The organism is Kitasatospora sp. A2-31, from assembly GCF_022288725.1.
Classification (GTDB): domain Bacteria; phylum Actinomycetota; class Actinomycetes; order Streptomycetales; family Streptomycetaceae; genus Kitasatospora.
Window position 1 is genome coordinate 520,413 of sequence record NZ_JAKNTA010000002.1, and the last position, 55,442, is coordinate 575,854.

Annotated in this window: 53 protein-coding genes, 1 tRNA gene and 3 pseudogenes (2 of these 57 cut by a window edge); 25 read left to right on the top strand and 32 right to left on the bottom strand. The window is 73.2% G+C overall.

Going from position 1 to position 55,442, the window contains the following annotated elements; translation table 11 throughout:
- Window positions 1-707, bottom strand: partial view of a hypothetical protein gene (locus tag MCM47_RS07125; RefSeq protein WP_238859577.1) — the 5' portion only. The gene continues 325 nt to the left of window position 1, outside the view; 707 of the gene's 1,032 nt are visible here — the first part of the coding sequence; it begins with the start codon at window positions 705-707; its stop codon lies off the left edge, out of view.
- Between the two features lie 487 nt (window positions 708-1,194).
- Here MCM47_RS07125 and MCM47_RS07130 point away from each other — a divergent pair, with 487 nt between their 5' ends.
- The gene (locus tag MCM47_RS07130; RefSeq protein WP_238859578.1) at window positions 1,195-1,911 is read left to right on the top strand and encodes a hypothetical protein; all 717 of its coding nucleotides are present in this window, start codon (window positions 1,195-1,197) and stop codon (window positions 1,909-1,911) included.
- Window positions 1,912-2,163: 252 nt separating this feature from the next.
- Here the strand turns inward: MCM47_RS07130 and MCM47_RS07135 are convergent, their stop codons facing one another.
- On the bottom strand, window positions 2,164-2,691 hold the full coding sequence (locus MCM47_RS07135; protein WP_238859581.1) for a DUF3291 domain-containing protein: 528 nt from the start codon (window positions 2,689-2,691) through the stop codon (window positions 2,164-2,166).
- Window positions 2,692-2,738: 47 nt separating this feature from the next.
- Window positions 2,739-3,455: a metalloregulator ArsR/SmtB family transcription factor gene (locus tag MCM47_RS07140; RefSeq protein ID WP_238859583.1), complete on the bottom strand. Its 717-nt coding sequence runs from the start codon at window positions 3,453-3,455 to the stop codon at window positions 2,739-2,741.
- A 157-nt stretch (window positions 3,456-3,612) separates the two neighbouring features.
- On the opposite strand from MCM47_RS07140, the gene MCM47_RS07145 reads away from it, so the two are divergent.
- From MCM47_RS07145 to MCM47_RS07155, 3 genes are read left to right on the top strand one after another with little or no spacing between them, the layout of a single operon-like run.
- A complete protein-coding gene (locus MCM47_RS07145) occupies window positions 3,613-4,431 on the top strand; it encodes an ABC transporter ATP-binding protein (RefSeq protein ID WP_238859585.1) in 819 nt (272 codons plus the stop codon).
- Between the two features lie 14 nt (window positions 4,432-4,445).
- On the top strand, window positions 4,446-5,855 hold the full coding sequence (locus MCM47_RS07150; RefSeq protein ID WP_238860045.1) for an FtsX-like permease family protein: 1,410 nt from the start codon (window positions 4,446-4,448) through the stop codon (window positions 5,853-5,855).
- The gene (locus MCM47_RS07155; protein ID WP_238859587.1) at window positions 5,848-7,182 is read left to right on the top strand and encodes a sensor histidine kinase; all 1,335 of its coding nucleotides are present in this window, start codon (window positions 5,848-5,850) and stop codon (window positions 7,180-7,182) included. Before MCM47_RS07150 ends, MCM47_RS07155 begins: the two co-directional genes overlap by 8 nt.
- 7 nt (window positions 7,183-7,189) lie before the next feature.
- Here MCM47_RS07155 and MCM47_RS07160 read toward each other — a convergent pair whose 3' ends face one another.
- From MCM47_RS07160 to MCM47_RS07175, 4 genes are all read right to left on the bottom strand, one after another.
- Window positions 7,190-7,855 carry a response regulator transcription factor gene (locus MCM47_RS07160; protein ID WP_238859590.1) on the bottom strand — a complete coding sequence of 222 codons (666 nt, stop codon included), beginning with the start codon at window positions 7,853-7,855 and terminating at the stop codon, window positions 7,190-7,192.
- 156 nt (window positions 7,856-8,011) lie between these two features.
- Window positions 8,012-9,637 (bottom strand): CocE/NonD family hydrolase, encoded by a 1,626-nt coding sequence (locus tag MCM47_RS07165; RefSeq protein WP_238859593.1) that lies wholly within the window; start codon window positions 9,635-9,637, stop codon window positions 8,012-8,014.
- Between the two features lie 181 nt (window positions 9,638-9,818).
- Entirely contained in the window at window positions 9,819-10,145 is a 327-nt protein-coding gene (locus tag MCM47_RS07170) for a DUF6422 family protein (RefSeq protein ID WP_238859594.1), read from the bottom strand.
- Between the two features lie 87 nt (window positions 10,146-10,232).
- Entirely contained in the window at window positions 10,233-11,975 is a 1,743-nt protein-coding gene (locus tag MCM47_RS07175; RefSeq protein ID WP_238859595.1) for a TlrC/CarA/OleB/SrmB family ABC-F type ribosomal protection protein, read from the bottom strand.
- A 533-nt stretch (window positions 11,976-12,508) separates the two neighbouring features.
- Between MCM47_RS07175 and MCM47_RS07180 the strand changes: the two genes are divergently transcribed.
- Window positions 12,509-13,063: a hypothetical protein gene (locus MCM47_RS07180; RefSeq protein ID WP_238859596.1), complete on the top strand. Its 555-nt coding sequence runs from the start codon at window positions 12,509-12,511 to the stop codon at window positions 13,061-13,063.
- A 79-nt stretch (window positions 13,064-13,142) separates the two neighbouring features.
- Window positions 13,143-13,895 carry a hypothetical protein gene (locus MCM47_RS07185; RefSeq protein ID WP_238859597.1) on the top strand — a complete coding sequence of 251 codons (753 nt, stop codon included), beginning with the start codon at window positions 13,143-13,145 and terminating at the stop codon, window positions 13,893-13,895.
- Window positions 13,896-14,065: 170 nt separating this feature from the next.
- Here MCM47_RS07185 and MCM47_RS07190 read toward each other — a convergent pair whose 3' ends face one another.
- The gene (locus MCM47_RS07190) at window positions 14,066-14,416 is read right to left on the bottom strand and encodes a helix-turn-helix domain-containing protein (protein ID WP_238859599.1); all 351 of its coding nucleotides are present in this window, start codon (window positions 14,414-14,416) and stop codon (window positions 14,066-14,068) included.
- 167 nt (window positions 14,417-14,583) lie between these two features.
- On the opposite strand from MCM47_RS07190, the gene MCM47_RS07195 reads away from it, so the two are divergent.
- The 4 genes from MCM47_RS07195 (at window position 14,584) to MCM47_RS07210 (ending at window position 18,311) form a co-directional block, all read left to right on the top strand.
- Window positions 14,584-14,937, top strand: a complete 354-nt coding sequence (locus MCM47_RS07195; protein ID WP_238859601.1) for a hypothetical protein — start codon at window positions 14,584-14,586, stop codon at window positions 14,935-14,937.
- Window positions 14,938-15,211: 274 nt separating this feature from the next.
- Window positions 15,212-15,565: a hypothetical protein gene (locus MCM47_RS07200; RefSeq protein WP_238859604.1), complete on the top strand. Its 354-nt coding sequence runs from the start codon at window positions 15,212-15,214 to the stop codon at window positions 15,563-15,565.
- A 281-nt stretch (window positions 15,566-15,846) separates the two neighbouring features.
- Window positions 15,847-16,809: an SDR family oxidoreductase gene (locus MCM47_RS07205; RefSeq protein WP_238859606.1), complete on the top strand. Its 963-nt coding sequence runs from the start codon at window positions 15,847-15,849 to the stop codon at window positions 16,807-16,809.
- A gap of 395 nt (window positions 16,810-17,204) precedes the next feature.
- A complete protein-coding gene (locus tag MCM47_RS07210) occupies window positions 17,205-18,311 on the top strand; it encodes a mechanosensitive ion channel family protein (protein ID WP_238859608.1) in 1,107 nt (368 codons plus the stop codon).
- Window positions 18,312-18,393: 82 nt separating this feature from the next.
- Here MCM47_RS07210 and MCM47_RS07215 read toward each other — a convergent pair whose 3' ends face one another.
- Window positions 18,394-19,674: an amidohydrolase family protein gene (locus tag MCM47_RS07215; protein WP_238859611.1), complete on the bottom strand. Its 1,281-nt coding sequence runs from the start codon at window positions 19,672-19,674 to the stop codon at window positions 18,394-18,396.
- A 354-nt stretch (window positions 19,675-20,028) separates the two neighbouring features.
- On the opposite strand from MCM47_RS07215, the gene MCM47_RS07220 reads away from it, so the two are divergent.
- Genes MCM47_RS07220 through MCM47_RS07230 form a run of 3 tightly spaced genes read left to right on the top strand, consistent with a single transcriptional unit; the run spans window position 20,029 to window position 22,405 of the window.
- Complete coding sequence (locus MCM47_RS07220) at window positions 20,029-20,361, top strand: type VII secretion target (RefSeq protein ID WP_238859613.1); 333 nt, start codon at window positions 20,029-20,031, stop codon at window positions 20,359-20,361.
- Window positions 20,358-21,860: an alpha/beta hydrolase gene (locus MCM47_RS43185; RefSeq protein WP_238859615.1), complete on the top strand. Its 1,503-nt coding sequence runs from the start codon at window positions 20,358-20,360 to the stop codon at window positions 21,858-21,860. Before MCM47_RS07220 ends, MCM47_RS43185 begins: the two co-directional genes overlap by 4 nt.
- On the top strand, window positions 21,857-22,405 hold the full coding sequence (locus MCM47_RS07230) for a hypothetical protein (RefSeq protein WP_238859616.1): 549 nt from the start codon (window positions 21,857-21,859) through the stop codon (window positions 22,403-22,405). The genes MCM47_RS43185 and MCM47_RS07230 overlap by 4 nt, the downstream gene beginning before the upstream one ends.
- Window positions 22,406-22,509: 104 nt before the next feature.
- On the opposite strand, the gene MCM47_RS07235 is transcribed toward MCM47_RS07230, so the two are convergent.
- Both MCM47_RS07235 and MCM47_RS07240 read right to left on the bottom strand, forming a co-directional pair.
- Entirely contained in the window at window positions 22,510-23,034 is a 525-nt protein-coding gene (locus MCM47_RS07235; protein WP_238860046.1) for a histidine phosphatase family protein, read from the bottom strand.
- Between the two features lie 275 nt (window positions 23,035-23,309).
- Window positions 23,310-23,729: a hypothetical protein gene (locus tag MCM47_RS07240; RefSeq protein ID WP_238860047.1), complete on the bottom strand. Its 420-nt coding sequence runs from the start codon at window positions 23,727-23,729 to the stop codon at window positions 23,310-23,312.
- 498 nt (window positions 23,730-24,227) lie between these two features.
- Between MCM47_RS07240 and MCM47_RS07245 the strand changes: the two genes are divergently transcribed.
- Window positions 24,228-24,554 carry a carboxymuconolactone decarboxylase gene (locus tag MCM47_RS07245; protein ID WP_238859617.1) on the top strand — a complete coding sequence of 109 codons (327 nt, stop codon included), beginning with the start codon at window positions 24,228-24,230 and terminating at the stop codon, window positions 24,552-24,554.
- Between the two features lie 160 nt (window positions 24,555-24,714).
- Here the strand turns inward: MCM47_RS07245 and MCM47_RS07250 are convergent, their stop codons facing one another.
- A complete protein-coding gene (locus MCM47_RS07250; RefSeq protein WP_238859618.1) occupies window positions 24,715-25,158 on the bottom strand; it encodes a hypothetical protein in 444 nt (147 codons plus the stop codon).
- 410 nt (window positions 25,159-25,568) lie between these two features.
- Here MCM47_RS07250 and MCM47_RS07255 point away from each other — a divergent pair, with 410 nt between their 5' ends.
- Window positions 25,569-27,659 carry an AAA family ATPase gene (locus tag MCM47_RS07255; protein ID WP_238859619.1) on the top strand — a complete coding sequence of 697 codons (2,091 nt, stop codon included), beginning with the start codon at window positions 25,569-25,571 and terminating at the stop codon, window positions 27,657-27,659.
- A gap of 80 nt (window positions 27,660-27,739) precedes the next feature.
- On the opposite strand, the pseudogene MCM47_RS07260 reads toward MCM47_RS07255, so the two are convergent.
- From MCM47_RS07260 to MCM47_RS07275, 4 genes and pseudogenes are all read right to left on the bottom strand, one after another.
- Window positions 27,740-27,987, bottom strand: a pseudogene (locus MCM47_RS07260) (transposase); the annotation flags it as partial.
- An 89-nt stretch (window positions 27,988-28,076) separates the two neighbouring features.
- Window positions 28,077-28,673, bottom strand: a complete 597-nt coding sequence (locus tag MCM47_RS07265) for a hypothetical protein (protein ID WP_238859620.1) — start codon at window positions 28,671-28,673, stop codon at window positions 28,077-28,079.
- Window positions 28,674-29,403: 730 nt separating this feature from the next.
- Window positions 29,404-29,597: pseudogene (locus MCM47_RS07270) on the bottom strand (LexA family protein); the annotation flags it as partial.
- A 168-nt stretch (window positions 29,598-29,765) separates the two neighbouring features.
- Window positions 29,766-30,440, bottom strand: a complete 675-nt coding sequence (locus MCM47_RS07275) for a DUF1963 domain-containing protein (protein WP_374209083.1) — start codon at window positions 30,438-30,440, stop codon at window positions 29,766-29,768.
- Between the two features lie 526 nt (window positions 30,441-30,966).
- Between MCM47_RS07275 and MCM47_RS07280 the strand changes: the two genes are divergently transcribed.
- The gene (locus MCM47_RS07280) at window positions 30,967-31,329 is read left to right on the top strand and encodes a hypothetical protein (RefSeq protein ID WP_238859621.1); all 363 of its coding nucleotides are present in this window, start codon (window positions 30,967-30,969) and stop codon (window positions 31,327-31,329) included.
- Between the two features lie 85 nt (window positions 31,330-31,414).
- Window positions 31,415-31,747 (top strand): CPCC family cysteine-rich protein, encoded by a 333-nt coding sequence (locus MCM47_RS07285; protein ID WP_238859623.1) that lies wholly within the window; start codon window positions 31,415-31,417, stop codon window positions 31,745-31,747.
- Window positions 31,748-31,798: 51 nt separating this feature from the next.
- Here the strand turns inward: MCM47_RS07285 and lexA are convergent.
- The 5 genes and pseudogenes from lexA to MCM47_RS07310 all read right to left on the bottom strand — a co-directional run.
- Window positions 31,799-32,253: pseudogene (lexA, locus tag MCM47_RS07290) on the bottom strand (transcriptional repressor LexA); the annotation flags it as partial.
- Window position 32,254: 1 nt separating this feature from the next.
- Complete coding sequence (locus tag MCM47_RS07295) at window positions 32,255-33,205, bottom strand: alpha/beta hydrolase (RefSeq protein WP_238859625.1); 951 nt, start codon at window positions 33,203-33,205, stop codon at window positions 32,255-32,257.
- A 279-nt stretch (window positions 33,206-33,484) separates the two neighbouring features.
- Entirely contained in the window at window positions 33,485-33,892 is a 408-nt protein-coding gene (locus tag MCM47_RS07300; protein ID WP_238859628.1) for a TipAS antibiotic-recognition domain-containing protein, read from the bottom strand.
- A 331-nt stretch (window positions 33,893-34,223) separates the two neighbouring features.
- Window positions 34,224-35,309: an IS630 family transposase gene (locus MCM47_RS07305; protein WP_238859630.1), complete on the bottom strand. Its 1,086-nt coding sequence runs from the start codon at window positions 35,307-35,309 to the stop codon at window positions 34,224-34,226.
- A gap of 289 nt (window positions 35,310-35,598) precedes the next feature.
- A complete protein-coding gene (locus MCM47_RS07310) occupies window positions 35,599-36,663 on the bottom strand; it encodes a hypothetical protein (protein WP_238859632.1) in 1,065 nt (354 codons plus the stop codon).
- Between the two features lie 348 nt (window positions 36,664-37,011).
- On the opposite strand from MCM47_RS07310, the gene MCM47_RS07315 reads away from it, so the two are divergent.
- A tRNA-Met gene (locus tag MCM47_RS07315) sits at window positions 37,012-37,085 on the top strand.
- A gap of 139 nt (window positions 37,086-37,224) precedes the next feature.
- Here MCM47_RS07315 and MCM47_RS07320 read toward each other — a convergent pair.
- Window positions 37,225-37,752 carry an SgcJ/EcaC family oxidoreductase gene (locus tag MCM47_RS07320; protein WP_238859636.1) on the bottom strand — a complete coding sequence of 176 codons (528 nt, stop codon included), beginning with the start codon at window positions 37,750-37,752 and terminating at the stop codon, window positions 37,225-37,227.
- A gap of 75 nt (window positions 37,753-37,827) precedes the next feature.
- On the opposite strand from MCM47_RS07320, the gene MCM47_RS07325 reads away from it, so the two are divergent.
- Window positions 37,828-38,289 carry a MarR family winged helix-turn-helix transcriptional regulator gene (locus tag MCM47_RS07325; RefSeq protein ID WP_374209084.1) on the top strand — a complete coding sequence of 154 codons (462 nt, stop codon included), beginning with the start codon at window positions 37,828-37,830 and terminating at the stop codon, window positions 38,287-38,289.
- An 82-nt stretch (window positions 38,290-38,371) separates the two neighbouring features.
- Here MCM47_RS07325 and MCM47_RS07330 read toward each other — a convergent pair whose 3' ends face one another.
- Window positions 38,372-39,283 (bottom strand): S41 family peptidase, encoded by a 912-nt coding sequence (locus tag MCM47_RS07330; RefSeq protein ID WP_238859638.1) that lies wholly within the window; start codon window positions 39,281-39,283, stop codon window positions 38,372-38,374.
- A gap of 57 nt (window positions 39,284-39,340) precedes the next feature.
- Between MCM47_RS07330 and MCM47_RS07335 the strand changes: the two genes are divergently transcribed.
- Window positions 39,341-39,847 carry an ArsR family transcriptional regulator gene (locus tag MCM47_RS07335; RefSeq protein ID WP_238859640.1) on the top strand — a complete coding sequence of 169 codons (507 nt, stop codon included), beginning with the start codon at window positions 39,341-39,343 and terminating at the stop codon, window positions 39,845-39,847.
- Between the two features lie 141 nt (window positions 39,848-39,988).
- Here MCM47_RS07335 and MCM47_RS07340 read toward each other — a convergent pair whose 3' ends face one another.
- From MCM47_RS07340 to MCM47_RS07360, 5 genes are all read right to left on the bottom strand, one after another.
- On the bottom strand, window positions 39,989-41,176 hold the full coding sequence (locus MCM47_RS07340; protein ID WP_238859642.1) for an ABC transporter ATP-binding protein: 1,188 nt from the start codon (window positions 41,174-41,176) through the stop codon (window positions 39,989-39,991).
- 37 nt (window positions 41,177-41,213) lie between these two features.
- Window positions 41,214-42,044: a carbohydrate ABC transporter permease gene (locus tag MCM47_RS07345; RefSeq protein WP_238859643.1), complete on the bottom strand. Its 831-nt coding sequence runs from the start codon at window positions 42,042-42,044 to the stop codon at window positions 41,214-41,216.
- Window positions 42,041-42,973 carry a sugar ABC transporter permease gene (locus tag MCM47_RS07350; protein ID WP_308222296.1) on the bottom strand — a complete coding sequence of 311 codons (933 nt, stop codon included), beginning with the start codon at window positions 42,971-42,973 and terminating at the stop codon, window positions 42,041-42,043. The genes MCM47_RS07345 and MCM47_RS07350 overlap by 4 nt, the downstream gene beginning before the upstream one ends.
- Window positions 42,970-44,247, bottom strand: coding sequence for an ABC transporter substrate-binding protein (locus MCM47_RS07355; RefSeq protein ID WP_238859644.1), 1,278 nt, complete (start codon window positions 44,245-44,247; stop codon window positions 42,970-42,972). The genes MCM47_RS07350 and MCM47_RS07355 overlap by 4 nt, the downstream gene beginning before the upstream one ends.
- Before the next feature lie 133 nt (window positions 44,248-44,380).
- On the bottom strand, window positions 44,381-44,845 hold the full coding sequence (locus tag MCM47_RS07360) for a hypothetical protein (protein ID WP_238859645.1): 465 nt from the start codon (window positions 44,843-44,845) through the stop codon (window positions 44,381-44,383).
- 504 nt (window positions 44,846-45,349) lie between these two features.
- Between MCM47_RS07360 and MCM47_RS07365 the strand changes: the two genes are divergently transcribed.
- Window positions 45,350-46,528 (top strand): hypothetical protein, encoded by a 1,179-nt coding sequence (locus MCM47_RS07365; protein ID WP_238859646.1) that lies wholly within the window; start codon window positions 45,350-45,352, stop codon window positions 46,526-46,528.
- Window positions 46,529-46,675: 147 nt separating this feature from the next.
- On the opposite strand, the gene MCM47_RS07370 is transcribed toward MCM47_RS07365, so the two are convergent.
- The 3 genes from MCM47_RS07370 to MCM47_RS07380 form a co-directional block, all read right to left on the bottom strand.
- A complete protein-coding gene (locus MCM47_RS07370; RefSeq protein WP_238859647.1) occupies window positions 46,676-48,055 on the bottom strand; it encodes an RNA polymerase sigma factor in 1,380 nt (459 codons plus the stop codon).
- Window positions 48,028-48,447 carry a YciI family protein gene (locus MCM47_RS07375; protein ID WP_238859649.1) on the bottom strand — a complete coding sequence of 140 codons (420 nt, stop codon included), beginning with the start codon at window positions 48,445-48,447 and terminating at the stop codon, window positions 48,028-48,030. The genes MCM47_RS07370 and MCM47_RS07375 overlap by 28 nt, the downstream gene beginning before the upstream one ends.
- A 252-nt stretch (window positions 48,448-48,699) precedes the next feature.
- Entirely contained in the window at window positions 48,700-49,296 is a 597-nt protein-coding gene (locus tag MCM47_RS07380; RefSeq protein ID WP_238859651.1) for a TIGR03086 family metal-binding protein, read from the bottom strand.
- Window positions 49,297-49,590: 294 nt separating this feature from the next.
- On the opposite strand from MCM47_RS07380, the gene MCM47_RS43190 reads away from it, so the two are divergent.
- Together MCM47_RS43190 and MCM47_RS43195 are read left to right on the top strand one after the other, a co-directional pair.
- Window positions 49,591-50,652, top strand: a complete 1,062-nt coding sequence (locus MCM47_RS43190) for a polysaccharide deacetylase family protein (RefSeq protein WP_238859652.1) — start codon at window positions 49,591-49,593, stop codon at window positions 50,650-50,652.
- 421 nt (window positions 50,653-51,073) lie between these two features.
- Window positions 51,074-52,120: a serine protein kinase RIO gene (locus MCM47_RS43195; protein ID WP_238859653.1), complete on the top strand. Its 1,047-nt coding sequence runs from the start codon at window positions 51,074-51,076 to the stop codon at window positions 52,118-52,120.
- Window positions 52,121-52,335: 215 nt separating this feature from the next.
- Here the strand turns inward: MCM47_RS43195 and MCM47_RS07395 are convergent, their stop codons facing one another.
- Window positions 52,336-53,940: an ABC-F family ATP-binding cassette domain-containing protein gene (locus MCM47_RS07395; protein ID WP_238859655.1), complete on the bottom strand. Its 1,605-nt coding sequence runs from the start codon at window positions 53,938-53,940 to the stop codon at window positions 52,336-52,338.
- A 335-nt stretch (window positions 53,941-54,275) separates the two neighbouring features.
- Between MCM47_RS07395 and MCM47_RS07400 the strand changes: the two genes are divergently transcribed.
- Entirely contained in the window at window positions 54,276-55,124 is an 849-nt protein-coding gene (locus MCM47_RS07400) for a response regulator transcription factor (protein ID WP_238859657.1), read from the top strand.
- A protein-coding gene (locus MCM47_RS07405) for a HAMP domain-containing sensor histidine kinase (RefSeq protein WP_238859659.1) crosses the window boundary here: on the top strand, window positions 55,121-55,442 show its beginning. Its footprint extends 1,232 nt past the window's final position; only the first 322 of its 1,554 coding nucleotides appear in the window; it begins with the start codon at window positions 55,121-55,123; its stop codon lies beyond the right edge, outside the window. Before MCM47_RS07400 ends, MCM47_RS07405 begins: the two co-directional genes overlap by 4 nt.

Genomic DNA, 55,442 nt, shown 5'->3' on the forward strand with positions numbered 1-55,442 from the left:
GCCGCCTCGCGTGTCGCCAGCTCCGTGTCCGCCACGTCCTGGCGGGCCCGTTCCAGCGCGCGCTCGCGCGCCCGTTCCAGCCCCGCGCGCTCGCGCGCCCGGGAGTGCTCGCGCCGCCGCGCCCCCGACTGCTTCGCCGTACCGGCCGGTGCGGCCGTCCTCCTCCTGCCCGTGGTCCGCCCGGCGGGGGCCTCCACGCCCGCGCCCTCCGGCGCGCCGGGCACAGCCCCGGGCCAGAGCACCGGCTCCAGGGGAGCGGTCAGCCGACCCCGGGCCAGCGCCTGCGCGGCGTCCGGGTCCGCGAGCGCGGCGCCCAGCGTCCGCTCCAGGTCGGTGACGGCGTCGGCCCCCAGCGGGTGCCCGGCTTCTGCCGCGTCCTCCCGGGCCTGTGCGGCCAGTGCCCGTACGACCTGCCGGCGCTGGTCGGTGAGGGCACGGAGCCGATCGCCGGCGAGGTGTTCCTGAGCGTCCCGCAACGCCTGCCCCAGCGCCAGTAGCTGCTCGACCAGGCCGCGGTGGTGGTGGGCGAGGAGGTTGGCGGCCCACGCCGCCAGGGTCGGCCGGCGCAGCGCCCGGATCTCTCCGGCGAGCTGGGGGTCGGTCTTCCTGAGCCGGTCCGCGTGGTCGTTGCGGGCGGCCGTGAAGTCGCCGGGGGCGAGGGTGTAGAGCTCGTCGGCGATCCGGTCGAGGTCGGGAGTGCTGGCCATCGTCTCGCTTCCGCGTCGGGCACGGCGCCGGACGGCCGCGGCGGGGCGGTGGCCCGGCGGCCCGCACCGCCAGCCTCCCCGCCCACGGGCCGCCCCGCACGCGCTGCTGGGCCGACCGACGCCGCGGTCGATGCCGTCGAGGACGGCCGACCGACGCCCGGCCCGCGGGACGCCGACCGGGCGTCGGTCGGCCCGAGCGAGCCCCGCAGGGCCCGAAGGCGGCCCGCCACTGCCTCCTGTCCCTCCCGGTGGCCCGCTCGGCGCGCCGCTCGGTGATCTCCCGGCGTACCGCGCCGATCAGGTACGCGTGGTTCCGCTCGGATCGCCGGAACGGCCGAGACGGCCCGGGGTGCTGGAGGAGGGCTTCGCGCGCCCCGCTCCGCCGCTCGGACTACCACAAGTTCGTCACAAGAGCGTCGTGCACCTCCCTTTGGCGAACACGTCCCTGGAAGCATCGTTGCCGGGCGTCGGGGAGGTGCCCGGGGACGTGATCGAGGGGGTTGCGATGAACGCGCCGATCAAGGACGCGAGGCCGCCCGGCGGATTCCGCCGGATCGCCGGACCGGTCGCCCGCGTGCTGATCCAAGCCGTGTTCCTGCTGGCCGGACTGGCCACCACCGTGCTCGGTTTCACCTGGTTCGTCGAGGGCTACGACGTGGTCGGTGCCTACCGCCACGCCCCGGTGTGCGGCACGGCGGCGGCCACGCCCGGCACGGACTGCCTCCTGCACGAGACCGGCAAGGTGACGGCGCGGTTCGTCCACCGCGGCGAGGAGGACAGCTACGAGCTGACCGTGGCACGTGAGACGGCCCCGGAGCGCGACCACTCGGTCGGCAAGGCCTTCTACGACGCCGCGCAGGTCGGTGTGGACGTGGATCTGTCGGTCTTCCGGGGGCGGGTGGTCGAACTCTCCTACCGGGGCCACCGCGCCGAGGACATGATCACTCCGTGGCTGACCGCCTTCAAGGTGGCCCTGCTGGCGGGCCTGGGCTCGGCCCTCACCGCCCAGGGCGCGGCCTGGTGGCGTTCCGGGCTGCAGGCGCTTCCCTTCGGCATCGCCGTCTTCGTCGTCTTCTCCGCGTTCTTCGTCGCCCTCCTCCTCATGTCGGCGCAGTGGCCGCTCGCCGTCACCCTGGGCGTCCCGGCCCTCGGCTGGCTCGTCCTGACCGCCGGGAGCGCGGCGGGCGCGATGGGCGAGGACTGACGCACGGGGCCCGGACCGCGCCGGGGGCGCCGCCGACCGGACCGCCCGCGTGGTTTCCGCGGGCGGTCCCGGTGTTCCGGCGGCCGGGTCGGGGGGCCTGTTCGACCCGCAGCGGACCCGCCCGGTCCCGGAGCCTGCCGGCCCGCCGCTGACCGCCGCGCGTACTCCCGCACCTGGCAGGACGCGGTCGCGGTGCCGCGCGAACCCCGAACCGGCCGGCCCCGGGCTCGTCCCGCCCGCAGCGGTCCTGCCCTACGCCGTGGCCGCCTCCGCGGCCGGCGCCGAGCGGGCGCCCGGGACCGCCCGGAGGTGGTCGGCGGCCTCGGCCGCGGTGCAGGAGGACGCGAAGGTGAACGCGCGGGGGGAGGGGCCGTGCGCCCGCAGGTCCGCCAGACGGTCCATGGCCTCGTCCAGGCTCGGACGGTGGCCGGCGGGGATCCACCAGAGGACCATGTGGGCCTCGACGTGCCGGGCGAACCATTCGCGGCGCCGCCGCAGCGCCTCCAGGTGGCCGCTGCGGTAGGCGAAGTCCCACAGGGCCTCCTGGGTCTCCCAGACCGACATGTTGACGATGACGTCCTCGCCCGCCGGACGCAGGCCGGTGGCGTCGCCGGCCCCGTCCTCCACGAGGCGCCAGACGAAGCCCGGGGCGGCGTCCGCTGCGGCGTTGACCGGGGCGAGCAGCTCGACGAACGACGCGATGCGGGGGTCGTCCATGGGGTGGAGGAGCGTGGCGACGTTGAGTTGGGCGAGGTGGAAGGCGTGCGGGGACGAGGTCATGGCGTCATCCCAGCACGGCCCGTGTTCTATGTCAATCAATATGGTTTTTAGAAGCTCCCCGGAGAAGCCTCGACGATCACGCAGCACTCTCCCGGCCGGGCGTCCATACGGGCGCGGACCGGGCCGTCCGTGCCGAGCAACCCCTCCAGCAGGGCGAGGTTCATGCCGCACACGAGCGGCGGGAAGCGCTCGGCGACGACGTGGAACGGGCAGTTGCGCATCCGGACGACGTGCGCGGCCGCCCGGCGCGCCCCCTCTGCCGTCGCCCCGGGGTCTTCGGCGTCCTCGGCGCCTTCGACGGCCTCCAGGTACGGTTCGTAGCCGCGGGCGGCCAGCAGCTCCATCGCCCCGTCGAGGTCGGCGCAGGGTGCTGCGGACCCGCGCAGCGCCTCGCCCCGGCGCCGCGCGGCCGTGCACAGCCCGACGTCCAGTCCGGCCTGCTCGGCGGCCTCGGCGAGCAGCTCGGCGGCGGTGCGGTAGTCGCGGGCGGGCAGGGACACCGACCGCTCGGCCCGTGACCGCGCGTACACCTTGGCGGGGCGGCCCGCCCCCGGGCCCGAACGACCCGTCAGCCGGCGGCTGGCGACGTCCAGCAGCCCGGCCTCGGCCAGCCTGTCCAGATGGTGCGCGGCAAGCGTGCGGGCCACACCCGTCGCCTCGGCGGCCTCGTTGCGGCTGACCTCGCGGGCCTGCGCCGCCACGTACTCGTACAGGCGGCGCCGCACCGGATCCTGCAGCACCGCGATCGCGTCGATGTCCTCCATCGGGCCATTCTAGGAACAACGCAGGTTGGAGATAGAAGCCGGCTCCGGTCGCCGTGCGCGCTCCGGCCCCGGTCGGCGCGAGGTTCGGATTTCCGAACCCCCGGGCCGGGGGCCTGCACGATCGAATCCCGCTCCGCCCGTGTCCAGGATGAAGGACATGGCTGAAACGACGACGACCACGACAACCGGATGGACCACGACCACCCCGGCCGCGGGGGCCGTGCCGGCGCGGGCCGCCGGCCTGCACCGCGACCACGGCCGCGGCGCCAACGCCGTCCACGCGCTGCGCGGGGTGTCGGTGGCGTTCGCGGCCGGCACCTTCACCGCGGTGATGGGGCCCTCCGGCTCCGGCAAGACGACCCTGCTGCACTGCCTCGCCGGCCTGGACCGCCCCACCCGCGGCAGCGTCCACTGGGGCGACACCGAGATCTCGCGACTGCCCGAACGCCGACTGGCGCCGCTGCGCCGCCGGCGCATCGGCTTCGTCTTCCAGAGCTTCAACCTGATGCCGGGGATGACCGTCGCGCAGAACGTCGAGCTGCCGCTCCGGCTGGCCGGCTCCCGCCCGGAGCGTGGTGCGGTCCGTACGGCGCTCGCCGCGGTCGGACTCGCCGGGCGTGAACGGCGCCGCCCGGCGGAGCTCTCCGGCGGCCAGCAGCAGCGGGTCGCGATCGCCCGTGCGCTGGTCGCCCGGCCGGACGTCCTGTTCGCGGACGAGCCCACCGGCGCCCTGGACCGAGCCACGGGGCACGAGGTGCTCGCCCTCCTGCGCACCGGGGTCGACCGCGACGGGCAGACCTGCGTCATGGTCACCCACGACCCCGTCGCGGCGGGGTACGCGGACCGCGTCCTGCTGCTGGCGGACGGGCTGCTGGTGGAGGAGCTGGAGCGGCCGACGGCGGCGCTGGTCGCGGAGCGGCTCGGCCGGCTGGGCCCGACCGGCGGACCGTGCCCGGCGAGCCGGCCGGAGGTGTGAGCACCGTGCTGACGATCCCCGCCGTCGCCCTCGGCCAGCTGCGCCGCCGCCCCGCGGCGTTCGCCGGGCTCGCGGCCGCGCAGCTGCTCGCCCTCGCCACCGTCACCCTGTTCGGATCGCTCCTCGCCGCCGATCTCACCGCCCCGGCGGGGACGCCCCGGGCCGCCACCGGTCCGGGTGTGACGATCATCGCGGTCGGATTCGGCGAGATCGCCGTCCTGGTCGCCTTCTTCGTGGTGGTCAACGCGCTGGGCTTCGCCCTGCGCCAGCAGCACCGCGAGTTGGCACTGCTGCGCGCCGCCGCCGCCACGCCCCGGCAGATCCGGCGGCTGGTGCGCGGCGAGGTACTGGCGACCACCCTGCTGGTCGCCCCGCCCGGCTGGGCGCTCGGGCACCTGGCCGCCGAGCGCTTCCTCACCGCACTGCAGCGGCGCGACATGGCCGCGCCCGCCCTCACGGTGCCCGGCTCGCCGCTGCCCGCGCTCGCCGCCCTCGCGGCGGCCCTGCTGGTCGGCCTGGCCGCGTCCGCCGTCGGAGCCCGGCGGATCACCCGGCCCGCCCCGGCCGCCGCCCTCACCGTGAGCTCCGCCGAGCCGGGCCGGACGGGCGTGGCACGCCTGTTCGCCGGCGTGGCCGTCCTGGCCGGGGGCGGCCTGCTGCTACGACTCGCCGCGACCCGACCCGCCGCCCAGCTGGACAAGGCCGGGCAGGCGGCGCTGCTCGGCACACTGGTGCTGCTGGTCGCCCTCGCGCTGCTCGGCCCGCTCGCGGCCCGGCTCCTCGTCGCCGGACTCGGCGCGCCGCTCCGGACGGCCGCGCCGCGCACCGGCTGGTTGGCCGACGCCAACCTGCGCGGCCACGCCCACCGGCTGGCCGCTGCGGTGGTGCCGGTGGCGCTGCTGACCGGGCTGTCCGGCACCATGACGATCATGACGACGACCGCCGAACGCGCCGCCGAGCGCGCCACCGCACACGCCGCGGAGCTCGCCAACGGTCCCGCGGCCTCCAGCGTGACGTCCGCCAGCGACGTCTGGCTGCGCCAGGCCGAACTGGCCATGCTGGTGTGCTTCGCCGCCGTCGCCACGGTCAACACCCTGGTGGCCCTGACCGTCGACCGGCGCCGCGAGTTCGCGCTGCTGCGGCTGGCCGGGGCGACCCGGCGCCGGCTGCTGGCCGTGCTCGGCGTCGAGGCGGTGCTGACCGCGGTGGTCGGGGTGCTGCTGGGTGCGGGCGTCGCCGCCGCGGCCTCGGCCGCCTTCAGCGCGGCGGTCATCGGCACCGCCGTGCCGGCGATTCCGGCGGCAGCCTGCGGCTGGATCGCCGCCGGGGCGCTCGTGCTCACCCTGCCCGGGATCCTCCTCCCCGCCCTCTGGGCGACCACCGGCCCCGCGGCGTCCCTGGTGGCAGGGGGCGGGCGTGACTGACCGGCACCTGCCGGCGGGCGTCGACCCCGCGGCGCCGACGCCCGCGCGGCCGTACTTCTCCGTCCGCGGCGGCGAGCTGCTGTTCGCCGTCGCGGGCCTCCCGCTGGCCCTGGCCGGCGGCCTCTACGCCCTCGCGGTCCTGTACGCCGGCACGCTGCTCTCCCTCACCGTCCTCGGACTGCCGTTCCTCGCCGCGGGCCTCACGGCCGCGCGCGGTCTCGGCGGGCTGCACCGACGGCTGACGACCCGACTGCTCGGAGTCGTCGTCGAGCCGCCCCGCCCGCGGCACCGGCCGCCCGGCGTACCCGCCCGCCTGCGTGCGGCCCTGGGCGACACGGTGGCCTGGCGCTCCCTGCTCTACCTGCTGCTGCGCCTGCCGCTCGCCATGCTGGGCTTCGCCGCCGCCCTCCTGCTGCCGCTCGGCTGCTGCTGGCTGCTCGGCTTCCCGCTCTGGGCCCGGTTGCTGGAGCCGGGCCGGTCCGCCGACCGGCTGGACGTCGTCGCCGTCCTGCTGGGTGCCGCGCTGGCCGCCGCCGTCCCCGGCGCGATCCGCGCGGCGAGCGCGGCCGAGCGCAGCCTGGCCCGCGGGCTGCTCGGCCCGGCCCGCACCGAGCAACGGGTCACCCAGCTGGAACGCGCCCGCGCCACACTCTCCGCCGCCAACACCGACCGGCTCCGCCGCCTGGAACGGGACCTCCACGACGGCACGCAGGCCCGGCTGGTGGCCCTCGCCATCACGCTCTCCCTGGCCGACGACGCCCTCGACCCCCCGGCCGCGGCCACCCTCGACGCCGACCGGCTGCGCACCCTGCTCGACCGCGCCCGCGCCCAGACCGACGAGACCATCGGCGAACTGCGCCGCCTCACCAGGGGCATCCACCCGGTCGCGCTCGACGGCGGCCTCGCCCAGGCGCTGCCCGGCCTCGCCGAGACCGCCCCGGTACCGGTCGCCGTCCGCCTCGACCTGCGCGAACGGCCGGACCCGGTGGTCGAGGAGGCCGTCTACTTCTGCGCCGCCGAGCTGCTCACCAACGTCGCCAAGCACAGCGGGGCCCGCGCCGCCGAGCTGACGGTGACCGCCGCGTCGGGGCGGCTGCGGCTCACGGTCCGCGACGACGGACGCGGCGGCGCCGCCACGGGCGCCGCACCGGGCGCCGCCGACGCCGCCCGCGGCCCGCACGGCGGAGCCGCCCGCGCCGGAGGGGACGGCGGAACCGGCCTCGCCGGCCTGCGCGAACGGCTGACCGCCGTCGACGGCTCCCTGCACATCGCAAGCCCGCCGGGCGGGCCCACCGTGATCACCGCCGAACTGCCGCTCTCGCTCTGAGACCGCCTCAGCTCCGGGTCTCGGCCAGGTAGGCGAGCACCGCCTTCACCCGGCGGTTGTCCCCGCCGTCCGCCGCCAGGTCGAACTTGGTGAAGACGGCGGCGACGTGCTTCTCCACCGCCCGTTCCGACACCACCAGGCGGCCGGCGATGGCCCGGTTGGAGTGCCCCTGCGCCATCAGCTCCAGCACCTCGCGCTCCCGCGGGGTGAGCGCGTCCACCCGGCTGCGCCGGCCACCGCCCATCAACCCGGTGACCACCTCCGGATCCAGCGCGGTCCCGCCCGCCGCCACCCGGCGCAGCGCCTCCACGAACTCCGAGGTGCGGGCCACCCGTTCCTTCAGCAGGTACCCGACGCCCGCCGCGCCGCCGGCCAGCAGCCGAGTCGCCCAGACGGTCTCGACGTACTGGGAGAACACCAGGATGCCGACCTGCGGCGCGGTGGAGCGCAGCTCGACGGCGGCGCGGATGCCCTCGTCCGTGTGGGTGGGCGGCATCCGGATGTCGACCACGGCCACGTCGGGTCGTGTCTCGCCGACCGCGGCCAGCAGCTCGGGGGCCGTGCCGCAGGTCGCCACGACGGTGCAGCCGCGGGCGGTGAGCAGCTCGACCAGGCCGTCCCGGAGGATCACGGAGTCCTCGGCCAGGACGACGCGCAGAGGAGAATCGATCATGCACTCATTATTCGGGGGAGGGATCCCGTGTACCGCGGAGGCCGCCGCGCCGTCCACCGCGGAGGCTCGGAGCCCTGCCGCCTCGCCTCCGATGCGCCGGTGAGTCCGCTCCGTCCGGTCTGGTGAGCGGCCGGGGGCCGCCGGTGCTGCGGGGCGTCACCGGAGCGGCAGGGTCAGCTCGGACGGGTCCGCCGGGGTGGAGGTGAAGGTCACGGTGCTGCCGAGGGGGGTGGTGGTGCCGTAGAGGGCGTCGCGGGTGCCGAGGACCAGGGCGAGGTGGTGCCCGGCCGGGACGTCGTAGGCGGTGGCGAAGAGGGTGACGTCGAGTGGGAACGGCACACCCGGGGTGCGGCCGGTCCAGCTCTGCGGGCCGTGGGAGATCAGCCGGCCGACGCCGAGGGCGTCCACGTCGTACAGGTAGGCGACCGCGGTGCCGTTGGGGCCGGAGGCGGTGACCGAGGTGTGCAGCCGGGCGGCGCCCCGAACCGAGAGGCCCTGGAGGTACGGCTGGGACTGCCAGACGCCGGCGGCCGGGCGGGCGAGCAGTGGGACGAGAACGGTCGGCGGCTGGTGCAGGGCCTGGTCGACCGCGCCGGACAGCAGGGTGACCCCGCCGTTCGCCCCGGACGGCAGGCCACCGAGCACGGTCCTGCGCCATTCGCCGGCGGCCGGGCCACCGAGGGCGTCGGCGCCGACGGTCACGTGGTCGGTGCGGGTGGCGACGGACTGCCAGTCCGGGTGGCTCTCGTGGCGGCCGGTGGGCCGGACCTCCAGGTCGACCGGCCGGCGCCGGTCCGCCGGGGCTGCCCTGAGGTGCTGGTCGAGCCAGGAACGGGCGCTGTCCCAGGCCGCGTTCGGGAGGCCGAGCAGACCGGTGAACTCCTGGCTCGCGTGGTCGCCCGGGCGCAGCTCCAGACGCTTGGGCACGGTCAGCCGCTCGTAGAAGTCGGTGATCTGGCCGGGGTTGAAGAAGCCGTCGCCCCAGGCGTTGGCCAGCAGGACGGCGGTGCCGTTGGCGTTGATCCGGTCCAGGTAGCGCGCCGGGGAACGGGTGTCGGCCCAGCGGATGATCCGGGGCAGGTCGCGGTTGGCGAAGAGGTCGTCCAGCACCTGGGCGAACTCGGGACTCCTGCGGCCGGTCGGGGCCTGGATCCCGGCGAGGACGGCGGCCGCCTGCAGGTGCCGGGTCTGCCCGCTGTACAGCGAGTCGGTCAGGTCGGCCCAGCCGCTCAGCGAGGCGACGGCCTTGATCCGGGGATCGAAGGCGGCACCGAGCAGGGTGAGTCCGCCGCCGAGGGAGAGGCCGACCATGCCGACGCGCTGCGGGTCGGCGGGCGTCCGGGCGAGGGCCCAGTCGATCACGGCGGAGATGTCGGCCACGTCCTCGGGCCCGGCCACGTCGACCTCGCCGCCGGAGGCCCAGAAGCCGCGCACGGTGTAGGTGACGACGACGTACCCGTCCTCGGCGAGTGCGCGGCCCTGGGCGATGTACTCCAGGTCGTTCTGCCCCCAGCTGGCGGGCTGCACCACCAGCGGGTAGCGCCCCTGCGGGTCGGCGCCCGGGGTGCCGGGGGACGGGGTGAAGACGTCGGCCTTCAGGACGACGCCGTCCTTCGCCGGGATGTCCGCCAACCGGAACCCCGCGACGCCGTGCGCGGACAGCGCCGGTCCCGCCGGCGCGGCGGCCGCCGGCTGCGCAGCGGCCCCCGCGCCGAGGGCGACCACCGCGGCGAGCACCATGCTCGCCGCCCGCTGTGCGCTGCTCCGCCTGGATCGTTCCATCGTTGCTCCCCTGCGTTCGGACGGCACGGCGTCCGGACGACGTGACTCCCTGATCGCTTGCTGCGGGATCGTAGCGATCTGACGAGTCTTCAGGGGAGGTGTCGACCAGCCGAATTACTGGCCGGTAATGGGTGTGGAGGGTGCGCGTCCCCGGTGGTCGGCCTGGCCGGAGAGCGGCCGCTCACGTCTCGATGTGCTGGGAGCGTGCGTGGCTGCAGGGCACCAGGGGGTGCAGTGATCCTTCACCGGTGTCGGGGACGCGGATGGGCGTCGTGCAGGGGCCGCCGTCGCCCCTGTAGTCGTGGCACCCGCAGGGCGGATACGGCGGGAAGGGCAGCTTCGCGGTGCACGGGTTCCCGAACCAGCCCTCCTCGGGGACCGGTTCCACCTTGGACCGCGCCAGGATGGCCGCCGCTTCCTTCCGCGCGGTGATGATGAGGTACGCGGCCTCCTCCCAAGCCTGCGCCTGTTCGGCGTTGAGGACGTTCTGGTGGGGGATATCCGGCATTTCATCACTCCTCGGTCTCGGGTGGCAGGTCAGTCCTATCGGAGACCCGACTGCCGTGGCCGGTGCGACGCGCACGTCACGTCGACGTCACGCACTTGCCGCGAGAGTCAGCGCGCGTGCGCCCTGCCCTCGAACGTCGGGCTGCGGGACCGCGAGTCGCCCGGCACCGGACCGTCGAGCGCCGTGCCCGGCGTCGAGTTCCAGGTGGGAGCCGGTGAAGTCGGCCCGCAGGCGGCGGTCGTGGGTGACGATGACGACCGCGCCCGGGTAGTCGGTCAGTGCCGCCTGGAGGTGTTCGACCAGGGCGGGTGAGAGGTGGTTGGTGGGCTCGTCCAGCAGCAGCAGGTCGACCGGTCCGCTGACCAGGCGGGCCAGTTCGATTCGCCGCTGCTGGCCGTAGGACAGGGCGCCGACCGTGAGCCGCAGGTCCGACGGGTGGAAGAGACCCAGTGCGAGGAGGGCGTCGGCGTGGTCGTCCGGGGCTCCGCCGCGACCGTGGGCGAAGGCCTGGAGCACCGTCAGGTCCGGGGCCCACGCGGTGGTGTCCTGCCGCAGGTGGCCGATCCGGCCACGGGTGCGGACCGTGCCCTCGTCGGGCTGCAGTTCGCCGGCGACGACCCGCAGGAGGGTGGTCTTGCCCGCGCCGTTGGGCCCGGTGACGAGCAGCCGCTCGCCGGCTGCGATGTGCAGGGAGGGGAGGTGGAGGCGGTCCGCGACGCGGATGTCCGTGAGTTCCGCCGCGGGCTGTGCCGCGTGCGCGGGCCGGGCGGGCGGTGCGGCGTCGGCGGAGGCCTTGCCGCCGAGGCCCGGGGTGAAGACCAGGGGTTCGGGCGGCGGCGCCACCGGGCGGGCGGTGAGCCGTTCGACGCGTTCCTTGGCGTTGCGGACGCGGCTCATCGCGCCGTGGCCGCGTCCCCGGCTGCGGAAGCCGCCGTGGCCGAACACGGACAGCGGCAGCTTGCGCGGGATCCCGTCGAGACGGGCGACGTTGGTGGCGGCCAGCCTGGTGTTGCGGGCCAGTTCGGCGCGCCACTCCTCGTACGCCCGCACGCGGTACCGGTGTTCGGCGGCCTTGGTGGCGAGGTAACCGCCGTAGCCGTCCCCGTGGCGGGTGACCTTGCCCTCGGCGACCTCCAGGATGGTCGTGGTGACGCGCTCGAGGAACACCCGGTCGTGGGTGACCGCGAGCACGGTGCCCCGGTGCGCGCGGAGGTGGTCCTCCAGCCAGGCCAGTGCCTGGTCGTCGAGGTCGTTGGTCGGCTCGTCCAGGAGCAGCAGTTCGGGTTGGGAGGCGAGGGTGGCGGCCAGCGCCAGCCGCGACCGCTCGCCACCGGAGAGCGTGCCCAGGGCCCGGGCCCGGTCCAGGGCGGGAAGGCCGAGACCGTGCAGAGCGATGTCCACCCGGGCGTCCGCCTCGTAGCCGGCACGGGACTCGTAACGGGCGACCAGTTCGGCGTACGCGTTCAGGGCGGGGCCGAGCGCCTCCGGTGCGAGGCCGCCCAGTGCGGCCTCGGCCCGGCGCATGCGCGCCTCCAGGTCGCGCAGGTCGGCGAGCGCGAGGTCGATCGCGTTCCGGACGGTGGCGTGCGGCGGCAGGGCCAGGGACTGGGCGAGGTGGCCGACGCCGCCGGGCGCGACCACGGTGACCTCGCCGTGGTCGGGCCGGTCGGCGCCGGCGACGATCCGCAGGAGGGTGGACTTGCCCGCGCCGTTGTCACCGATGATCCCGGCCTTCTCGCCGGGTTTGACGGTGAAGGACACGGCGTCCAGGACGGTGCGGTCCTCGTAGCGGCGGGTGACGTTCTGCAGGGACAGTTGCGAGCGGAGCATGGACGGGTCCCCCTGTTCTCGGCGCGGCTGCCGGTGGGATCGGGTGGTGAGGGCCTGTGGATTCGGCGCGTCGACTGCTGATCGGGAGCGCGCCGGTCGCCCGGGCTGCACGACTGTCTGGCTGGCGGGAACGGCCGGGGTGCGTATGAGCGGGACTCCTTGAGCGGACCGGTGAGAGCGGCGAGACGAACCGTCTCGTCTTGTGTTGCTCAACTCTGCATCATGCGCCGGCTCGCGTCAAGACGAACCGTTCCGTCTCGTCGCGCCGATGCGCAGCGAGGACCGGCGTCCGACCGGACCGGGCGGGACGCCCGCCACGGGCCCGCCTGCTGATGCCCCGAGCGGCCCCCGGCCGGTAGGTCTCGGGCCCGGGTTCGCGGACCGTGGTGGCCGGTGGTGCGCCGGCGTGCGGGAGCACGGCGAGCCCCGGCCCTGCGCGGTGGCCGACGGTGTCGGTGGTCGGCGTTATAAAGGACGCGGATCGGCGGGGTCGGGGCTGCGACGGGGCGTCGCGCCGGGTTTGGGAGGTTGCCGTGCTGTTCGGGTCGCGGACCGGATTCGGTCTGGAGTTCCACGTCGAACGCGACCCGGGGCTGCTCTGCGTCGATGTCTTCGTCGGCGGGCTCCACGTGAACCCGTGGGACGACGCCTTCTACCCGCCGCTGTTGGTCAAGAAGCTCAAGGACGAGCTCGGCCGCTTCCGCATCCCGACCGGTCCACCGGTGGGGTACACCTCGCCGTCCGAGTCCTTCCACGTCGCCGAGCGCTGGATGGACGGCGACGCCTCCGCCACCGGGCCCGAATCCGGGGCCGGGGCGGAGCTCGCGCGGTGCGAGTTCCTGGAGTGGGGGGAGTGCACCGACGGGGTGACGGCGTTCGCGTTCCCCGACGGGGACCGGGTGCACCTCGCCTGCCGGTCACGTGACGGCGGCGAGGCAGCCCGGGGCGCCGATGCCCGGCACGAGCCGACGGTGGTGTCGGTGGGCCGGACGGTGCTCGTCGACACCCTGGAGCGCTCCCTCATCGTCGCCGAACACGAGTGGTCCGTCCGACTCGCCGCCATCACCGGCCGCAACGGGAATCGATGACGGCGGGGGCCTTTCCGCCGTGCCTGCTCCCCCGGAGGGCCCGCGCCTCGTGGGGCGGCCGAGCCGCTACCCTGCGGGGATGCCGTACGAGCTCAACGCCGTCATCGGGGGCTTCGCCCTGCTCAGGAGCCTGACTGCCGGGATTCGGGAGGCGACCGTCGCCCCGCTCCGGCAACGCATGGGCCTGGTGCCCGTCACCGGCGTGCTCCTCGAGGAACGGTTCGGTTCGGCTCGGGCCGTCGAGCAGACCCTGGGCCACTGGTCCCGGGGCGGGACGATCGCCCACGTGGAGGCGGACTTCCACGGAGGGGACGGGCTCCAGGCCGCCGCCGTGTGGCGAACCGGCACGAAGGTGTGGGGTGCGGCCCGTACCCGGGACTTCACCGGGCCGCGGAAGGACTGGCCGATCAACGCCGCGCTCGCCCTGCTCGATGTCGTTCCGAGGAGTGCCGACGAGGCGGACCACCCCGACCTGTTCCTGGAGGTGGGGCTCGGCTGGGAGCAGGACACGGCAGGCTGGCAGTCGGCCGGTCGGACCGCCGGCTGGGCGGCGACCTACGACGAGTGGCACGAGGAGCACCTGGCGGAGCAGGAGAGGATGGCGCGTGCCGCCGCGGAGTCGGAGAGGAACAGGAGGCTCCCCGACGTCCCCGTGGCCCTGGACGGCAAGGCGATCATGGGCCTGCTCGGCCTTCCTCCGGGGCCCCTGATCGGTGCGGCCACTCGCCACCTGCAGGATCTTCATCTCGAAGGCGGCCCGCTGTCGCCGGAAGAGGCCGTGTCCCGGCTGCGGGCCTGGGCCGCGGAGCAGGACGCGGGGCGCCGCGGCTGAACGGTCCGGGCTCGCCCTCGGCCGAGGGCCTCGCACGATGGCCGGGGTTGTCACCGCCTGACCGTGACCGGGTCACCGCGACAGGTCGCCGTCCCGGTGTTCACCCGTCACGCGACTTTCGCCTCGCCCGCGGCCGTCCCACGAACCGTCGTCACGGCTGGTGGCTGCGGTCACTGTCCGGAGGAATCCCGGGCGACGGGTGTCGGGTCCCGACGGCCGTCGGCGGGCAGGCGCAGGAGGGCGGCGAGCAGCTCGGCGACGGTGGGGCCGGCATCGGCGGGGTGACGCAGCTGTTTGGCGACGGTGACGCTGTAGTGGTTGGTGCGGCCGCGGCGTTCGTGGCTGAGGTATCCGGCGTGTTCGAGGTCGGTGATGATGCGCTGGACGGCGCGTTCGGTGAGCAGGCAGCGGGTGGCGATGTCGCGTACGCGGACGCCGGGGTCGCGGGCGATCTGGACCAGGACGCGGGCGTGGTTGGTCAGGAAGGTCCACTGCCGCTCGGTGGTCGTACCGCTGTCCATGCCCCCACGATAGGGCCCGGGTGTCACGGTTGCCGAAACACGACAGCGAATTCGTGCATTGGTTGACATGCTGGGTGAACGGGCGAACAGTGGAGCAACAGCTCCCGACCCGCCTCCCCGGCGGGTCGGAAGGCGGACCCCCTCTGGAGATGGTGTGCGTGGACCCGATGAGCAGGGAAGGACTGCAACGGCTCACGTCCCTGCTGTCCGAGCGCATCGGCGCCCCCCGGGGGCACGGTGAGAACTCCGGCCGGGTGGAGCCGCTGCGCCGACAGGTGCGCCACGCGGTGACCGGCATCGACGCCTACCTCAGCGCGGTCGAGGCCGGCAGTTGCACCGCGGCAGGTCTGCGCGAGCGGGCCCTGGACTTGTGGGAGGGCCTGGAGCGGATCGCGTCCGCGTGGGCCGAGCACGACACCCCTGTACCGGAGGGCGGGGCCCGGGTGCCTGCGCAGCGCGCTCCTCTCGTCGAGATCGGCGGCATTTCCCTGGGTGAGGTCGAAGACCGTGCGGACGGGTGACGCGCCGGGCCGTTCCTGCACCGGGACGTGCTCCTCGCCGGCGAACCGGTCGCGCTCTAGGCCCTGAGCGCCGCCTCCACCAGCGCTTCTCGCCTGCTCGCACGCCGCCCGTGCGAGTGCGGGAGGCGTCATCGGGTAGAGCCCGGCCCCGGCGCCCCGCCGCCCGCCGGGCCGGCGCCGTTCGCGGCGGGTGCCGTGCCGCCCTCACCCTTCCCGGCCGGCGCTCTGGCGCAGTACTCTGACCAGTTCATTCGTGCACGGAGGGAGCTTGGCGGTGACACGACCGAACTGGGACCCCGGGACGACCGGCGAGGTCGTCGCGCCGACGAGTGCGGGTGTGCCGGAGGCGACGCGGCGCCGGGCGGCCAGGGTGACGGCCACCCACGCGCTGAACAGGGAGGACTGTCGGCTGCTTCTGGCGGCGCTGGGCCTGGCGCCCGAACACCCGCCGACGACCGGGCCGACGACGACGGAGCCGCCGGCGACGGAGCCGCCGGCGCGGCAGTGCGTGCGTTGCGGTCGCCGCTTCACGCGTGCCGGTGTCCGGCGCCGCGACGAGTTCTGTTCGACCCGGTGCTACCGCGAGGCCGACGGCACCAGCAGCGGGCCGCCCGCCAGGCCGGACTGACCGACGGCGTGGTCAGAACGGTGGCACGGCTGCTGCCGGTGGCTGCGGCCCCGGCTGCCCCCGCGCACCTCCGACCCCCGGCCACGCCTACCGGACCCCCGGGCCGGCGGACCGGCCTGCTTCTCCGCACCCCCGGTGTGTCACGAGACACCGGTACACCGGTACACCCGTGCGACCGCGCCGTACCGGACCGTGCATGGAGCGGGGCGGAGGGGGCACACGCCGGGTTCGGCATCGAACCCCATCCCGGGTCGGGTCCCCGGTCGAGGAGGTCTCATCCGATGAACGAGAGTGTTCTGGCCGGACGTACCGCCCTGGTGACCGGGTCGTCCCGGGGGCTTGGCCTGTTGATCGCCGGCGAACTCGCGAACCGCGGTTGCCGGGTGATGCTCTGCGGCCGGGACGAGCTGGCGCTGGAGCGGGCCCTCCGCAACCTGCGCGGCCGGCCCGGCGACGTCGCCGCGACGGCCTGCGACCTGGCCGACCCGCAGGCGCCGAGCCGCCTGCTCGCCGCCGTCCGGGACCGCTTCGGCGCCGAGGTGGACCTCCTGGTCAACAACGCCGGCCTGATCCAGGTCGGACCGGTCTCGGCCATGCAGGAGCAGGACTTCCGGCGGGCGCACGAGCTGATGACCATGGCGCCGCTGCGCCTGGTCCAGGCGGTGCTGCCCTCGATGCGGGCCCGCGGCGCGGGCTCGATCGTCATGATCGCCTCCATCGGCGGCCGGATCCCGGCGCCGCACCTGCTGCCGTACGTGGCGGCCAAGTTCGCGTTGACCGGGCTCTCCGAGGGGCTCGGCGCGGAGCTGGCGCAGTACGGGATCCGGGTCACGACCGTGCTGCCGGGGCTGATGCGCACCGGCTCGCACACGGCCGCGGAGTTCGCCGGGCGGGCCGGCAGCGAGTACGCGTGGTTCGCCACCGCCGCGTCGCTGCCGCTGGTGTCGATGGACGCCGGGCGGGCGGCCCGCCGGATCGTCCGGGCGATCGAGGCCGGCCGCCGCGAACTGGTGCTCACCCCGCTCGCCAAGGCCGCCGTGCTCGCCCACGGGATCGCGCCGGCCACCACCGACCGGCTGCTCGGCCTGACGGCGCGGCTCCTGCCGTCGGCCGGCAGCGCTCCCGAGCACGGCGTGCCCGGTGTCCGGGCGGCGGCCCGGCACCGGCGGGGCGGCCCGGTCCACCGGCTCACCGTCCTCGGGCGCCGCGCCGGCCGGGCGCACAACGAGCCCACGGCGTCCTGAGGGACATGCCGAGTCCTGTGGAGACCCGCGCCGCCCGGCCGGTCGCCGGCTCGTAGCCGTCGGCCGGCGCCCCGGCCCGTCGGTCCTCGCCGTAGCCGTCGGCCGGTGCCCCGGCCCGCCGGTCCATGCGAAGGCCATCTTCCGCCCCCGAGGGAGCCCGCGGGTCCCGCGGTCCGTCTGAGCGCCCGAAGGCACCCGAAGGCACCGGAAGGCAGGGGTCCGCCTGTGGCTGATGCCAGGTCATGGGGCAGGATGGCAGTCCGTTCGGAGTGCGTACGTTCGCTCCGACGGGTTGCGCACGAACACGACCTGACAGGCGACAAGGTGACCACACAGCACATACGGCGGCCGGCGCCGGCCCGTTCCTCCTCCCTCCACGTCGCGGGGGCGGGACGGTGACCCGGGATCTGGTCCTGCACGACTGGGTGGTGGCCGGCATCGCGCTGGCCTCCGGCTGCGTGGCCGGTCTGGTGCTGCGGGCTCTGATGAAGTGGCTGGGCAAGCACGCGAGCAGGACGAAGTGGAGCGGCGACGACATCATCGTCGACGCGCTGCGCACCATCGTCCCCTGGGCGGCCGTGATCGCCGGGGCCGCGGTGGCCGCTTCGGCCCTGCCGCTCACCGCACGGACGGGGGGACTGGTCGACCAGTCGCTCACGGCGGTGCTCATCGTCATCGCGACGCTCAGCGCGGCCCGGGTGGTGTCCGGGCTGGTGCAGTCGGTGGCCGCCTCCCGGACGGGCGTCGCGGCGTCGGCGACCATCTTCGTCAACATCACCCGGGTCGTGGTGCTGGCGATGGGCGTCCTGGTGGCGCTGGAGACCCTCGGGGTGTCCATCGCCCCGCTGGTCACCGCCCTCGGCGTGGGCGGTCTCGCGGTCGCGCTGGCGTTGCAGGACACCCTCGCCAACCTCTTCGCAGGTGTGCACATCCTCGCCTCGAAGACGGTGCAGCCGGGCGACTACATCCGGCTCACCAGCGGGGAGGAGGGGTACGTCGTCGACATCAACTGGCGCAACAGCGTGGTGCGCAACCTGTCGAACAACCTGGTGATCATTCCCAATGGCCGCCTGGCGCGGACGAACATGACGAACTACTCCCAGCCGGAGCAGAAGCTGTCGATCCTGGTCCAGGTCGGGGTCGGTTACGACAGCGACCTGGAGCACGTGGAGAAGGTCACCCTCGACGTCGTCGACAGCGTGATGGCCGACATCAGCGGCGGGGTGCCCGACCACGAGGCCGCCGTCCGCTTCCACACCTTCGCGGACTCCAGGATCAACTTCACGGTGGTCCTGGGGGTCGGCGAGTTCAGCGACCAGTACCGGATCAAGCACGAGTTCATCAAGCGCCTGCACCAGCGGTACCGGACGGAGGGGATCTCGATCCCCGCGCCCACGCGCACGGTCACGTTCCAGCAGGACGGCGCCGACGCACCGTCCTCCCGACCCCCGCTGCCGCACCGGTGGGACGCGTCCTCCGAAGCGGCGGCGGACCGGCGGTAGCCGCCGCGGGGCCCTGGGCGGTCCGGTCCGGACCGCTCTGCGAGGCGGGTTGCAGGGCCTGCGCCCGGATCCGGCCGGCCGGTCAGTCGAGATCGTTCTTGTGGACGACGCCGCCCTTGACGATGAGGCGCAGGCTGCGTTCGGGGTCGGCGAGGACGGACAGGTCGGTGGTCGGGTCGCCGTCGACGACCAGGAGATCGGCCCATGCTCCCGGCGTGACGACGCCGAGCGGCGCCGCGCGGTAGGGATCGCGGCGCCCGGACATGCGGAAGAGCTCCGCATTGCCCGAGGTGGCCAACTTCAGCGTCTCCACCGGGCTCAGGTACTTGCCGAGCCGGACGAGCATCCGGATCTGCCGGTCGGCCTGCGCAGGGTCGAACACCAGGTCGGTGCCGAAGGCGAGCCGGACACCGTGCCGCAGTGCCCAGCCGAAGGTGCGGGCGACGCCCTCGCACACCTCCCGGTTCTTGTGGGCGCTGTCCGGGGAGGCGTAGTGGTGGTCGTCGACCTCGAACGGCTGGGTGCTCAGCCACACGCCCCTCTCGGCGAGGTGGCGGACGGTGTCCTCGTCCATGAGGTGCCCGTGCTCGATGCAGCGCACCCCGGCGTCCACGGCGCGGCGTACACCCTCGGAGGTGTAGACGTGCGCGGTCACGTACGTGCCCCAGTCGGCGGCTGCGGCCACGGCGGCCTCCAACTCCGCGGCGGTGAACTGCAGAACGTCCAGCGGGTCGAACTCCGAGACGACGCCGCCGCCGGCCATCACCTTGACCTGCGCCGCACCCTTCCTCAACTGCTCGCGCACTGCGGCGAGCACCCGTTCCGGCCCGTCGGCCACCCGGGTGAAGCCGATCTCCTCGGTGCGGGCCTGCCGACCGCCGAACGCGGTCGGGGTGTCGTGGACGGCCCCGAAGTCGCCGTGCCCGGAGGTCTGGGAGACTGCGGCCTGGCTCGGGTAGATCCGCGGGCCCGGGAACAGCCCTCGGTCGAGGACGCGTCGCAACGGCTCGGTGTCACCGGCCATGTCCCGGACCGTGGTGAAGCCGCGCATCAGCATGTCACAGGCCGAGGCCAGAGCCTGGTAGTAGACGGTGCCGGTCGGCGCGAGCCGGAGGTCCGCCATGGTGCCGCCGATCGCGAACAGGTGGACGTGCGCGTCGGTGAGCCCCGGGATGAGCGTGCGGCCCCCGCCGTCGAGCACCGTCGCCCCCGGGGCGATGCGCGGGCGCGGGGCGTCCAGCACCACCTCCGCGATCCTGTCCCGCTCGACACGGACGTGTCCCGGCACGGCCTCGTCGCTGATCCCGTCGAAGACGCGCACGTTGGTCACCAGCAGCCCGGCCCCGGAGTGGTCGACATCCATGCCGCCATCCTCGATCGGCCGAGCGGCCCCGGCCAGGGGGCACACGGAGGTCGCCGGGGGCCGCACCCCAGTGGAGGAGCGCGTGGAGCTGCTACGCGTTGCCGTCCGAATCGGCTGCCGTGAACGCGGCCACTGCACGGATCACGCCGGCGGAGGCGGGCGCCCGTAGGCAGGGCCCGGGAATCCGCCGCGGCCGGCCCGCGGCCGAGCCGGGTGCCGTAGCCCGTCGGTTGATCCACTACGCTGATCCGCCGGGACCGGGCCGAGTGTGGCGCCGGGCGGCCAGGGGGCCGGCGGTGCTGCCACCGGGCGGGGCGCGGACGGGCGAACGCAGGCAGGAACGGGGGGACAGTCGTGGCGGGTTACACGGTCAGACCGGACGAGCTGGACGGTGCCGGCAAGGCGGGCAAGGAGGTCGCCGGGCAGCTGCGCGGGGAGCTCCCGGCCTATACGCAGGAGCACTACTCGGATCCGAAGAGCGCGGATGCGCCGAGCAACGGGTTGTACGGCTGGAAGGTCGGCACCGCCGCCGACCGTTGCTGGGACGTCTGGCACACCCACCTGACCAAGCTGGCCGGCCAGCTCGAGGGCGCGGCGGGCAACCTGATCACCACCGCCGAGAACTACCGCAAGGCCGAGCAGACCGGCGTCCTCCGGCTCGACGGCACGCCCGGGGGTGGGCAGTGAGCGAGGACGTGTACTGGAACAAGCTGCTCTCCGCCGACGTCGGCCACCTGCACGCCGCGGCCGACCGGTGGGAGTCCGTCGCGCAGAAGCTGACCCATCACGCCGCCGATTGGCGGGTCAAGACCCACCAGCGGGTGCTCGACTCCGGCTGGACCGGCGACGCGGCCAGCGCGGCGGAGACGCAACTCGGTCTGCTGGAAGGTCAGTTGAAGAACTGTCAGCAGGAGCTCGAAAGCATTCGGCTGCGGTTCCGCGATGCCGCCGACGAACTCCTGCTCCTGAAGGCCGAGCAGACCACGCTGAAGCGCGACTGCGAGGCCCAGGGCTTCTGGCTGTTCGAGTCGAACGGTCGGTTGCCCCAGGTCCGCATCACGATGGAGGACGAGGCGAGCGGCTCCCCGGGCATGGTGGGCAACGACCCGGAGTTCCAGCGGCAGCTGAGCGCGCTGAAGGCCAAGCGCCCGGAGGTCGAGCAGCGGATCAAGGAGTTCGACGAGCGGATCCAGAACTTCGACGAGCGCTGGGCGAGCAGCATCGACCACCTCGCCGACGTGGGCCAGAAGGACACGGTCGACGACCGGACCGCGTCCGACGACCTCCTCCACAGCCAGGGGAACAGCGTCATCCCGGCCGGCATCCAGGAGAACAGGGATCCGAAGGCCTCCGCGGACTGGTGGAACTCGCTGCCCGAGAGCACCCGCCGGCAGCTGCTCGAGGACTTCCCGGGCGTGATCGGCAACACCGACGGCATCCCGGCACGGGACCGCGACGCCGCGAACCGGCTCTACCTCCCGCAACTGCGTGACCAGATGGCCGCCCAGCTGGCCGGCGGGCACCCCGACCCCGGGGTGACGCAGACCAAGCTGGACGGGCTGAACGCCCTGCAGAAGCAGCTCGACACGCCGACCAACCCGCCGATGATGCTGCTCGGGGTAGGGGGAAGAGGCCCGATCGTGTCCTACGGGGACCCCGACCAGGCGACGAACATCGCCAGCTACGTCCCGTCCAAGGGCGGACTGGACGAGACCTTCGTCAACGGCGACCTCGGCTACGGGCGCCAACTCGCGGTGGCCGCCCACCAGGCCGATCCCAAGGCCTCCACCGCCACCGTCGTCTGGTTGAACTACGACGCGCCGCCCCGGGTGGCCGGCACCTCGATCTCGATGACCGGCGGCTCCGGCGGGGGCGACGACGGCAGCCAGCCGTTCGGCCAGTTCCAGACCGGCCTGAAGGTCACCCACGACGGCGGGCAGCCCAACCTCACGGCGATCGGCACCGGCGACCACAACGGCACGCTGATGGGCGCGACCCAGGGCACCGGCTGGTCGGGCAACACCGTGGTGACCGGTGACAGCGGCTGGTCGGAGGACATGGACGTGAAGAACGTCGCGCTGCGAACCGCCGCCGACGCCGACCTCGGCGACCCCGCCACCCTCAAGGCCACCGCCAACGTGGTCACCGGTCACGCCGACCGCAACAAGCCGATGGCGCCGAGGTGAACGGGGGTCGGGCGGTGGCCCGGGAGAACCACGCGGTCGAGGACCAGGCGGGTGCCGCGAACCGCTGCGAAGCCCTGCTCCAGCACACTCTGGACGCGGTCCGGCCCGCGGTGACCTGGCAGCACGGCGTCCCGACCGCCGGCGAGGTGATGCCCGGCCGCGGGACGCCGGACGGCCCCGCCCGGTGGTACGTCAGCCGCAACCGCAACATCCTGACGGTGATCTCGCCGGCTCGGCGCGGCGCCCTGCTCGGCGTGGTGGAGCGGCACTGGCGGCGCAGCGGATACACCATCAGCTCGGTCAACGCGGACCACGAGATGCCCGGGCTCTACGCCACCGCCGCGGACGGCTACCGCCTGGCGCTGGACTTCGGCAGCGCGGGCAACGCCTATGTGACGGCCACCTCGCCCCCGGTCGCCCCGGCCGAGCGGATCAGCCACCCGCCGGGCACTCCGGGCATCGCCCGGTACCCGGGCGGCCACGCGGACCTGGCGCCGGTGCCCTCTGTGTTCTGCCCGTTCTGGTCGGTCCGCGACGGCGTCTGAGGCGCAGTGATCGGCCCGGCACCCGGTCCACGGTCCCCGGTCCACGGTCCCGGCTCACCGCGAGTGACCGCGGACCGGGTGCTGCGTCCGAGGGCCGGGAGGGGCTACCCCCGCGGCACGGCGAAGTGGATCAGCCCGGCGGTCCCCGGGCGCAGCCGCGGCCAGGGCGCTGCCGTCGCGAGCACTGCGACGGCGCTGGTGGGGAACTTCTCCCGGATCCGGTCCAGGTCCGCGTCACGGGCCGCGGCGCCGGGGGCCGCGGGGTCGCGGTCGGCCAGTGCCAGCACCAGCTCCGCCAGGACGGGCTGGTGACCGACCAGCAGGACCGTCCCCACCGTGGGTGCCACCTCGCGCAGCACGTCGACCAGGCCGTCCGCGTCGGCCTCGTACACCCGGGGGTCGTGGACGACCGGCGGCACCTGCGGCCACTGGGAGGAGGCCAGCTCCCAGGTGGCGGCGGCCCGTCGGGCGGGCGAGCAGATCGCCCGGTCCGGCACCAGCTCGTGGTCGAGCAGCCAGCGCCCCGCCGCCGGTGCGTCCCGGAGGCCGCGGGCCGCCAGGGGTCGCTCCACATCGGGGACGTCGGGCCACGCGGACTTCGCGTGCCGCACCACGATCAGCCGCCCCATACCCGTACCCCCGTCGTCAGATACGTGCCCGCGCCGTTCCGGCGATGCCCCTCCACCAGTAGGCCACTGCGATCGCCGGGTGCGCCAGCTCGGGGTGTGTTCGTCATCAGGACGAGGCTCAGGCGGTCGAGGGGGCACGCCGCGCCGACCGCAGTCGGGCAGGGCGCGCACCGCGTGGACGCCGTCGCGCCCGGCCGGTCGGGAAGTCCGGCCGGGCTGCGATCCGGTCCGGGTCCGGCCCTCTTGACCGGACCCGGACCGGACTCGGGTCGGAGTCAGACCCGTTCTCGGTGCGTGCCCGCGGTCAGGGCCCAGATCACGAAGACATCGATCGCGATCATGATGATGGACCAGAACGGGTAGTAGGGCAGCCACAGGAAGTTGGCGATCATGTTCAGGCCTGCGGCGATGACACCGAGGATCCGTGCCCACATCGCCCCGGTGAAGAGCATGAAGCCCGCCACCACGATGATGAGGCCCAGGATCAGGTGCAGCCAGCCCCAGCCGGTGACGTCGAACTTGTAGACGTAGTTGCCGGTGATGACATAACGGTCGTCGTTGACGATGGCGCCGATCCCCTGGAGGACGGCCATCGCCCCGCCGAAGATCATCAGGCAGGCCGCGAATGCGGTCCATCCGGTCGCGAACGGCTTCCGGCTGACGCCCGCCGATCCACTGCTGACGTTGCTGGCCATGCTCTGGCTCCCTCGGAGAGATGCGTCGCCCGTTTCCGGGCCACCCGGTCGGAGGCCTCCTCCACCAAAGTGCCACGACCGCGATACGGCTGCTACTCGGAGTTCGCACGCCCCGGCGCGTCGGCTCTGCGGGGATCGGTTCACCAGGCCCTCCACCAGGCCCTCCACCAGGCCCTCCACCAGGGCATCCACCAGGCCCTCCACCAGGGCATCCACCAGGCCCTCCACCAGGGCATCCGCCAGGGCATCCGCCAGGGCCTCCGCCAGGGCATCCGCCAGGGCCTCCGCCAAGGCCTCCACCGGGCCGTCCGCCGGACGTCCACCCGGGCGGCTCACTGTCCGTGCGGCCCCTGCGGCCGTTGCCTACGGTCGGACACGGCGCCCCGCACGGACGTCCCCGGCCTCGCACGAGGCGTGCGCTCCGGCCTCGTACGAGGCACGGACTCCCCGCCTCGTGCGAGGCACCACGCGCATGACGACACCTGGAGATGACCGGACATGCCCATTCCCTCCGAAACCCCCGTCCTCGACACCCTGATGGCCATGACCGCCGATTCGATCGAGCGGTGCGGCATGGCCCCCGACATGCTGATCCTCACCCGGATCGCCGCGCTGGCGGCGATGGACGCCCCGGCCGTGTCCTACCTGGCGCACGTCGAACCGGCGATGAGGGAGCACATGACCGCGCGCCAGCTGCAGGACGTGCTGGTCGCGATCGCGCCGATCGTCGGCACCGCCCGGGTGATGTCGGCCGCGACCCACATCACCGAGGCACTCGGTGTCGCCATCGCCGTGGCCGAGGCCGACGTCGAGAACGGGATGTAGGAAGCCGCCACCGGTCCGGCGCCACCCGGGCGCGTGAGTCCCGGGTGGCGCCGGACTCGCGGTGGCCGCGGGCCACGGCGTCGACCCTGCCCGCGGGCAGGCGCGGACGCCGACTCGCGGTCCACGCCCCGTACCCCACCCGAACCCGAGGGTGCCCTTGTCACCGGACCGCGTCAGGACCAAGCGATTCGATCCAGGACGCGAAGTCCGCGGACACCACATCGAAGTCCGCAGGATCCAGATCGCCCAGATCGGAGGAGAACACGGCGGAGTCCGGATCGTCGGCACGCAGGAGGAATCCGCGGCCACCACTGTCGTCGCCGATGAGGAGGAAACCCGGTGCGTACTGCGCCACTTCGTAGGTGGCGTTGCGTTCGCCGATGCACCCTGCCGGGTACACCGCTACGCCCGACCCGGTGAGCAGGCCGTCCCGCACGCTCCACAGCGCCACCAGCGGAGCCGGAAGGCTCATCGCAGTCTCGGCCCGCGCTCGCACCACATCACCCGGCGTTGCCGCCGTCGGCCCCGGAACCGACCCCACCACTGTGCACCCCTCCGAACGCGTTACGGCTGCCCCGACGAGCATCGGCACGGACACTGCCACCAGCCCCGCTCCGGAACAAGCCGGCCTTCCACCACCGGGCGGCGGCCCTCATCACGCTCGCGGTCTACGGCTGGAGTACCGGCCGCCGCCCGGCCCCCACCGCTGCCCTCCCACGGGCTCGTGATCATCGCACCCTGGCGTGCCTCCACCGTGATGAGGTGGCGTCAGGAAGGCCCGGCTCCCGGGCGCCATCGGGCCGTAGCCGGCTGCGGTGCGATCTGCGGATGGTGGCTGCACGGTCGGGGCGGACTCGTCGAAGAATTCGCTGCGAAATGAGTCCGGATGTGATCTGTGGTCATTCGAATCTCCTCCGTCGGGGCGAGGGACACATTCGGCCGGGGAAAGTCAATATTTACTTTCGCGGAATCGCTCTGCATAGTGTCGGGGCGAACCGAGAAGGGGGCTTTTCCTTGTCGCAGATCAGTGACAACGCTGCACAGCAGGTGGAACTGGAGCGGGCGCAGGTGTCCGTCATCGGCGAGCTCTTCGACGAGCGGCTCGCCGGGGCGCGGGCGCAGCTGGGGCGGGTGCTCGCGTCGTCGGCGGGCAGCGCGGGCGAGGTGTACGAGCGGGAACTGGCCGCGGGGCGGCTGGCGGGGGAGGTGCGCCGGCTGGAGGGAGCCGAGGGCGGGCTGGTCTTCGGCCGGATCGACCTGGCGGATGGGACGGAGCTGCGGATCGGGCGGCTGGGCCTGCAGCGGGACGAGGACGAACTGCCGGTGCTGGTGGACTGGCGGGCGGAGGCGGCCCGGCCCTTCTACGAGGCGACGCCGGCTCATCCGATGGGGCTGCGCCGCCGCCGTCACCTGAGCATGACGGGCCGCACGGTGGTGGGGGTGAGCGACGAACTGCTGGACGGCTCCGCTCCCACCGCCGGCGACGTCGTCGGTGACGGCCCGCTCGCGGCGGCCCTCCAGGCGCGGCGAACGGGGCGGATGGGGACGGCGGTCGCGACGCTCCAGGCCGAGCAGGACGCGATCGTCCGTTCGCCGCACCGCGGGGTGACGGTGGTGCAGGGCGGCCCGGGCACCGGAAAGACGGTGGTGGCGCTGCACCGTGCCGCGTACGTGCTGTACGCCTTCCCGAAGGCGGCCGACCGCGGCGTGCTGGTGCTGGGGCCGAACGCGCGGTTCCTCGACTACATCTCCCAGGTGCTGCCCTCGCTCGGGGAGAACGACGTCGTCCTGGCGACGTGCGAGGAGCTGGCCGGTGTCGTGCCGGGCGCCGGGGACGGGTTCGACGCCGCCCGCCTCAAGGGCGGGGCGCTCCTGGCGGGCGCACTGGCCGAGGTGGTCCGTTCGCAGCAGGCCCCGGGCGGGGAGTTCACGGTCCGGGTCGGGCAGGAGCTGGTCCGTCTGGAGGAGTGGGAGGTCGCCGAGGCGCGGAAGGCGGCGCAGGCGAGCGGTCTCGCGCACAACCCGGCGCGCCGGCTGTTCCTGGAGTCGCTGGTCGACGCCCTGACGGACACGCTGGCGCGCGGCATGGCCGAGACGCTGGAGCGCATCGACGCCGAGGTCGCGCAACTCACCGGGGTCGACCTCGACCGGTTGGCCGCACGGGACCTGCACAACCTCGGCATCGACGACGCGCCCGCCACCGGCGCCGAGGAGTTCGACGCCGACTCCGTCCGCGCCGCCCTCCTCGACGACGCGTACGTCGACCGCGCCGTCGAGGACCACTGGCCGCGGCTCGTGCCCGGAGACGTCGTCAGTGCCCTGCTGTCCGACGCCGATGCGCTGGCCGCGTACCTGCCGAAGCTCTCCGACGACGAGCGGGCCCTGCTGCTGCGTCCGCGCGGCGCGCCGTGGGCCGACGTGGACGTGCCGCTCCTCGACGAGGCGGCGAGCCTGGTCGACGGCCCGCCCGAGCAGGTCTTCGGACACGTCGTCGTGGACGAGGCGCAGGAGCTGACCGCCATGCAGTGGCGGATGATCGTGCGCCGGTGTCCGGGCAGGTCGATGACGCTGGTCGGCGACTTCGCGCAGGCGGGGCCGGCCACGGTCGCGCGGGACTGGAACGAGGCGCTCGAGGGGCACGTCGGCCGGCGCTTCGACCTGCGGACGCTGACCGTCAGCTACCGGGCCACGCAGGAGATCCTGGCCACCACCGGGGAGCTGCTGAGCCGGATCGCACCGGGCCAGCCGCCGGTCCGCTCGATCCGACACGGTGACGCGCCCCGGGCGGTCGCCACGGCACCGGAGCGGCTCGGCACCGATCTCCTCCGGGAGCTGCGGGCGCAGGCCGCCGCGTACCCGGGGGAGCTGTTCGGGGTGATCTGCGCGGACGGGAGGACGGAGGAGCTGGCGGCCGCGGGGGTCGAACGGTACGCCCGGCTGGTACCGGCCTCCGAGGCGCGCGGCCTGGAGTTCGACGAGGCCGTCGTGGTCGACCCGGACGGGATCGCCGCCGCCCGCCCCGCCGGCGAACGCGACCTCTACGTCGCCCTCACCCGCGCCACCAAGCGCCTGTGCACGATCACCCTCACCCCGGCCGGCACCTAGGTTCCGTCCGGGCGATCACGTACGGAGCCAGATGACGAGGGCGGCTGCGGTGACGGTTCCGAGGAGGACCTATCGGTGTGCCGGATGCCGCGCCTGCGCAGGTAGTCGCGGCACGGACCGTCGCTGTAACCCTTGTCGGCGCCAGGCTGTCGGGCCTCTTGCGGGGCCTGCCCGGACCCGTCCGCGAGACACGGATCTTCTCCAGCACGGGCTCGAACTGCGTGCAGTCCGCCCGCTGCCCCCCCGGTGATGACCAGGGACAGCGGGCGGCAGCGGCGTCCGCGCTCAGGTGGACCTTGGTGGTGAACCCGCCCCGCGAGCGGCCCAGTCCCTCGCCTCCTCCGCCGCCACCACCACCAAGCGGGCGACGAGGCTCTGCCACGGCGTCTCGTCCTGGTGTTCCCGGCCTGCCCCCCTTTACTGCCCGGTAGGAGGAGGCTCCTGTACCGGCCCTGCGCTCCCCCGCGGAAGCCGGGGCCGCGGCGCTTTCGGCCGCGCTTGCTGACGCAACACGAACAGCGTGCCCATGCCCAACAGGGTGGGGCCGGCGAACACCCCAGCGAGCGCCTCCTGACCATGCACCCCGACGTACACAGACGACCCCAACGTCAGCACACACAGCACGAAGCCGGCCCAGAGCCCCTGCGAGAACAGCCGATGGGCCCGTTGGTCCCGCAGCTCTTCGACTACCCTGGCGCGATCCTCGGCGCTGTACCTCACCGTGGCAGCGCGCGCCTCGGAATCCCGCAGACGCTCCTCCGCGGCGAGCCGTGCAACGAGCAATCGCTCCTCGGCCTCGCGCTCCGCAATCCGCCGCCGCTCCTCAGCCTCCAACTGGGCTGCATGCCGGCGCTCGCGAGCCTCGATCGCCATCTTCTCCTGGTGGCGCTCATGTGCCCGCTGAACGGTCGCCTCAATGAGCTTGATTGCGAGGTCGTACCGTTCCGGTGGGAAGTCCTTCAAGGCTGCAAGGTAGTCTCGAATGGAGATTTCGCCCTCATCCGAAGCCGTCATGGAGCCCCCTCCTCGCCGGACTGCCCCGACTCCAGCTGCGCCATAACCTTCTTCAACGCCTCGGTGAGGTCCCTGGCGGCCTCGGCACCCACGTCCCCAGAACCTTCCAGCGCGGCAAGCCGCCGCTGTCTTTCGCTGCCAGGCGGCCGCGGGTCGGGCCTCGCTGGGCCCTCCACCGCCCCGGGGGAGGTGAGCACGTCCTCGTTGCCGCGTGGGACAACGGAACTGCTACCCGGGGCCGCGGCGACCTGGTGGACGTCACCGCTTGCTGCCACCGCGCCGTCACCACTGGCCCTCACGTCGCTGACGGGATCGGTATGCACAGTCACGTCGCGCCCCAGAAGAACCAGCCGAGAGGCGGCTGAGCCCCCAACAGCCACGCCCGTGACAAGACCTCCCACGGCGACCGGACGCCGCAAGGCAGATCTAGGCGAGCGCCACCGATGGACAAGGCGATGAAGCCATACACCCAGGTAACTGGCAGCGACAGCACCAACCGTCGAGGCCAAGCCAGCAATGAGAACCGCCCACACCGCCACCACCCCCTCGGTTGCGCCCAGCGTCGCATTCACCGTAGGGCACAGAGGGTCTCAACGCTGCCATCTCGTCCAGATCCGGGAGTGCACGATCGCGATCACCGAGGCAGTGGCCGAAACCCCTCGCCGCGACCCGGCGCCAACCGGCGGCGAGCTGTTGGACTGGTGGCGGGGGTCAGAGACGGCGCATGACGGGCGATGACCTCGCCGAGGATGGGCGGTCTCACCCAGACCTCGCCGTTCTCCCATTTGAGGCGCTTGACGGTGCCTCGCCGTCGACCGTGGCGGCGACGATGTCACCGTTTGCGGCGCCCGGTGGGCGTCGGACGGTGACCCAGTCACCGTCGCAGATGGCCGCCTCGATCATCGAGTCACCGCCCACTTGAAGTCAGCGGGTTCGCGGGATCTCGCACTACCGTCCGCCGAACTGGATGGCCGGACACGCTCGATAGGAGCAGAGACCGCCCGCTTGTGGCTGCTGCCGTGCCCGATCGGAGGCGGCGGCGGGACCGGTAACTCCTTCGAAGCGTGAGGCACTCCGCGGATCACCGCGTGCTCACGAGCAGTCCCAGTGGTGGTCCACTGGACGGTCCGGGCACGACCTGCACTCGAAGATGTAGACGCCGCCCGCGTCCCCGAACATCACCTGAGCGGGACTGTGCGCCCCACGGCCCCCGGTGGCGTCCCGGCGCTCCTCGCCGGTCTCGCCGTCGCGGTCCTCCAGCGGGAGCCAGGTGCGGTACGACAGGCCGTCGTACTCCCAACTGCTCACCGTCAGGAGGTGGTCTATCGTCTGTCCGCAGGTCGGGCAGTCCGGCCAGCAGGGTTCCTGGGTCCAGCTCGGGTATCCGCCGAGCTTGATCCCCGGGGCCTCGGCCAGGTGGTAGCTGTACCGCAGGCCGGTGCGGGCCTTCAGTTCCTCCATCCGGAACCACAGCTCCTCGCCCAGTTCCTCCAGCATGTCCCAGCTCGGGTAGTCGACCCCCGGCTCGGGGTGCAGGACGCACGGGGCCGGGATGCTGTCCTTGGGCGCCGTGCTGACGGTCGACGGCGCGGTGTCGAGGACCGGGGCCACCGAGTCGGAGCTGCGCCAGACCACCCGGGGCGTCGGCTCCGGGCAGAGGTGGACGATGAACGGGCACCAGAGCACCTGGAGCAGGTCGGTCCCGGCGGGGAAGTCGCGTTGGGGCACGTCCCGTCGGTGGATCTGGACGACGGACACCATCGGCACCGGCCCCTCCGTGGCGGGTTGGCCCCACTCCCCCGGGTGGCTGGTGCTCGGGCAGAGCGGCCACGGCTCATCTGCGGGCCACAGCAGCGGCCCGCCGACCGAGCTCTCTGTCTGGGTGCCGTGCTTTCACCGCTTCACGGGCCGGCTGAGCCGAGGAGGAACGGCGCGGCCAGCAGTCTTTGGGTCCTCGGCCTCTTCGCGGTGATCGGGACCGAGATGAGCGCCCGACCTCTACTATGTGATCATGAAGGCTGGGGTGGGTGTGCGCGTTGTGAGGACTGTGTCAGGGGTCGGGGCCACGGTTCTGCTGGTGGGGGCTTTGGGGGGCTGCGGAGACGGTTCGCCGTCTCCCAAGGTCACTCCGACGGTAGTCGCCAGTTCCGCCAGTGCGGCACCGGGCTCATTGCGGCTGACCGCTCCGGAGTCTCTTCCCGGCGGCTATCGGGCCGAGGGCCCCGCCGATGTCCGCGCCGACCACCCGGCAAGTCCGCAGCCGGCCGGCTACGAAAGCTTCGACGGCAGCCTGGTGGCCAAGTACACCGCTGACTCCGGTGGCACCCTCACCATCGGCGGCGCCTGGGGTACCATCACGGATCCCGACATAGTGGCCACGTCCGCGATTGCCGGGATGCAGTCTCCGAGGGGCAAGTGGGCGGTGCCGCTCACCGACGTCGACGCGCGGGACCCGCACGACCCGCAGGGCCGGCTCAAGTGCGGAGTCTCGACCGAGGCACTACTCGTCGTGTCCATCTGCCTCTGGGCCGACCACTACACCGCAGGCTCTGTGGCCTTCCCGCCCTCGGCCGAAGGGAGCCCGACCACGCTCGACCAGGCTGACGCCGCCGACCGCGTCCGCCGCATCCGCGATGCCATGACGGTCCCCAAGTAGCCGCCGCACCGATCGCCTTGGCGTCTGGCCTCGGACCACGCTCGCACTGTGCCGGTTGTCGGTGAGTGCTGATACCTGTGGCAGGGTGACCAGCGACGACAAGGGCGCTAACCCGCTGAGGTTCAACATTGTGCTCGGACCGGAGAACGGCCCGTACGCGTGCCCGTGCTGCGGCTACCTGACCATCGAATCCCGCGGGGCGAACGAGACATGCCTCGTGTGCTACTGGGAGGACGACGGGCAGGACGAGCACGATCGCGACGAGGTCCGCGGCGGTCCGAACGGGGCACTGAGCCTTGCCGAGGCACAGCACAACTACGAGACGATCGGCGCTTGTGCGCCTCAGTGGGTCAGGTACGTTCGCGCGCCCTTCCCCGAGGAACGGAAGTACAAGGACCCGGAGTATCGCTGGCTCTAGAAGGCTGGACGATCCGCCTAGGCCAGGGTCGGGGCTCGGTGCCCCGGCGAATCAGAGGCGGCGTAGGACGGCGACGACCTTGCCCAGGATGGTGGCGTTGACGCCGTTGATCGGCTCGTACGCGGGGTTGTGCGGCATCAGCCGGATCCGGCCGTTTTCGCGCTTGAGGCGCTTGACGGTGGCTTCGCCGTCGATCATCGCGGCCACGATGTCGCCGTTCTCGGCGACCGGCTGGCGTCGGACGACGACGGTGTCGCCGTCGGTGATGGCCGCTTCGGTCATCGAGTCGCCGCCCACTTCCAAGACGGACAGCTGTCCGCGGCAGACGAGGCGGCGGGGCAGGGTGAGCTGGTCCTCGACGTGCTGCTCGGCGCGGATCGGGGCGCCGGCGGCGATGCGGCCGGCCGGCGGAACAGTGCCGGCGGAGGGTTCCGGCAGGACAGGGGTGGCGCGACGTGGTCCTCGCGCACGCCGTAGGCGCAGGGGCGGTTCGGGTCGCGGTGCAAGTCAGCCGAGCAGGCGGCGCAGCCAGTCCTGCCGGGCAGCGACCGCGGTGCGGCTGACGGCCGCGTCCGGGGCGAGGGTGTCGAAGCCGTGGAGGGCGCCGGGCCAGACGTGGAGTTCGACGTGGCCGCCGGCCCGCCAGAGGGCGTCGGCGTAGGCGGTGACCTCGTCGCGGAAGGTTTCGGCAGAGCCGACCTCCAGGTAGGCGGGGGGCAGGTCGGTGAGGTCGTGGGCGCGGGCGGGGGCGGCGTACGGGGGGAGGTCGGGGGCACGGTGCAGGGGGCCGAGGGCGGCCTGCCAGGCGGTGGCGTTGGAGGTCGCGTCCCAGGTGTCGTGGCCGGCGGCCTGCCGGGTAGAGGAGGTGGTGCCGCGGTCGTCCAGCATCGGGCTGAGCAGCAGTTGTCCGTACGGCGCCGGGCCGCCCCGGTCGCGGAGCAGCAGGCTGAGGGCGGCGGCCAGTCCGCCGCCGGCGCTCTTGCCGGCGAGCACGATCCGGTCGGGGTCGATCCGCAGCCTCCCGGCGTGCGCGGCGGCCCAGCGCAGGGCGGTGCGGCAGGCGTGCAGCGGGGCGGGGTAGCGGGCGGCGGGGGCGAGCGGGTACTCGACGGAGAGCACGGCCAGCCCGAGCGGCTCCGCCAACTCCCGCAGCACGCGCGGCAGTACGGCGTATGCGTTGCCGCCGATCAGGCCGCCCCCGTGCAGGTACAGCAGCGCGGGCAGTACGCCGTCCGCCCCGGCCGGACGGCCGGAGACCACGGCGACCCCGTCCGCGTCGTGCTCGGCCGCCTCGAACCGTCCGCCGTCGGCGAGTTGGCTCAGCGTCGGCCTCGGCCGCCGTTCGGCGTCCCGCCGCTGCCAGGCCGCGAGCCCGCCGGGCGTCAGCGGCGCGGGCACTCCACCGCGGGCGGCCAGCGCGGCGGCCAGCTCGGGGTCCAGGTACGGCTCGGTCTCCATGCGGTCGAGTATGCGCGAAGGCCGACCGAGAGCGACAAAGGTCGACATCCGTTCACACACTGGGAGCTGAAGCCTCGTCGCGGTAAGCACCGTTGCAGTACGAGCCGCTGTCCTGGCGACCACGGTTGGAGTTCCGTGAGGAGCGGGACGATGCCGCCGGTCCCGAGGGTGCCTAGGGGCGTCTCAGCCCCGGGGCCTGACCCCCGATCCCTCGGTGAATGCGCCCGGATCCCGGTCCGGGCGCACCCACCCGCGCATGTCCTGGCCCGTGTCGCCCGACTACGCCGAAAGCTTGGCGCCTGTGCTGGGGGCGAACCCGCTTCCCTGCTCGGCGAACACGTTGATCGCGGCGCCCAGGAACTCCACCAACCCGGGGTGGTAGGAATCGTGGAACGCCCTCATGGCCTCGTCCTCGGCATAGAAGAGCGACATGCCGACGTACGCCTCCCTGGAGGGGGTGTAGAACCGGCAGGCGATGTCGAAGTGCCTGCGGACGAGCTCCTGGATCTGCTGGTCCCCGGGCAGGGAGCCGCCGTCCAGGAGAGCCGTGATCTCCCGATACAGGAGGTCCCAGTCCTGGTGGACCCGCTCCCTGTCCACGTGTTCCCAGTCGTTGGTCTCGGCAAGGCTCTTCGCCTGCTCCTCGGCCAACGACCGGCGACACTGGTCCTCGTAACTGTTCCCCACTGCACCGCTTCCCGTTGTTGCATCGCCTCTCCGGTGGACCCGAGAGAGCGCCGACATCGACATCGACCGGCCGTCGGTGATCAACTGCCGGTCCAGGGCGGACGATGACACACCGCCACCGGAACGGCAAACCAATTCCTGGACCCGTGGGCGCCCCCTCCCGGTCAGCCAGCGGCGGAAAGGCGCAGTCCGAACGGCGAGCCGTCGGAGCGGAGCGTCCAGCCGTTCAACCGCGCGGGCCCGGACTCCGGCGGCGGACCTCGCGCCGCAGGAGGAGCGCGGCCGTCGAGTAGTGGCCGGAGCATGCCGTCAATGGTCGGCCGGACAGCTCCTAGTGAGCTGGTCCGGAGATTCTTGAGCAGTAGCGGCAGATTCGGTCGATGATCTGGTCGGCGGTCTTGGTCCACTTGAAAGGGTGGGCGCTGTCGTTCCAGTTCTTGATCCAGTCCTCGAGCGTGGTCTTCAGGTCGTCGAGCGAGCAGAACACTCCACGCTCGAGGCAGCGCCGTTCCAGCTCCGCGAACCACCGCTCGACCTGGTTGATCCAGGACGAGTACGTCGGCGTGAAGTGCAGCTGGACGCGGGGATGCGCGACCAGCCAGCGGTGCACCACGGGTGACTTGTGGGTGGACAGGTTGTCGCAGATCACGTGGACCGCCAGGCCCGGCTCGGTCTGGCGGTCGATCTTGTCGAGGAAGTCCCGGAAGTCGACGGCGCGGTGCTGGGCGGATAGCCGGCTGATGACCTTGCCCGTGGCGACGTTCAGCGCGGCGAACAGATCCACGGTGCCATGGCGGACGTAGTCGAAGCTGCGGCGTTCGGGGACCCCGGGCAACATCGGTAGCACTGGCGCGGTCCGCTCCAGGGCCTGGATCTGCGGCTTCTCGTCCACCGCGAAGACCACCGCGTTCGCCGGCGGGGCCAGGTAGAGGCCGACCACGTCCCGGATCTTGTCGATCAGCAGTGGGTCCGGAGAGATCTTGAAGGTCTCCGTCCGCCAGGGCTGCAGCCCGAAGGCTCGCCAGATTCGCAGCACGCTCGACGGTGAGATGCCGACCTTCGCGGCCAGCTCCCGCTTCGACCAGTGGGTGGAGCCCTCCGGCGTCTCTTCCAGGGTGCGCACCACTACCTCCTCCACTTGGGCGTCGGTGATGGTGCGCGGGACCCCGGGCCTCGGTTCGTCGGCCAGGCCGTCCAGGCGGTCGTGCAGGAACCGGGCCCGCCACCGGTTGACCGTGCCCCGGTTGACCCCCAGCCGGGCGGCCACCGCGATGTTGCTGCCGCCCTCTGCGCAAGCCAGCACGATTCGCGCTCGCATCGCGAGCCCTTGGGCGGTCCTGCGTCGGGTCGCCCATCCCTGCAAGGTCAGCCGCTCCGAATCCGACAGGACCAGCGGCTGCAGCCTGTTGTCACCCATACGGACAGCAGACTGCAGAGCTGACGCCATGTCACCACCTGGAGCGCGGAGAGCACCGGAAATGTGGCGCAAAGCGCCTCACGTGGCGACCGCAGATCTCAAGACCAGCTCACTAGCCGGGAGGACGCTGCGCAGGAAGTCGGGCGGCCCGACTTCCTGCGCAGCGCTCGCCGGGCCTGCGCCGTGGCCGACGGCGCCGTCCGTGCCGGAGTCTCTCGGGTGCCGGTCGGCGTCGATTGCACCGACCGGCATTTCGGGTCGTGCCGGGAAGGGCGGCGGAGGACGGACGTCACCAGTGCATCAGCGCCGCCTCACCGGCGCCCCACGCGCAGTAGATGCGCGCCCGCAGGAGGTAGTTGCGCCCCTTGAAAAGCTTGACGCCCAGGCGGGCGTTGCGGTCCTCGCCGCTGTCGTCCTCGGCGGTGACGTACCGCAGCTCCCCGTTGACCCGCTCGAACAGGGCCATCAGCACGTCGGCGTCACCGAAGGTGCCGATGGAGTACTTGCGCGTCTCGGTCGGTGAGAGCGCGAGATCGACCTGGTCCCCGACTCCGGTCGGGAGCTGGACGGGCTGGTGGGGCGTCAGCACGCGGGGTTGCGCCACCAGCGCCGGGTACCAGGCCAGCACGTCCTCCTTGTCGGTCGCCGACAGGGACAGCGGCTCGGGAATGCCCTGGAGGCGGAGTCGCTTCGGCCGCCTGATCCATCCGGGCGCGACGGGGTACTCCATGACCGAGTCCTTGTCGAAGGTCGAGCCCTCGACCTCGGCCGGGTCCAGCTTGCGGATGATGTTGAAGAAGGTCGTGGCCCGGTCCCAGCGGTTGGGGGGCTGGGCGAGGGCCGCGTAGACCACCTCGTCGTTCCAGTCGATGCCGGCGTTCGGGTTCTGGTGCTCGTGCTCGAAGCCCAGGACGTGCCCGAGCTCGTGCAGCGCGGTGGCGTGGCCGGAGGCGTCCGTGAGGTCCCAGCCGTAGCTGGTGGTGGGCTCACGGCGCGGGACCCCCAGCACGTCCCGGCCCACGGCGGACTCCGACTTGTCCCCCTTGAAACTGATCCGGACCTCGGCCTCCGAGATGTCGTCCACCTCCCGGAAGTCCAGGCCGATGCCGAGGCCCTTCCACTCCGTGAAGGCGTTGCGAACGGCGTCGGGCTGGCCGGGCGGGCGATCGGGGCCGCCGGTGTCGAGGAAGCAGTAGTGCAGGACGGTACCGTTCAGCCACTTCTTCCGAACGGTGCGTATCGCGCTGGCGCGAGCCGGCGCCAGGCCTAACCGGGGAGCCGGTGTTGCGGACGGTTTCACGGAACAGAGCTGCGGCGCCGGATAGGCCGCCGCCGCCTTCTTGCCACCAGCCATGAGGGAACCCTCCCATCTGCGAACCACCGCACGGACGCGGGCGGTTGAGGTCGCTGAGCTGGCTGTCGGGCCTTGGGAAGTCTTTCCCTCATCGTCTCGATGCGGGGCCACTACCACAACCCTCGGCCGGTGTCCACATGGGGCGAAGTGCCGGATTGCGGAGCCGGCGGCGGCCGTGACGCCCCGTCCGCCACCCTCCGCACTCGAGCGACTACGCGCGACGCCCTGTCATCGCACCGCTCCGGTGGGTGGTTGTGGCTCGGATCGCCGGAGCGGGGGGCGGTGCCGCGTCCGGGCGGGACCGTTTTGCCTGCAGCGCCGGTCGGGCTGTACTGTTGCTCCTGCCGACGCGGGGTGGAGCAGCTCGGTAGCTCGCTGGGCTCATAACCCAGAGGTCGCAGGTTCAAATCCTGTCCCCGCTACGAGAATGAACGGCCCGGAACGAAACGTTCCGGGCCGTTCTGTTTGTGCCCCTGCAGTGTCTTCGAGCCGCGGCACGTGTTCCGGCGCAGGCTCGAGGCGGTGCAGGCCGGGCGGATGCGGGCGCAGGGGGGGCGCGTCTCAGTGGGCCCCGGGTCGCGTCGCCGGCTGGAAGCGGAAGGAGACGGCCTCCATCAGGGGCTTGCGTCGGGTCTTCTGGACGGCGGCGATCCGCCACCGGCCGTCGACCCCGCGCACCACCGTGTAGGTCGCGAGCTTGCCCAGCTTGCTGCCCTGCTTGCGGTCCCGCTCCGCGGCGCCCCCCTTGCGGACGTCGCCGCGGGTGACGACCACTGCTGCGTCGGTGCCGTAGAAGCGAAGGTCGGTGATGTCGAGGATCAGGCGGGTGCCCTTGAGGAAGCTGTCGAAGAGGGCCTGGTGGGCCCGGCCGATCTCCTCACCGCCGTGGTAGACGGTGCCGACGTAGGTGACGTCGGTGGCGTCCTCGGTGAAGCAGGTGCCGTACCCGGCGCCGTCGCCGTCGGCCCAGGCCGCGGCGCTGCGCTCCAGCAGGGCGCGGATCGCGGCGGCGTCGGACGCGTGGGGGGCGGTGGTGCAGCGGTCGGCGGTCGTGGTGTCGTCGGCGGTGCTCATGGTCTCCCCTTCCATGATAGCTTCTTTGGCGAAGATGCTTCTCCAGTGAAGTCTCTTCGTCGAAGAAGAGATTAGGGAGTGGAGGAACCGGTGTCAACGTCCGCCCTGCCGTCCGGTGCCAGTGAGGTCTACCGCCGGTATCTGAGCGCTGTGATGCTGCACGGCCATGCCAGTGCCAAGGCGTGCGAGCTCGGCGCCACCGATCTCTACGCCCTGAACATCCTTCAACTGGCCGGCCCGATGACTCCCGGCGAGCTCGGCACCCGCAGCGGCCTCACCACCGGCCCGACCACCCGTCTCATCGACCGCCTGGAGCAGGCCGGCTACGTACGCCGGGCCCCGGACCCCGGCGACCGGCGCAAGGTGATCGTCGAACCGATCGGCCGGCCTGCCGACATCGACCGGGTCATGGCTCCGGCGCGCCAGCGGATCGAAGAGGTCCTGGAGGCCTACTCGCCCGAGCAGCTCGAAGTCCTCTTCGACTACTTCGCCCGCGCTGCCGACGCCTATCAGGCGGCCGCCGAACAGCTACGGGCCGAGAGAGCCGAATGAGGCGTCGATGCGACGGCGCCGCGGGCGCCCCCGTCGCGCGATTGCGAGGGGGGCGCCCGCGGCGCCGTGTCGTGGTAGCGCCCTAGGCCAGGCGCGCCACGGCCAGGGACAGTGCGCGGTCGAGCGCCGCCTCGGCGTCGCATGGCACATCGGGCCGGACGCCGGTGCCCTCCCAGTTGGTACCCGAGACCGGGTTGACCGCTCGGGCGACGGGCACGCTGAGCTCCAGGTGCGGGTGGACCGTCCAGCCGTCGCGCGGGTGCGCGCCGCCCCGGGTGGCCTCCCCGACGACCTCGGCGCGCCCGAGCTGCTGCAGGTCGTAGGCCAGCTCCTCGGCCGCGGAGAAGGTGCTTCCGCTGGTCAGCACGTAGAGCGGCTTCTCGGCGCCGAAACGGGCACCCGGGACGAACGGCGGCGTCCAGGACTGCGCAGCCGCCTCCCCCTGTCGCGAGAGCATGGTGTTGAGGTGGGTGCGGCCGTCGAGCAGGTAGCCGCAGATGAAGGCGACCGTGTCCGGATCGCCGCCGGTGTTGCGGCGCAGGTCCAGGATGAGGGCGCGGGCGGGTGCCACCAGGGAGAGTGCCGCGGCCAGCGGCTGCGCCGCCCAGTCCAGCGGGAAGATCTTGGGTGCGATCTCCAGGACCGCGACGCCGGCGTCCAGCAGCTCGACCCGCGGAACGCCGCTCAGGGAGGCGTCGAATTCCCTCCGCATCGCGGCGAGGGCCGCCTCGCCCTGCTCGCGCGGCACCGGCACGGCGTGGTACTTGAGGGCCAGGTGCAGGTCGCCGTTGACCGACCTCAGGTCCGCGGTGACGGCTTCGGCCAGCTCCTCCGCGGTTTCGGCCCGGTAGAAGCCCTCGGCGCTCCGGCTCCGCAGCAGCGATGCCAGTTGCCGGGCGACGTCGGGGAACACGTAGTTCCCGGCGATCAGGTCGGCGATCGACTCGACGACGGCGACGGTGTCCAGCACGGGTGACGATGTGGTGGAGGTCATGGGAGGGAGTAGACCAGCGGCTTGCCAAAGCGTCAAACGGACTTAACGCTTGATCAGGTGAGCCAGCAACCAGGTGAAGAGATCCAGCGGATCAGCACCTCCCTCCAGCACACCGCCCTCGCCCACCCGATGCGCCAGCGCCTGCTCTTCGCCCTGAGCGCCCGGCCGTCGACGATCAGCCGGCTCGCCGCGCAGCTGGGAGCGAACAAGGGCAGCGTCTCCCACCACCTCGGGGTGCTCTGCGGGGCGGGGCTGGTCCAGGACGCGGGAACGCGACGGGTGCGCGGCGGCACCGAGAAGTACTACCGGCGGACCGCCGAGCGGCTCCTCGTCGCCGAACCGCAGGCCGAGGGGACGGCCGCGCTGCTCGGCGCCATCGCCCAGGAGTTGGAGCGCTCACCCGCCGACCACCTCCTGAGCGTGCGCCACATCCGGCTCAGCCCGGCCAAGGCGGCGCGGCTCGCCGAGGCGCTGGCCGCACTGGTCGACGAGACGGAGGAGGATCCGGAGGGCGAGCCGGTGCACGGTCTCCTGGTGACGCTCTACCAGCAGGCGGGCGCGTAGGACCGGTGGCGGTTCCGCCCGGCACCTCGCCCGGCCGGCACGCAGCCGAGGAGTCGTCGAGCGGGCCGATCAACGCGTCGAGGACCTGTGAACTCCCGGTCGCGGACGGGGGATCCTCCGGAGTGGCGCAGCGCGGCGCGGTCAGGCCACCGGCTCACCCGGGCGGGTCAGGTTGGTGCCGCTGCCAGGGTCGAAGACGTGGATCCGGGAGGTGTTGATCCACAGGTCCAGCCGGGCGCCCTCGGCGGCGCGTGTCGCGGTGTTCAGACGGGCGACGAGGCGGTGCTCGCCCATGCCGGTGTCCGCCCGGCCGGAGTCGGCGGCGATCTCGGCGAGCTCCTCGGAGTGGGCGGGGCCTCCGGTCTCGGTGAAGTGCACGTACACGTCGGAGCCGACGGATTCGCGGACGTCGACGGTGACAGTGCAGACGGGATCGCCGCCGCGGTCGTCGACGAGGGCGGCGTCCTCGAAGTCCTCCGGGCGGATGCCCACGATGACGTCGCGCGGCGCGTTCGCCTGCTCCAGCGCGCGGCGCGTGCGGTCGTCGACCGGGAGGTCGCCGAGGGAGGTGCGCAGGACGCTCTGTTCCAGGGTGGCGGCGAGGAAGTTCATGCCGGGCGAGCCGATGAAGCCGGCGACGAAGAGGTTCACCGGTGCGTCGTAGAGGTGCTGCGGCGACCCGACCTGCTGGACGACGCCCGAGCGCATGACGACCACCCGGTCGCCGAGGGTCATCGCCTCGACCTGGTCGTGGGTGACGTAGACGGTGGTGGTGCCCAGCCGCCGCTGGAGAGCGGCGATCTGGGTGCGCATCTGGACCCGGAGCTTGGCGTCGAGGTTGGACAGCGGCTCGTCCATCAGGAACGCCTTGGGGTCCCGGACGATGGCGCGGCCCATCGCGACCCGCTGGCGCTGGCCGCCGGAGAGGTTGGCCGGCCGGCGGTCGAGGTGCTGGGTCAGGTCGAGGATGCGGGCGGCCTCCTCGACCTTGGCCGCGATGGTGGCCTTGTCCACCTTGGCGAGGCGCAGCGCGAAGCCCATGTTGTCGCGGACGCTCATGTGCGGGTAGAGCGCGTAGCTCTGGAACACCATGGCGATGTCGCGGTCCTTGGGCGCGCGGTCGTTGACGACCTGTCCGCCGATGCTCAGGGTGCCCTCGGTGATGTCCTCCAGGCCCGCGATCATGTTGAGGGTGGTGGACTTGCCGCATCCGGAGGGGCCGACGAGGATGACGAACTCGCCGTCGGCGATGGTGAGGTTGAAGTCGCGGACGGCGAGCGCGCCGTCGGGGTAGCGCTTGGTGATGCCGTCGAGGACGATCTCGGCCACGGTTCGCCTTCCTGGTCCCGCCCGGTGGGGGGCGGTCTCATCCCTTGACTGCGCCGGCGGTGAGGCCGGCGACGATGCGGCGCTGGAACAGCAGGACGAAGATCACGATGGGGATGGTGATGACCACCGCCGCCGCGGCGATGGATCCGGTCGGCTGCTGGAACTGCGAGCTGCCGGTGAAGAAGGCGATGGCCGCCGGTACGGTCCTGGCCGAGGTGGTCGAGGTCAGCGAGATGGCGAACAGGAAGTCGTTCCAGCAGAAGATGAAGACCAGGATGCCGGTGGTGAAGACGCCGGGAGCGGCCAGCGGGGCGATGACCAGGCGGAAGGCCTGCCACGGGGTGGCGCCGTCCACCTTGGCCGCCTTCTCCAGGTCCCACGGGATCTCGCGGAAGAAGGCCGACAGGGTGTAGATCGCCAGCGGCAGCGAGAAGGTCATGTACGGGATGATCAGACCGATCCAGGTGTCGAAGATGCCCAGCGTGCGCTCGATGTTGAACAGCGGTGAGACCAGCGAGATCGGCGGGAACATGGCGATCAGCAGCGAGACGCCGATCAGCAGCCGCTTGCCGGGGAACCGCAGCCGGGCGACCGCGTAGGCGGCCATCGTGCCCAGGACGACGGCGATGGTGGTGGCGATCACCGAGATGCCGATCGAGTTGACCAGGGCGCGGGTGAACTCGGAGGTCTGGAAGATGCCCCGGTAGTTCTCCCACGTCCACTCGCGCGGGATGAAGTCGCCGTCGGTGAGGGTGCTCGGGTCCTTGAACGAGAGCGCCACGATCCACCACACCGGGAACAGTGCGTACAGGATGACGATCAGGTTGGCGAAGCCCCAGCTGGTCAGGGTACGGGTGTGGCTGCTCATCGGCGCTCCGGCTCGCCACCCGGCGCGGCGGCGCCGAAGACCTTGATGAAGACGAAGGCGATGACCGCGACGCAGAGGAAGATCAGCACCGAGATCGCCGACCCGATGCCCAGGTTCAGGGCGGTGAACAGGTTGTCGTAGCCGAGGATCGACACCGATCCGGTGTCGTTGGCGCCGCCGGTCAGCACGTAGATGTTGTCGAAGATGCGGAACGCGTCCAGGGTGCGGAACAGCAGGGCGACCAGGATCGCCGGTTTCATCAGCGGCAGGACCACCAGCCGCAGCCGCTGCCAGAACGTCGCGCCGTCCACCATCGCCGCCCGGACGGTCTCCTCCGGCACCAGGGCCAGGCCGGCGAGGAGGAGCAGGGCCATGAACGGCGTGGTCTTCCACACCTCGGCCAGGATGATCAGGCCGATCGCCTGCCACTGGTCGGTCAGCGGGGCGCTGCCCTCCGGCAGGAGCGCGGCGAGGTAGCCGACGCCGGGCGTCCAGGCGTACTGCCAGGAGTAGGCGGCGACCACGGTGACGATGCCGTACGGGATCAGGACCGCGGTGCGCACGGTGCCGCGGCCGAACACCGCGCGGTGCATCACCAGGGCGAGGGCCATGCCGAGCACCAGCTCGATCGCGACCGAGACCACGGTGATCAGCACGGTGACCCACAGCGCCTGCCACCAGAACGGCGAGGTGAGCACCGCGCCGTAGTTGGAGAGTCCCACCCAGTGTGCCTGCTGCGGGAACCGCAGGTCGTAGCGTTGCAGCGAGAGGTAGATCGCGTAGACGATCGGGTAGGCGGTGACGGCCAGCATCACGATGGCGGCGGGCGCGCAGAGCAGCAGGCCGAGCTTGCGTTCCTGACGGGCGCCCTCGGAGAGTTCCGCGGTCTTCTTCCCGGCCCGGTCGCCGAGTGCGGTGGCAGGTGTCACGGGATCAGCCCCTTGGAGCCGAGGGCGTCCTCGATCTGCCCGCGGAGGTCGGCCACGGTGCTCTCCGGATGGATGTCGGCGGGCGGTGAGAGGGTGTGCGAGATCGCGATGGACACGTTCTGGTAGGCGGGGGTCTGCGGCCGCACGCTGGCGTTGTCCAGCGCGGCCAGCACGTCCGCGGCGAACGGGTAGCTCTCGGTGAGCTCGGCCGCCTGGTAGAGGCTGCGCAGGGACGGCGGCAGGCCGCCCTTCAGCGCGTTGGTGAGCTGGTTCTCGCGGTCCCGCAGGCAGAGGGTGGCCTCGAACGCGAGGTCGGGGTGCCGGCTGTACGCGCCGACGGCCAGGTCGATCCCGCCGATGGTGACGGTGGCCGGCCGGTCGGGCAGCACCGACGGGTACGGCGCCCAGCGGAAGTGCTGGAACAGCTCGGGCTGGTTGGCCTTCATCGACGGGTAGACGAACGGGTAGTTGAGCTCGAACGCGGCCGTCCCCGACTCCATCGCCAGCCGGTTCTGGTCCTCCATCTGGTTGGGCAGCGAAGGGTCGGCGGCCGCCGACGTCGCGGTGTCGCGCATCACCTGCGCGGCCGCCACCGCCGGCGGGCCGAGTGACGGTGCCTGCGCGTCCGGCGTCAGGATGGAGCCGCCCGCGCTCGTGATCAGTGTGTTGAACCACACCGTCAGGCCCTCGTACTGGGCGCCCTGGATCTCCACGTAGTGCGGCTTGCCCTGCTTGGCCAGCGCGTCCGCCTGGGCCAGCATCTGCGCCCAGGTCCTCGGCGGGGTCGGCACCAAATCGTCCCGGTACCAGAGCAGCTGCGTGTTGGAGTTGTACGGCGCCGCGAACAGGCGTCCCTGCCAGGTCGCGGTCCGCACGGCCGCGTCCAGCGTGTCCGCGGTGGCCTGCTCCTTCATCGGCCCGGTCCACTCGCGGATCCAGCCGGCCTCCGCGAACTCCGCCGGCCAGGTCACGTCCAGACCGAGGATGTCCACCTCGGCGTCGTGCGCGGCCATCCGGCGCACCAGCTGCTGGCGCTGGCCGTCGGCGCCGCGCGGCAGCTTGTTGTAGTTGATGGTGTACCGGCCGCCGGACTGCCGGCCGCAGCGGTCGGCGGCCTGTTCGAGGGCCCCGGAGTCGTCCGGGAAGTTGTACCAGTTCAGCGTGACCGGTCCGCCCTGACCGCTGCTCCCGCAGCCCGTCAGGGTCTGCGCGAGCACGAACAGGCCCGCAGCGGCGGTGCACCACCGTGAGCGGAACCCGCGGATGACCGGCATCGCTCTCCCGGGACTGTGACGGACGGACTCGACGACGCTAGCCCGCCACGGTGCGCCACCGACGCGATGGCGCGCCCGCCACGCGGGGAGACCAGCCGGATGGAGGAGCCTTCGACGGGGCGGCACGTGCTCCTCAGTACTCGTTCTTCAGGACGAAGTACGAACCGCGGATGGTGCCGGCGAGCTTCGACCGCTGCCGGGCGAACTTGAACCGCGAGGCGAGCTCCTCGGGAATCTCCATCCCGTCCGAGAGCTTGAAGCCGACCGCCCGCTTCTTCGGGTCGTGGATGGTGTACATGACGTTGACGGAAAGGCCGCTCTCGTAGAAGACGTAGGCCATGCGGATGTCGTCGACCTGGAAGGCCGTGGCTTCGAGGGGGCGGGACGCGATGACGATCTCGCGTTCCTCCTTCAGGATCCGGTGCACCCAGTCGACGACCGTCGTCGCCTCGCTCGCGGGCTCCACCGTGAAGACGTGGTCGTACTTGTTCTTGAAGTAGCGGGCCTCGTTCGCCCGCAAACCGGCGAGCGCGGCTGCGACGGGCGACGACTCCAGTCCGACGGTCGAGACGGTCTCGAAATCCACGGTGTACGACATGCCGGATCCTTTCTCGGTGCCGCGGGTGGCCGACCGAATCGCCGGCCGGGCGCCGAGTGGTGGAGGCCGGTGTCCGCTCGTCGAAGCGGCGGGAAGGTGGGATGCGGTGATCGTATGCGGCGGCGGGGAGGATGACCGGTCGGCGGGGCGGCTGCGTGTCGGACTCGTTCCGGCGGCACCGGAGTGCTGTCCCGGGGGCCGCCCTGGCCCGTTCGCACGTCAGCGGGCCCCGGCCGGCGCGATCGGTGGGGTTTTCCGCCTCGGCGTGCTGCGCATTGGCCGGTTCTCGATGCTCCGAGGCTCGCGGTCGCTCGCGAACGCGCGGAAGCCGGGGGATATCCCCGGCATTCCGGGACGGGGGCGGCGGGGGGCCGACGGAATTCGGACAATCCGCCGTCGGCTGTTTGGGCGCCGGGGTACTTCGGCAGTGTGAATATTGAATGTTCTCCTGCGGTCCCTGCCCGCCGACCCTACCTCGGTGGCCGAAGGCAGAAAAGAGATGCCATGGACGATTTCGACGGCGAAACCTCCAAGCGCAACCCCGTCTTCTGCACCCTCGTCAACGCCCCCCTCGATCTCGATCGCGACGACCTCGGCCACCCCGATCACCCGGACCTCTGGCAGCGACTTCTCGCCGACCGGCGGCCCGTTCACCGGCGGGGTCTCCACTGCCCGCAATGCCTGACCGTTCGTGCTGTCCCGGCCTGGATGTACGTCTACGAACGCCGGGGAGTGCGCATCGCCGCGCACCACAACCCCCACCACGACGGCCACCGCGGAGAGAGCGACGAGCACAAGGCGTACAAGGAGCGCTGCGCGCGGGCGGCCGAGCGCGGCGGCCACACCGCGGAGGTCGACGCCGTGGGTGCCGACGGCAGGAGGCGTGCCGGTGTCCTCGTCACCGGCGCCGGGGGAAGGCAGTACGGATTCGAGGCGCAGCTCTCCTACATCACCGCGGCGACCGCGCGCAGCCGCGACGCCGCCGCGAGCGCCGACGGGATCACCACGGTCTGGCACACCGTGGACCCGAAGTCCCCGCTGATCGACGTCGTCCGCTGGACCCGCGCGGACGATCTGCCGGCAGCCGCGATACGCGACGACCGCCACCTGCTGGTCCGCGGTGGGGTACGGACCCTCGACCTGCAGCTCTGCGAGCGCATGCCCGCGCCGTGCCCCCGGCGCCGGCAGGGCAGCTGCGGGCGCCGCCATCCGCGGTGGGATCCGAGGCCGCGGCAGTTCGACGACCTCGTCCGGGACATCGCGGACGGCTCCTACGTCCCCCTCGCGGTGCAGGCCGGCCGTGCGCTGCACCGGTTCTGGGCGCCGGCCCCGGACCTGGAGACGTACCTCGACAGCGGTGGCACCCTCGCCGAGGAGGATCACCCGGGACGGGCGACGACGGCCCGGAGTGCCACCCGCAGGGGGCGGCCGCGAGACGCGCAGTGCGTCGTGGACCGGGTCGTGCGACGCAGGCGGCGCTTCGAGCCCGTGCCACCGCGGGACGGGGGCGATGCCATCTGGCTTCCGGCGGCCGGCGTCGCCGTGCCGATCCCCCGACCGCCCCTGGTCTCGGTCCGCGAGGGGGTCTGTTCGGCGGGCCGTACGCACTGCGGGGCCGAGGCCCGGCTCTACCCGGCCGGCTGGCTCTGCGATGCCCACCGGCCGGGCGCGAATCGCCGGTAGCCGGTAGCCGGTAGCCGGTAGCCGGTTGGCGGTTGGCGGTTGGCGGTTGGCGGTTGGCGGTTGGCCGGTGGGCGGTCGGTGGTCGACGGGCCGCGGGCCGGTCCGTCGTGGTCCGGGACCTGCCGGCGCTCTGCCGGGAGCCGGGCGCTACCGGCCGAGGGCGGCGACCTTGCGGAGGAGGACGGCGCGCTCGCGGCTGTTGCCGCACAGGCGGGCGGCGAGTTCCAGCTCCGTCCTGGCCTCGGTGGTGCGGCCGAGCCGGGTGAGGAGCTCGCCGCGGACGCTCGGGAGGAGGTGGGAGCCGGACAGACGGCCGGCGGCGACCAGCTCGTCGACGATGTCCAGCGCCTCCTGGGGGCCCGTCGCCATGGCGACGGCGACCGCCCGGTTGAGTTCGACGACGGGGGAGGGGGCGACCCGGCCGAGCGCCTCGTAGAGGAGCACGATCCGCTCCCAGTCGGTCTCGGCGACGGACGGAGCCTCGGCGTGGCAGGCGGCGATGGCCGCCTGCAGGCCGTAGGGGCCCAGGCCGCGCCCGGCGGCCGTCGCGCGGTCGATCGCCGCCAGGCCGCGCCGCACCGCGGAGCGGTCCCACAGCCGCCGGTCCTGGTCCTCCAGCAGGACCGCCTCGCCGTCGGGGCCGGTGCGCGCGGGGAAGCGTGCGGCGGTGAGCTCGAACAGCGCGAGCAGCCCGAACACCTCCGGCTCGTCGGGCAGGAGGGAGGCCAGCGTCCGGGCCAACCGGATCGCCTCGTAGGCGAGATCGGGCCGCAGGAGCCGGTCGCCCGTCGTCGCCGTCGAGCCCTCGGTGAAGATCACGTAGAGCACGCTCAGGACGCCGCCGAGCCGCTCGCGCCGCTCCGCCTGCGGTGGCAGCTCGAAGGGCACCCCGGCCGCCGAGATCGTCCGCTTCGCCCGGGTGATCCGGGCCTGGACGGTCGGCACGGGCACCAGGAACGCACGGGCGATCTCCGCGCTGGACAGGCCGGCGACCACGCGCAGGGTCAGCGCCGCGCGCGCCTCGGGCGAGAGCACGGGGTGGCAGGACACGAAGATCAGCGCGAGGACGTCGTCCTCGATCCGGTCCGGGTCCCAGGGCAGCTCGTCCGACCGGTCCGCCGGGGGCTCGGCCCCGGAGCTCGCCCCGCCCTCGCCGAGCCGGTCCGCCAGGGCGGCGTACCGGTCGTCGAGGGCGGCGCGGCGGCGGAAGTGGTCGATGGCGCGCCGCCGGGCGGTGGCCAGCAGCCAGCCCACCGGGTTGGCTGGCCGGCCGTCGCGGGCCCAGGCCACCAGGGCCTGGGCCACGGCCTCCTGGGCGACGTCCTCGGCGAGGTCGAAGTCCCCGGTGTAGCGGGTGAGGGCGCCGACGATCCGTGCGGACTCGATGCGCCAGAGGGCGTCGACCGCCCGCCGAGCCGATTCGGCGCCCGGTGGGCGGTCATCCGGCGCGCCGGGGCGGTGTGCGCCGTCGCCCGGTGCGCCGTCCGCGGTCACGGGTGTCAGAGCTGGCCGGTCCGCTCGCGCCATGCCCGCTCCCTGATGATCCACTCGTTGTCCTGCGGGAACTCGTCGATCCCCGGCACACGCCGGATCTCGATCTTCGTGCCGGGGAAGGGCGGCAGCCGCTTGGCCCACTCGACCGCCTCGTCCTTGGACGCCACGTCGAGGATGTAGAAGCCGCCGAACAACTCCTTGGTCTCACCGTACGGGCCGTCGGTGACCACCGGGGTCTCCCCGCCGAGGTCGACCACCACGCCCTGCGCGGCGTCGTCGAGGCCCTCGGCGGCGACGAGCACGCCCGCCCGGATCAGCTCGTCGTTGTAGCGGCCCATCGTGGCGAGCATCTCCTCGAAGGGCGTCTCCATCATCTTCGCGAGCGACTCGTCGGTGCCACGCATGATCAACATGTACTTCGCCATGGCTGTTCTCCTTCGTCCGGAGGGGCGGTGTCCGACCCTCTCTATCCCAGGTCGAACGGCGCGGCCGCGGATCGACACGACGGGGGAATTCGGTGCCACCGGTTTTCCGTCCTTCGCCACCTCGGGCTGCTGCCGTGCCCCGCAGGCGGCCGACTCCGGGGCGCGACGCCCTTCAGCGGCTCCCGACGAGCGTGGCGGAGCGGGTCACGGGGGCACGCCGAAGACGGCCACGGCGCCGTGCTGCCGGGGGCTTCACGCCGACCCCGGACGCCACTGCGGGTCACGACCGGTGAAGGCGAGCAGCCGGTCGGTCCGGCCGGCCTCGGCGGGGACGTCGACCGCGGGGCCGTACTTGCCGAAGTTGTCGCGGACGAAGTCCACGGTCTGCCGGGCGGGGGTCTCCAGGCGCTCGGCCATGGACTCGGTGAGCGGGAGGTCCTGGCCGGTGGCCCGCGCGATGTCCCACGCGTGGACGGCGGCGTCGAGCGCGGCGACCGCGGTGCCGACGTCGGCGGGCATGGGGCCCATCGGCGTCGGCACGCTCTCGGCCTCCCGCACCGACTCCCACGCCTTCATCGCGGCACTCAGCACCGTCTCCAACTGGGCCGCGGCGGCGCGGCCGTCGGACGCCAGTGCGTCCTCCGGCTCGAACGGGTCGCCCGCCGGGGGCTCCCCGGTGATCTGCATGACCAGCGCCTGCTGGTCCAGCCGCGCGTGGTGCAGGATCTGGCGCACCGTCCACTCGCTGCACGGCGTCCTCGCGCCCCAGGCCTGCTCCGGTACGCCGCGCACCGCGGCCAGCAGGTACTCGTGCGCCTCGGCCAACAGCTTGAACCCGTCGACGGACATGCGTTGTCTCCCCCGATGTCGAGATGATCGGAATCACAGCGGTAACGAGAACGTTCACCCCCACCCTAGGACCCACCACTGACACGTCGTAAGGCCATCCCGCGACGGTTTCGGAGAGGGTGCCGGGTGCACGGGTGACGCGGCGGCTCCGACTGCGCCCGGCCCGTTGGCCGGTGCGATGTTCACCGAAGGGCGTCGAGGGTGTCGCCGTGGCGGCTCCCCGTCCGTAGGATCGGGCCTGCCGCGCAGGGGAGGCGGGCCTGGTGGGCCGCGCCGGGGGAGGGAGGCGCCGCAGTGCGATTCGCCGGTGTGGGTCTGACGCGCGAGGGCTACCGGATCGCCGTGGTGGACGCCGACGGACGACCGGCCGGTCCGCCCGAGACGCACCGGCGCTGCGCCGTGGAACGGCCGGTGGCCCGGCTGGTCGCGCTGGCGCGACGGGCGCCCGGCGGCTTCGCGGTGGTGGTCGACAGCGCCAACGGCATCCTCGACGCCGCCCTGGTGGCGGCCGGCGTCGCCGTCCTCCGGGCCGACCCGCCGCTCCTCGTGGATGGTCGTGTCACGGCGGAGGCCCTGGCCGAACTGGGCGCCTCGCGGCCGGAGTCGCTGGTGGCGCTCGCGGGCGGAGGCTGGACGCTGAGCGGGCGCGAGGAGGAGATCCGCGCCGCCGAGGCGGCCTGCGCACCGGTCGAGCGCACGCTCGGGGCGCAGGGGCGACTCCTGCGCGGGGGGGAGGGGACGGCGCCGGTGGTGGCGCTCACCTTCGACGACGGCCCGCACCCGGAGCACACCCCGCGGATCCTGGACGTGCTGCGCCGGCACGAGGCCCCGGCCGCCTTCTTCTGCATCGGCCTGCACGCGCTGGCGTACCCCGGCGTGGTGCGCCGAGTCGCCGCCGAGGGCCACACACTGGGGAATCACACCTGGTCGCACGCCTACCTGCCGGATCTCGGCCCGATCGGGCTGCACCGTCAACTGTCCTTCACCGCCGAGGCGATCGCGGCGGCGACCGGGGGTGGCCCGGTGCCGTGGCTGCGGCCCCCGTACGGCGGGCGCAGCCCCGAAGTGCTGGAGCGGGTGGCGGAGTCGGGGCTGACGACGGTGCTGTGGGACGTCGAGACCAACGACTGGGCGCGACCCGGGCCGGAGGTCGTCACCGAACGCGTGCTGCGGCAGGTCCGGCCCGGCTCGGTCGTGCTGATGCACGACGGCGGTGGCGACCGGTCCCGGACCGCGGCCGCCCTGCCCGCGGTGATCACGGGCCTGCGCGAACGCGGCTACCGGTTGGTCGCGCTGGAGGAGTTGGCGGCCGAACGTACTGCAGCGCGGCGGGCTGCTGCGGCGAGGCACCCGTGAGGGGGTGGTCCCGGATCCGGTGACAGCGACGGGCGGTCGGGGCCCGTGGCGAGGCTGTACCGGATCCGCGGCTCCGACCAGCGGGCGCCGCACGGCGGCTGGGCGGGCGACGACGCCCGGAGCCGGCGGGGGAGGCGGCAGGTCGCGTGAGGGCTGCCCTTGCGGCCGCCGACAATTCGCTTGCGTCCGGCTCGGGACCGGATATGCTGTGCCGGTCCTCGTGATTGCCGTGCTCGGAGCTCCTCTCCGCGCGGTGGCGGACGAGGTTTCGACGAAGAGGAGGTGTGTCCGAATGGTTGCCGCCCTGTCGCGGCGCGCCTTCGTGTGCGCGCCCTACGCCACTCTCTTCCGTCATTCGCCCACCGGCTGACGACGCGCCATCCTCGGCGCCGCGGTGGGCCGTTCCTCTGGAGCCACCGCAGTGCGCGAGCGTTACACCGACAGCGATTCCTTCTCCCGTATCCGCCCCAAGGGCGGCCCCCGGCGCGGCCGCCGGTCCGAGCGGTTCGACGACGCCGAGTCCCGGTACCCCGAATTCGCCTCCTTCGAGGCCGAGTTCACGCAGTTCGACGAGGCTGCCGGGACCGGCGAGGCCGCCGACTTCCACGAGTACCCCGGGTACGCCGAGTACCCCGTCCACCCCGAGGACGCCGGCGTCCTCCCGGCCCCCGCCGCCGACGGTCCGGCGGAGGGCGACCGCTGGTCCACCTGGGACCAGTCCACCCCGACCGAGAAGGGGCCGGAACCGCGCCCCGACTGGGTGGTCACCGAGCTGGCCGCGGTCGACACCGAGCTCGGGATCGTCAAGACCGGCAAGGAGGCCGACGTCTTCCTGCTGGAGCGCGGAGTCCCGGGCACCGAGCGGCGCACGCTGATGGCCGCCAAGCGCTACCGCGACGCCGCCCACCGGATGTTCCACCGGGACTCCGGCTACCTGGAGGGCCGTCAGCACAAGGAGTCCCGGGTGAGCCGGGCGATGGCCAAGCGCACCGCCTTCGGCCGCGAGGCCATCGCCGGTCAGTGGGCGGCGGCCGAATTCGGCGCGTTGTGCCGCCTCTGGTCGGCCGGTGCAGCCGTCCCCTACCCCGTGCAGATCACCGGCACGGAGATCCTGATGGAGTTCGTCGGCACCGCCGACGGCACGGCCGCGCCCCGGCTCGCGCAGCTGCGCGCCGAGGAGGTGGACGTCGAGGACCTCTGGGAGCAGCTCGGCCGCAGCCTCTCGGTGCTCGCCGCCGACGGCTTCGCACACGGCGACCTCTCGGCGTACAACATCCTGGTCCACGAGGGCCGGCTGGTGATCATCGACGTGCCGCAGATCGTGGACGTCATCGCCAACCCGCGCGGGCGATCGTTCCTGGAGCGGGACGTGCGCAACGTCGGGGCCTGGTTCGTCTCCCGGGGCCTGGCCGAGCGGCGCGTCGGCGAGCTGGTCGGCGAGCTGGCCTTCGACGCGCGGCTGGGGTAGCCGGTCCGCGCGCGAGCGGCGGGGCGGGCCGCCGGTCCCCGGCGCGGGACCGGCGGCCCGGCCTCACCCGCCTGCGGCCCGGCCTCGCCCGGCCTCACCCGCCCCCGGCCGGGCCTCACCCGACCTCACCCGCCCCCGGCCTCCCCGCCCCGGCCGGCATCGCGCCGTACCGGGCCGGGGGCTGCGGCGCACCGCCCGCTGCGGGGCGCGCGTCCTCAGGCGAGGTCGACCAGGCCGCGGTACTCCTCGCTCCACAGGTCCTCGTCCGCGTCGGGCAGCAGCAGGACGCGGTCCGGCCGCAGCGCGTCGACCGCCCCCGCGTCGTGGGTGACCATCACGATCGCCCCCGGGTAGGTGCCGACCGCGGCCAGCACCTCTCCCCGGGAGGCGGGGTCGAGGTTGTTGGTCGGCTCGTCCAGCAGCAGGACGTTCGCCCCGGAGTGGACCAGCCCCGCCAGGGCCAGCCGGGTCCGCTCCCCGCCGGAGAGGACGCCGGTCGGCTTGTCGGCGTCGTCCCCGGAGAACAGGAACGCGCCCAGCACGTGCCGGGCCTCACCGTCGCTCAGGTGCGGTGCGGCGGCGGCGAGGTTCTGCCGGACGGTGCGCTCCCGGTCGAGCGTGTCGTGCTCCTGGGCGAAGTAGCCCAGACGCAGACCGTGCCCGCGGACCACCCGTCCGCCGTCCGGCCGTTCCGCACCGGCCAGCAGGCGCAACAGCGTGGTCTTGCCGGCGCCGTTGAGTCCCAGCACCACCAGCCGGCTGCCGCGGTCCACGGCCAGGTCCACCCCGGTGAGGACCGGGCGGCCGCCGTAGGACTTCGCCAGGCTGATGGCGCCCAGCGGCGTCCGGCCGCACGGGGCCGGCTCGGGGAGCCGGATCCGGGCCACCTTGTCGGTGCGCCGCACCGGCTCCAGTTCGGCGAGCATCCGGTCCGCGCGGCGGGCCATGCTCCTGGCCGTGACGGCGGTGGCCGAACGCGCCTTCATCCGGTCCGCCTGCGTGTGCAGCGCGGCGGCCTTGCGCTCGGCGTTCGCCCGCTCCCTGGCCCGGCGGCGGGCGTCGGCGTCCCGCTGCGCCAGGTAGCCGGACCAGCCGGTGTTGTGGATGTCGATCGCCGCCCGGGTGGCGTCCAGGTGGAAGACCCGGTTGGTGAGGTCGGCGAGCAGCCCGGTGTCGTGGCTGATCACCACCAGGCCGCCCCGGTGGCGCAGCAGGAAGGTGCGCAGCCAGGTGAGCGAATCGGCGTCCAGGTGGTTGGTCGGCTCGTCCAGCAGTAGGGTCCCGCCCTCGCCGGCGAACAGGATCCGGGCAAGCTCCGCCCGGCGCTTCTGCCCGCCGGACAGTGCTCCGACCGGTTCGCCCAGGGCGTGCTCCGGCAGCCCGAGACCGGCGGCGACCCGGGCCGCCTCGGCCTGGGCGGCGTAGCCGCCGCCGGCCTGGAACGCGGCCTCGGCGCGGGTGTAGGCGTCCATCGCCCGCTCCAGCGCCGCCGCACCGCGGGCGTCGGCCATCGCGGCCTCGGCCGCGCGGAGCCCGCGCAGGCTGTCGTCGAGCCCGCGCACGGACAGGATCCGGTCGAGGACGGTGACGGACGGGTCGGCGGCGTGCGAGTCCTGGGGGAGGAAGCCGACCGGCCCGGTCCGGGTGATCGCCCCCGCAGCGGGCGCCGTGTGGCCGGCGAGGGCGGTGATCAGGGTGGTCTTGCCCGCGCCGTTGCGGCCGACCAGGCCGATGCGGTCGCCGGGGGAGACGGTGAAGGAGATGTCGGACAGCAGCAGGCGCGCGCCGGCGCGCAGCTCGACACCGCGAACGGTAAGCATGGGGTAACGCTCCGAAATAGCAGGAGGACACACTTCTGGCGTGGAAGCGGGTCCTCGGCTAGGAGATTCGGGGCGTAGACATGCGACCACGGTAACAAGCGGGCGCGCCGCCGCGCACATGACTTTCGTGCGCTGCGGTGGTGCCGTTGCTGCTGCCGTTGCCGTTGCCGTTGCCGTTGCCGTTGCTGCGCGGGTGCGGGTGCGGGTGCGGGTGCGGGTGCGGGGCACCGGACCGCTCCCTTCCACCGCGAGCCGGTGACCTCCCGCGGACACCCTCGGGATCGCCCCGGCACACCGGTGTGAAAGGGTCGGCGCCCGGAGACGAGGAGGCGCCGATGCAGGGGAGCGAATCCGGGGCCGTGGGCGGCCCCGACAACGGGTCGGCCCCTGGGGGTGCCCCCGGGCCGGGGAACGGGGTGCTGCCGGGGAGCGGGGCTGCCCCGGGTGGACGGGTCCTGGTGGTGGACGACGACGCGGCGATCCGGCGCAGCCTGGAGCGCGGTCTCCGCCTGAGCGGCTTCTCGGTGGCCCTCGCCGAAGATGGCGAGACGGCGCTGGCCCGGATGCCCGCCGACGCGCCGGACGTCCTGGTCCTCGACGTGTCGATGCCCGGGGTCAGCGGCGCCGAGGTCTGCCGCAGCCTGCGCGCCCGCGGCGACGACATCCCCGTGCTGATGCTCTCGGCGCTGGACGAGCCCGCCGACCGGGTCGCCGGACTGCAGGCCGGCGCCGACGACTACCTCGTCAAGCCGTTCGCGCTGGAGGAACTGGTCCTGCGGCTGCGCGCCCTGCTGCGCCGGCGCCCGCCGCAGCCGGACGACCGTGTGCTCGCCGGTCCTCTCACCATCGACCCGGGCACCCGCCAGGCCCGCCTGTACGGCGAGGAACTCAGGCTCACCCGCCGGGAGTTCGAGCTGCTCACCCACCTCGCCCGGAACAGCGGCCTGGTCCTCTCCCGTGAGCAGCTGCTGGAGCGCGTCTGGGGCTACGACTTCGACGTCCGCAGCGACGCCGTCGACACCTTCGTCAGCTACCTGCGGCGCAAGACCGAGGCCGGCGGGCGGCCCCGGCTCATCCACACCGTCCGGGGCGTCGGCTTCGTGCTGCGGCTGCCGGACGGAGCCGACCGTCCGTCCGACGGCGCCCACCGGGTGTCGGGGCCGAGCGGGACCGGTCCGCGGTGAGGCTCTCCACCCGGATCGCGCTCTGGGCCGCCGCAGTGGTGCCGCTGCTGGTGGTGCTCGCCGGCCTCCTGCTCCTGCCCCTGGTCGGCCGCGACCTGCGGCACCAGCAGGACGCCCGGCTCAACGACCGCGCGGCCGCCCTCCTGCCCGGCGTACGGGCGCTGGTCGCCGCCGACAGCAAGGGCCGCCCCAAGGCCGAACAGAACCAGCAGCGCAAGGTGGTGGACGCCGCCCTCGACCTCGGCGTCCGGGTGACCGGCGCGGACGGCACGGTCCTGCTCTCCGTCGGCCCGCAGCCCGACGGACCCGGGGTCTTCC

What these genes read in the sequence shown, in the direction of transcription:
- MCM47_RS07305 (WP_238859630.1), bottom strand. Translation starts at nt 35,309, where the DNA reads ATGGGTGACAACAGGCTGCAGCCGCTGGTCCTGTCGGATTCGGAGCGG.
- MCM47_RS07320 (WP_238859636.1), bottom strand. Translation starts at nt 37,752, where the DNA reads ATGGAAGGGGAGACCATGAGCACCGCCGACGACACCACGACCGCCGAC.
- MCM47_RS07380 (WP_238859651.1), bottom strand. Translation starts at nt 49,296, where the DNA reads ATGTCCGTCGACGGGTTCAAGCTGTTGGCCGAGGCGCACGAGTACCTG.
- MCM47_RS07145 (WP_238859585.1), top strand. Translation starts at nt 3,613, where the DNA reads ATGGCTGAAACGACGACGACCACGACAACCGGATGGACCACGACCACC.
- MCM47_RS07395 (WP_238859655.1), bottom strand. Translation starts at nt 53,940, where the DNA reads ATGCTTACCGTTCGCGGTGTCGAGCTGCGCGCCGGCGCGCGCCTGCTG.
- MCM47_RS07205 (WP_238859606.1), top strand. Translation starts at nt 15,847, where the DNA reads ATGAACGAGAGTGTTCTGGCCGGACGTACCGCCCTGGTGACCGGGTCG.
- MCM47_RS07140 (WP_238859583.1), bottom strand. Translation starts at nt 3,455, where the DNA reads ATGGAGGACATCGACGCGATCGCGGTGCTGCAGGATCCGGTGCGGCGC.
- MCM47_RS07360 (WP_238859645.1), bottom strand. Translation starts at nt 44,845, where the DNA reads ATGTCGTACACCGTGGATTTCGAGACCGTCTCGACCGTCGGACTGGAG.
- MCM47_RS07160 (WP_238859590.1), bottom strand. Translation starts at nt 7,855, where the DNA reads ATGATCGATTCTCCTCTGCGCGTCGTCCTGGCCGAGGACTCCGTGATC.
- MCM47_RS07375 (WP_238859649.1), bottom strand. Translation starts at nt 48,447, where the DNA reads ATGGCGAAGTACATGTTGATCATGCGTGGCACCGACGAGTCGCTCGCG.
- MCM47_RS07215 (WP_238859611.1), bottom strand. Translation starts at nt 19,674, where the DNA reads ATGGATGTCGACCACTCCGGGGCCGGGCTGCTGGTGACCAACGTGCGC.
- MCM47_RS07240 (WP_238860047.1), bottom strand. Translation starts at nt 23,729, where the DNA reads ATGGCCAGCAACGTCAGCAGTGGATCGGCGGGCGTCAGCCGGAAGCCG.
- MCM47_RS07235 (WP_238860046.1), bottom strand. Translation starts at nt 23,034, where the DNA reads ATGGGGCGGCTGATCGTGGTGCGGCACGCGAAGTCCGCGTGGCCCGAC.
- MCM47_RS07135 (WP_238859581.1), bottom strand. Translation starts at nt 2,691, where the DNA reads ATGACCTCGTCCCCGCACGCCTTCCACCTCGCCCAACTCAACGTCGCC.
- MCM47_RS07295 (WP_238859625.1), bottom strand. Translation starts at nt 33,205, where the DNA reads ATGGAGACCGAGCCGTACCTGGACCCCGAGCTGGCCGCCGCGCTGGCC.
- MCM47_RS07400 (WP_238859657.1), top strand. Translation starts at nt 54,276, where the DNA reads ATGCAGGGGAGCGAATCCGGGGCCGTGGGCGGCCCCGACAACGGGTCG.
- MCM47_RS07165 (WP_238859593.1), bottom strand. Translation starts at nt 9,637, where the DNA reads ATGGAACGATCCAGGCGGAGCAGCGCACAGCGGGCGGCGAGCATGGTG.
- MCM47_RS07265 (WP_238859620.1), bottom strand. Translation starts at nt 28,673, where the DNA reads ATGACGGCTTCGGATGAGGGCGAAATCTCCATTCGAGACTACCTTGCA.
- MCM47_RS07185 (WP_238859597.1), top strand. Translation starts at nt 13,143, where the DNA reads ATGCCGTACGAGCTCAACGCCGTCATCGGGGGCTTCGCCCTGCTCAGG.
- MCM47_RS07310 (WP_238859632.1), bottom strand. Translation starts at nt 36,663, where the DNA reads ATGGCTGGTGGCAAGAAGGCGGCGGCGGCCTATCCGGCGCCGCAGCTC.
- MCM47_RS07365 (WP_238859646.1), top strand. Translation starts at nt 45,350, where the DNA reads ATGGACGATTTCGACGGCGAAACCTCCAAGCGCAACCCCGTCTTCTGC.
- MCM47_RS07170 (WP_238859594.1), bottom strand. Translation starts at nt 10,145, where the DNA reads ATGCCGGATATCCCCCACCAGAACGTCCTCAACGCCGAACAGGCGCAG.
- MCM47_RS07370 (WP_238859647.1), bottom strand. Translation starts at nt 48,055, where the DNA reads ATGGCGCGAGCGGACCGGCCAGCTCTGACACCCGTGACCGCGGACGGC.
- MCM47_RS07345 (WP_238859643.1), bottom strand. Translation starts at nt 42,044, where the DNA reads ATGAGCAGCCACACCCGTACCCTGACCAGCTGGGGCTTCGCCAACCTG.
- MCM47_RS07245 (WP_238859617.1), top strand. Translation starts at nt 24,228, where the DNA reads ATGCCCATTCCCTCCGAAACCCCCGTCCTCGACACCCTGATGGCCATG.
- MCM47_RS07190 (WP_238859599.1), bottom strand. Translation starts at nt 14,416, where the DNA reads ATGGACAGCGGTACGACCACCGAGCGGCAGTGGACCTTCCTGACCAAC.
- MCM47_RS07330 (WP_238859638.1), bottom strand. Translation starts at nt 39,283, where the DNA reads ATGACCTCCACCACATCGTCACCCGTGCTGGACACCGTCGCCGTCGTC.
- MCM47_RS07195 (WP_238859601.1), top strand. Translation starts at nt 14,584, where the DNA reads ATGAGCAGGGAAGGACTGCAACGGCTCACGTCCCTGCTGTCCGAGCGC.
- MCM47_RS07355 (WP_238859644.1), bottom strand. Translation starts at nt 44,247, where the DNA reads ATGCCGGTCATCCGCGGGTTCCGCTCACGGTGGTGCACCGCCGCTGCG.
- MCM47_RS07175 (WP_238859595.1), bottom strand. Translation starts at nt 11,975, where the DNA reads ATGCTCCGCTCGCAACTGTCCCTGCAGAACGTCACCCGCCGCTACGAG.